The following is a 56886-nucleotide window of genomic DNA, read 5'->3' on the forward strand; positions in this document are numbered from 1 at the left end:
CCAATCATGAGAAATACTTCTAATTCACGGTTTGACAATCTGTCGATTGGATCTTTTTCATCTTTCTGGGAAGCACGATACAAATGCCCAAGTAACCTTGTTGCTTGGGATGAGCTTACAAAATAATCACCTTTTAGTACTGTATGTATGGCTTCTACAATTTGTGTGGTAGTATCTTCCTTGAACACATAACCCATTGCACCTAGTTTAAAAGCGCGATCGACAAAGGTATCGTCCGTCAACATACTGATGATGATAACGGCGATATTTGGAAATGTTGTTCTAAGCTTTTTCAGAAGTTGCAAACCGTTTTGGTTTTGTTTGAGTTGGATATCAATCAAAACAAGTGTTGGTTGCATCTGTTCTATATCGTTAAATGCTTTTTCAATATTATCCGCACTTCCAATACATTCTAAATCTTCTGATTTAGCGATTAGGTTTTGTAGTGCATCGACTACAAGTGGATGGTCATCAACGATATAGACTTGTTTTTTCATAACTTCCGACTCTAAGATTCTTTTAATGCTGCGATCATTTCTTGCGTTGCTTTTTTACCATCGCCAAACAACATCAAACAGTTGTCAGCGATGAAAAGTGGATTGGGAACTCCAGCAAATCCAGGGCTCAAACTACGTTTGATTACTACGACTGTTTTTGCATTTCCTACATCCAATATCGGCATTCCAGCAATCGGTGATTTAGGATCTGTTTTTGCAAGTGGGTTTGTTACGTCATTTGCGCCGTTAACAATCACAACATCAACATTTTCGAAAGTACTATTGATCTCGTCCATCTCTTTCAATCGATCATAAGGAATATCTGCTTCAGCAAGTAATACGTTCATATGACCTGGCATACGACCAGCAACTGGATGGATCGCAAAGGTTACATCAATGCCACGAGCTGTCAAAAGTTGGTATAAATCTCTAACAGTGTGTTGCGCTTGAGCCACTGCCATTCCATATCCTGGAACAATCACCACACTTCTAGCAACATCTAGTAACATTGCCACTTCTTCAGCGCTAGTTGATTTCACTTTACCAGAGTAAAAATCGCCATCATCTTTCATTTCTGTAGCGACAGCCCCGAATCCACCGAAGAGAACATTCGTCAAACTACGGTTCATCGCTTTACACATGATTTGTGTTAGAATGATTCCAGATGCTCCTACAAGAGAACCGGAAATGATAAGCACATTGTTATTGAGAACAAATCCTGTTGCAGATGCTGCGATTCCCGAATATGAGTTTAGGAGTGAGATCACCACAGGCATGTCGGCTCCACCAATTGGAATCACAAGGAAGATACCGAGGAGTAAGCTAACGCCACTTAAAATCCAATAAATAGATTCATCTGTTGGCTCCAAACATCCATACACACCTAGTCCCACAGCAGTCAGTCCCACAAGAATTTTTACGAGTTGGTCACCTGGGTAACGAACTGCTTTTTCAGTGATAAAACCTTGTAATTTTCCGAAAGCGATAAAACTTCCAGAGAAAGTAATTCCACCAACAATGGCAGAGAACACAATTGAAACCACTTCTTGGTAATTTACGGCATACGAATACTTAGGGATGGAAAGTTGTAATGCGGCTCCAGCTACAAATACAGAAGCAATACCACCAAAACCATTTAAAACAGCAACAAGCTGCGGCATTGCAGTCATTTGAATTTTGATCGCAAGGATGATTCCGATTACGGAACCAATGAGAACACCAACAGCGATCCATTCATAAGATAAAATTTCACGATCAAAGAGTGTTGCGACTACGGCAATGAGCATCCCAAGGGCACCAAGGAAGTTTCCTCGAGTGGCTGTTTTTGGATGTGCTAATTGTTTGATGCCTACGATAAATAGGATGGATGCAATGAGATAAGCGAGATTTAAAATACTAACGAGTTCCATTATTTTGGTGCATCCTTTTTCTTAAACATGCCAAGCATTCTGTGTGTGACAAGGAATCCACCCACTACGTTGATAGTAGCGAAAATAACCGATAGTAATCCCAAAATTTTGGTGATATTACTTTCTTGGATCCCAGCAGCATAAAGTGCACCAATCAAGGTAATGCCAGATATAGCGTTGGAACCCGACATAAGTGGGGTGTGGAGGATGGGAGGGATTTTTGTGATGATTTCAAATCCCACGAAGATCGCAAGGACGAAAATCGTGACGGCTGTAACAAATATTTCCATAAACTAGTAGTAGTTATGGAAAAAATGGCCATTTTGGAAACAATATTTTAGGGAATTTTACGTAAACGAGGCCCACTTCCTAACTTTTGAACCAAATTTCCAGGGTATGGAATGAGTTTCTTAAATCGAAAATAGGTCCAAAACCCTTGTTTCCAAAGAGACGAATCAAAAATTTCGACTCCCAAGAGAACAAAAACATAATTTTACCGAATGATCGTGTTTTGGTTCTTAAAAGTTCATTGGAGCAACTAATAGAGACATAAAACTTCATCCAGAAAGTATAAGAAACGATATCTAACAATTGCTAACCTTATTATCTCAAATAAATCTATCCACATAATCATAGTTAGTTTATTCTTAGAAAAAACATTCTGACATAGGTTTCTCTCTTATAACATTGATTTGACGAATTTTTCATCAATCTGTAGCGACCTTCGCTAAGATTCGAAATCATCCAAGAACAAGAAACAATATACGTATTTTTTTAATTCGAAGGCAGGAAAGAAAAATAACTAAGGATTTCCCTAAAATAAATTGACTGTCTTTCCGAGTAACCGACTCTTGTTGAGCAACTTAAGGCCAAAAGCCTCAACATGGAGTACGATTTTGACAAATTTTAAAAACGTAAAAAATTTCTTTCGCATGATATATGGAACCATTAGGATTATAATATGTTTAACTTTTGTTACTTGTGAATCAAATAACTCAGACATTACGGCTATCGCTAGTGCACTTGCACTCGTTGCAAATAACAGTTCAACTTCTAGTAGTTCAGTAACATCTTCCTGCGCAACCACGGGGACTTGTAAAATATTCATCTCAAATCCAACTGCTCCTATGAATGCAGGTATTTCTGGCTTTGATAATCACTGTAACAATTCGGCAAATAAACCATCAGGTAGTCATACTTACAAAGCATTGATTTCAGATGGAGTAAAAAGAAGGGCCTGTTCTACAGCAAATTGCTCAGGTGGAACGTCTGAAAACATTGATTGGGTTCTCAAACCGAACCAACAATACAAACGAAAAGATGGAACCACAATCATCGCAACTACAAATGCCAATGGTATTTTTGTTTCTTCACTGACCAATGTAATTGATCCAGATATGTTTGATGGAGCTAGTGATCATGTTTTCACGGGTGTAAATGCAGACTGGACTCCTGGTGATGATTGTTCTGATTGGACAGGAATTGGAAATGCGATGACAGGAGCATATCTTTATGCTGATTTCCGAACTTTTGCAGAAAATTCAAGAAATTGTAATACTATGGTTGGAAATGTCTATAAAGGGAAAGCAATCTGTGTGGAACAATAGAGTCTCTTTATTATCCAAAAACAAATAACTTTTTCTCTTGTTGTTTTAACGAATCCAAAGGAACCGCTAAATTTATAGTGGTTCCTTTGCTATCACTCTTGATTCAAGCGATTTGTTTTCAGGGATCATTATTTGTTAACGAATCTAATCATTAGTTGGTATCATTTTTATGTTTGGATGAATAATATCTTTTAAATTGATTTTTGTTCATTTAGGTAATAGATCAATCCAAGGCATTCTCAATCGGAAAAATTCAAATGTTTTATCTGAGAGTTTTTGGTAACCTTTTTCTGTTAAATGACCCCCATCCAATAAATCTCCGCTTTTGATAAATAACTCCGAATCCAAACGTGGAACAAAAACGATTCGTTCCTTCATCAAAAGGTTTAATCTCAATACTGCTTCTGTTGGCCAAGGAAATTCAACATACCAAAAATTGATCACAAGTATATGATCACATTTTCCTTGAAGTAATGTAAGCGATTGGATTTGGTTTTGAATTGTTATTTCTAAATCTGATTCCCTTAGAAATAAATTTCCATAAAAATCATTCATCCCTCCATTAAGAATGCAAGCTTGGTATTTTGATTGGTCGGACTGAATTGTCTGTAAAATGTCTGATGATTTTCTTGCAGGGAAAGCATTTTTAATGACTACAAATGGTTTAAGTTGATCCTCTGGCCAAGATGCCATAATACTATCACCAAACATACCTAATGTGGGTCGAACGATACTAAAAATCAATTCATCGTTCTTATTCTTGGTTTTGTCACAGTGAACAAATTGTAATAACAATATTAATATAATTAGTTTGTTCATATAATACCTAAAACCAATATCATAAATTAGATGGTTTTAATTTTTTCATTTTATATTCAAAATTAATAATATTGAATTAAAAATGCATCAAAAGTTCCTAATTTAGCTTGTCCATCAAATCCACCAGAAGTAAATCCCGATACGTAAAGAGTCCCAAAACGATCAGCAGAAATTCCTCTCCCTGAAAGTTCAATTCCGTTATTTCCAGATAACCGTATCCAAATTAGGTTACCGTTAGAATCATATTTAGTTAAATGGGCGTCATTGTTTCCTACTTTTGGAATTCCAAGTAAATTTCCATTTGTTCCACCAAAGGTATAAACATTTCCTGAATTATCAGAATAAACTCCGTACGCATAGGTAAGACTACTTCCACCACCACCTAACAACCTTGTCCAAATTTTCTCTCCAAAAACATTCAATTTAGTTAAAAATTGAACAGTTGAACCGTCTTTTACGATACCATCTAAATTTCCGTTTGTATCACCTGATACATAAATGTAACCTTTCTGATCAACTGACATAGTCCTAATTTGCGTTGAGATTGTTATTCCACCTAAAACTTGAGCCCACTTAAAATTTCCATTTAAGTCTAACGATACAATATAAGAATCAGTTAGATTTCCAGGTGGAGTTTTTCCAAAAAAACTGGTCCCGCCACTTATTTGGCCTGCTACAAGAATTGACTGAGTTGTTGCTTCATATTGGATATTCTGTCCATATGATGAAATTCCAGTATTGTCAAAAAGTTTTGTCCAAACTAAATCACCAAGGCTGTTGTATTTTAAAACAAATGTATTCCTTCCTCCAGTCGCTGTCTGACCATTTAACAACTGCTCTTCAGTATTCCCGGTTATGTATACGTTCCCAAAATAATCTGAAGTGACACCGGCACCTAACGTTTCACTTGCTGTTGGAATCATCCTTGTCCAAAGAAGATTTCCTGAACCACTGAGTTTAATTAAAATTGCTCCTGCCCCAATGGATCCAAGCTCATTAAAAGGACTATTGGCCGAACCTACGATAAATATATTACCAAAGTTATCAATATGACTCATTTCAGCATATGTAGAGCTAGTTGTGGTACTACCCATTTGTTTTGCCCAGATCAATTGTCCATCTTGGGCAAACTTTGTTAATAGAATATCATTCATTGATGAAGGAGAAATTTTGTTTTGGCTATATACTGATCCAGATGTTGTACCGATCAAATACACATTCCCTATACGATCTACTGCGGTAGAATTTCCATAACTTTGGTATGTACCAGATTGCCCGATAATTTTTGACCATTGTTTGATGCCTTGATTATTCTGTGGAAATTCAATGCAATCCCAACCACTCAACATACATTTTAGAATTTGGGTCTCTACAAATGATTTAGATTGAATATCGGAAGAATTATTCAGTTCTACCGGCTTACAGTTTAAACTAATGAATTGGAGAAATAATATTAATAAATAAATTGCAATTTTTCGCATAACTTTAATTTGTATAAACTCTTTCATTATAACGTAACTAAATTGAGAATTGTTATAGAAGAATATTAACGATTTTAAATTGTTAATGCGGGATCTTCCAATCCAATTTCCGAGAACCCTTTGGCTCTTAGAATACAAGAATCGCATTTGCCACAAGGTTTTCCTTTGATTGGATCATAACAAGAATGCGTCAGATGTAGTGGAGCTTCCACTTCTATTCCCAGCTCTATGATTTCTTTTTTTCCCAAGTGTAGGAGAGGAGTTTTGATTTGGATGGAGTCACCTTTTCCACTCACACCTTTTTTTGTTCCGAGATTTGCCATCTTTTGAAAGGATTCGATAAATTCCGGACGACAATCTGGATACCCTGAGTAGTCCAGTGCATTCACTCCTATATAAATGGAATCATAACCGTGGCCCTCTGCTAAAGACAATGCAAACGATAAAAATAATATATTACGACCAGGTACATAAGTATTTGGAATTTCCTTTTCATCACCATTAAACAGTGATTTGGCGTTTTTTCTTACCTTAATTTTTTTTTCCGTTAGCGAACTTCCCAAAAAAAATCCAGGGTCCAATTTTTGGATCACATGTTTGATTCCAAGGGTTTTTGCTATTTTTTTACTTTTGATAAGTTCTATTTTATGTTTCTGGGAATAATCAAATGAGAGAGCAAGCAATGGTAATTTTTTATGTTTAGGATACCCAAATTCTTTGGCTGCAATGTAAAGGCAGGTGGTGGAATCAAGGCCACCTGACAGAAGTACAACGGCGCCTTTTTTTTCAGATTGGGATTTGTGATTGGAATCCGAAACGGAAACCATTTACTTTTTTGGACCCCTATAAACGCAGGAACTCGTACAAGTTTCATATAATGTGATTTTGTCTAGGAGTGGAAGTTTTGGTTTGAGTTGGTTCCAAAGCCAGACCGCTATATTTTCGCTAGTTGGATTTTCTAAACCTGGCACATCATTTAAAACATAATGGTCCAAATGTTCATCTAATATTGGTTTTACGATGGATTTCAGTTCACCAAAATCCATAATCCAACCTGTATGTGGATCGATTTCACCTTTTAGATATACAGCAAAACGAAAACTATGCCCGTGCATTCGTTTGCATTTATGCCCTTCGGGAACGTTGGGCAAAAAATGGGCGGCTTCAAAACCAAAGGTTTTGGAAAGTTCGATCTCTTCCATCACTCTTCCGTTGCGTATTCTGTAAATAGAGACTTTTGGTTTCCCGCATGGTCTTGGAATTCGACAGGGTAATTGGATGTAAAACATGCATCACAAAAACCTCCACCTTTATGCCCTTCAACTGCCTTGTGCATTTTGTCTAATGTTAAATACGCAAGTGAATCGACACGAAGGTACTTTTGAATTTCTTCAATGGTGTGTGTTGAAGCTATGAGTTCCTTATGCGTCGGAATATCGATTCCATAATAACAAGGGGCAACAGTGGGTGGTGCGGAAACACGGAAATGGATTTCTTTGGCACCAGCATTTCGGATCATTTTGATGATCTTCCGGCTAGTAGTCCCACGCATCACCGAGTCATCGATGATGACAACACGTTTTCCATTCACAACTTCTTTCACTACGTTGTATTTGATTTTGGCACCGAAGTCACGGATCTTTTGGTCTGGTTCAATAAAGGTTCGACCTATATAATGAGAACGCACCAAACCACTTTGGTAGGGGATTCCTGATTCTTCGCTATACCCTAGCGCAGCAATATTTGCGGAATCGGGTACAGGGATGATCACGTCAGCTTCAACTGGCATAACACGCGCTAGCTGGCGTCCCAAAGATTTTCTCACTTTGTAAACAGATTCTTCAAAGATATAAGAATCTGGTCTTGCGAAATAAATATATTCAAAAATACATAGGCTTGGTTTTGCTTTCGGAAATGGGTAAAGAGAGCGCACTCCCGTATGGTCAATCACAACCATCTCACCAGGTTCGACATCCCTTACGTATTCTGTGTCTGTTATATCAAAAGCACATGTTTCGGATGCGAACACAATCGCTCCATCGGAACGTTTCCCCATCACAAGCGGACGGAATCCATTGGGATCACGAACAGCAATGAGGTATCTTGGAGTCAACACTAACAGAGAGTAGGCACCACGCACCTGAGCGAGAGATTCACAAAGTGCTTCGAGTAAATCTGATTTATGACTTTTGGCCATCAAGTGGACAATGACTTCTGAATCAATGGTGGTTTGGAAAATGGATCCGTCTCTTTCCAGGCGGTTTCGGATGTCCCAAGAGTTCACGAGGTTTCCATTATGAGCAAGTGCCACAGGACCTAAGTGAGATTCCACTCGGATGGGCTGAGCATTCCTTAAAAAACTCGCTCCCGTTGTGGAATACCGGTTATGGCCAATGGCCGCATCCCCAATGAGCTCTTTGATCTTCGGTTGGGTGAAGATATTTGCCACAAGGCCCATATTGGCATACCGGTATAGATGGGAACCATCGGTAGAGACAATCCCACTGGACTCCTGGCCTCGGTGTTGCATTGAGTACAAACCTAGGTAGGTAAAATTAGCAGCTTCCTTGCTATTGTAGATGCCGTATATGGCACATTCTTCTTTTGGTTTGTCAGATTGGAGAATCATTGTTAGAATGACAATTGCAGTATTTCCAAAATCCCAATTAGATGCAAATCAATTCCAACTATATTCTCGTCGATACAGCAAAAGCTTTGGATTTGGCCCTGATCAATCTAAAGCAGTCCAAAATCATGTCGATTGACACAGAGTCTTCGGGTTATTACACATATTACCCTAAAGTTTGTCTCATTCAGATCAATTCCAATGGCAAAAACTACCTAATTGACCCGCTAAAAATCACAAATTTGTCAGCTTTGGGTCCATTGTTCGAAGATCCCAATATTCTGAAAATCTTCCATTCCGCACAAGATGACATTAAGGCACTCAAACGTGACTTCGGCTTCAAATTTGTGAACACAGCTGACACAATGATCAGTTCACGATTATTGTCTTTAGAACAAAGTTCTTTATCATTTGTCGTGGAACATTACCACAAAGTGACTCTTTCCAAAGTGGAACAAAAGTCTAATTGGGAGATTCGACCTCTTCAAAAACAACAACTCAAATATGCAGCGCTTGATACGGCATATCTAGAATCCATCTGGTTAAAAATGGAAGAAGAGTTAAAACGAAGGTCTTTGTATGAGGAAGCCAAATCAGAATTTGAATTCATAGCTTCAGAAGATTACGTGGCAAAAGAAGGAGAAGGATTTTCTCTTGGAAAATTTCCTGACATCCTCAATTTCACACCTCTCGAAAGAAGAAAAATATTAGAACTACTTCGTTATCGTGATGAAAAAGCAAAACGAATCAACAAAGCAAGTTTTCGTGTATTTAATAATGATAGATTATCACAGGCAGTGAAGGGCCATCCAAACGAGGAAAAATGCATTGAATGGTTTGGAAAAAAAGATGGAACCGAAATTTTCAAACTTTTGACTTCTGAATATAATGATCCAATTGATACTTCAGAACTTTCGAAACGACATGGTGAAGACTTAAACGAAGATGAAAATCATAAATTTGAAAATGCTAAAAAGTGGCGACTTCGCATTATGCGAGCTAGACGAATGGAACATTCGTTACTACCTTCGAATAAACAATTGATCACAATATTGAAAGCAGCTCCCAAAAACTTAGAAGAACTAAAAGCCTTAAATGTATTTTCTGAATGGAAAGTACAAAATTATGGTCCAAGTTTGCTTGCTGCAATCCAAGGTCTTCCTTTTGATTCGATGATCAACCGTTTGGTGGCCATCCGATCCAAAGAAGCATTTGTAGCCAAACGAAGGAAAAAACAAAACCAAAACTCGAAAGATGAGGGTTGATGTTACCCTACGAGTCCTTTGTAAATCAACTTTCAAGGGACTTCGACACAATCCCTGATACATCGGAAACAAAATCCGGTGTCATATTTCCTTTGTTTGGTGCAAATGATACCGCCGAGGGGATCATCCTCACAGAACGCGCCAAACACCTAAAAAGTCACCCAGGACAAATCTCTTTCCCTGGAGGTGTGATGGAAAAAGCTGATCCCAATTTACTCGTGACAGCTCTCAGGGAATGGGAAGAAGAAATGGGTGTTGGTCGAAACTCACTCGATGTACTTGGCAAATTAGAAGGTTTACACACTCGCACCGGGTTTCATATCACTCCCTTTTTAGCGAAATATAATGGTGATTTTTGTTTTTCTCGAAATGTAGACGAAGTCGAACAAATCATTTTATTACCATTTGCCGACCTTTGGACCAAACCTTTTTATGCGATTGAAATCCCAGGCAGAGAACCGAAACATTTTGCATATTATTTTGATCTGCCAGATGGACTTTTGTGGGGAGCCACTTGTGAAATGATTTTACGTTTCCTAAAGGACCACTCTCACTTTGACCGTTCGCCACAAATCGTAAAACCAAATCTCACAAAACCACCCTTTTTAGATCCCAAAACCCTCTAAGGGGAAAAGGATTTTTCGCCGATCTTGTACAAGTGCGAAAACAGAACGAATCCATTGCAAAACTCGGTACAAATTTCCGTTGGGGAATTGTTATAGTTTTAGTCATATCTTCATTTATTTTCACATTCCAAACAATTCTTTCGCAATCTTCACCTAACAAACGCTATGTTTTTATTCTGGATGCTAGTGGCTCTATGTCCGAAAAATGGGATGGCAAAACTCGGATGGCCGTTGCGAAAGAAAAACTAATACAAGTATTAGGTGGTCTACCTAAAGATGCAAGTGTTGGTCTCGTAGCTTATGGAAATCGGATCGCAGGTTGCCAATCTGCAAGGTTATACCATCCCATCCAAAGAGGAGGAGCATCTGTCGTAAGCCAAAAACTGACAACCATTGTCCCTGCCGGTTCCACACCTATTGCCCAAACCTTACAAGTGGTGGGCGAATACCTTTTGAATGACCAGGTAGAAACTGAAATTATCTTTATCTCGGATGGTGTGGAAAGTTGTGAAGGGGATCCCAAATCTGTATTGTACAACTGGCGCCAGTCCGGAAAAAAATTTCGTCTACAAATCCTTGGCATAGACATTGATCCTAAAGGTGAAGAGGACTTGAAACGGCTTTCGATTTTAGGCGAAGGGAATTACTTTCCTCTGAAAACTCCAGGTGATTACGATAAATCTTTCCAAAAGATCTTTTCTCATTTGCAAACACCAGAAACCAAATCAGACTTTACAAACATTCCCATCACTCCATCAAATGATGGCTCGATTGGAAACACTCAAAATGTTGGTAAAATCCAAATTGTCAATATCTTACCTTATGAAGATGGATCCGAAAATGGGTATATAGTAAATTATGAATATTCCGCCAACGATCCAACGGAATACATGATCCAATTCTATCTATACCCAGCCGAAGAAAAACACCGCAGTTTCCCGATTCCACCGCTACGAGAGAGACGGATGGGTGATTTAGTGAGCCATCGGATTGAATGGAAACGTGGCAAAGAAGGGAAGGGACATTTTGTGATCCCCTTTCCACCTGGAAAACGTATGAAGTCTTCTGTCGAGCTATGGGATATGACAACGGTGCCGAAAATTATTGCCCTTTCTGATGAAAAACCCATTCACGAGAAAGTCAGTTCTGACCGAAATGATAAGTAATGAGACAGAATTCTAAACTTTGGCGGGGTCCAACTCGGATTTTCATACTGACGATTTTGCTTTTAGGAACTTTTTTTTCCTTATCAGCCCTCGGCAATACCCAAGCCGTTTTTGCCAAAGAAAGGGAAAAACAAGGTGATTTACTCTTCCAAAAAGCCAAAGAATTTTTAGAAGACCGAAACCATTACCAATCAGTCGAAACCTGTAAAAGTTTTTTGATTTTGTATCCAGGGCATCCCAAAACAAGGGAAGTGCGCAAAACATTGAGCTCCAATTACCGGATGACGGGCGACATTTTAGCCCTTGCCGAAAATGAACTGAAAATCTATAAAGAATTTCCCAATACGGAAGAAGGCCTCGAATCGTATTTAATTTCAGGAAAAGCGTATGTACGAATGGGCCGAGAAGACAAAGCATATCAGATTTTTCAGGACATTATCAAAAATACGTATTCTAGTAAAATTGCACAAGAAGCAGAATTAGAACTGACTCAGATGGAAATTTTAGGAGAGAGTAAAAATAAGTAATTTTTACGAAAATATTGCCCTAGGGATCTCCGATAATAAACTAGGCACGTTGAGCAAAAAGGGTTCAGAGATTTAAGAATGTCGTTTTTTCAAATGGTTACTTTCCCGGCGAACTCCTACATCATTGTAGAGGGGAAAAAGGATGCGAACAATTTCTATATCATCCGCGAGGGAAAAGTACGTGTCACTCGTGAGACGGCTGTTGTTGGTGAAGACCCCAATCAGGTTTTAGGACCGGGTGACTTTTTTGGTGTTGTGGCGGCGATGAGCCAACACCCACAAATTGAATCCGCAACTTCCCTTACAAATGTATCATTAATCTCTGTTAGTTACGACCAATTTGGAACACTCATCCAAAAGTCAACGGCAGTTGCGATGAATATCATTCGTTTCTTCTCTATGAAGTTACGACAATTTGATACTACAATAACACGATTATCGTTTCGTAATGCTGTCGAAGAAGATCCAAACGAACTCTTTAAGATTGGTGAATACTACTTCCAACAGCAAAATACTTCTCATGCAACATTTGCTTACCAAAGTTATTTAAAACATTTACCAAATGGTCAATTTGTACCGCAGGCAAAACTTCGATTACAAACAATGAACCAAGCGTTTCAATCCGCTCCCATTGATTACACTAAGTTCAATCGAAATTACAAAGATAGTGAAATGATCTTTTGTGAACACGAGCCTGGTAAGGAACTATTCATTTTACAAAGTGGAAAAGTAAAAATTTCTAAAATCGTAAACCAAAACGAAGTGATGCTCGCTGTTCTGCAAGCTGGAGATATTTTTGGGGAGATGGCCATCCTTGATAACAAACCTCGTTCTGCTTCTGCCGTTGCTGCAGGTGATGTGGAACTCCTTGCCATCAACAAAGCTAACTTTGAGGGAATGGTGAAAGCCCAACCTCAACTCGCGACTCGCCTCATTACACTTTTGTCTGAAAGGATTTGGATTGCTTATAAACAATTGGCAAACCTTCTATTAAAAGACCCACAAGGTCGTATTGTGGACACACTTATGACCTTAGCGGAAAAAAACCGTATCAAAGTTGCTCCGAAACAAGCATATAATTTCGAAATTGGAACCAAAGACCTACTCAAGATGGTGGGTCTCACTGATCCAAAAGACGAACTCATTATTTCCGATATCATGAAAAATAATAAATTTATTCGTATGGATATGGGAAAAATTGTTTGTTCCGACATGGCAGAGTTGGAAAAACTCGTCCAATTCTACCATAAGAAGGCTAATATGGAGAATAAGCTCAAGAAGCTGAAATAACTTCTTGCCAACTTATTTCTCCTGACTAATGTTAGAGGCCAAAGAAATATGAGTGATAAAATACTAGTTGAAGAAAAAGGAAATACGATCCGTGTTCGTTTTATGGACCAAATCCTAGATGGAAATGCTCCCGAACTACGTGAAATTCTAGCGGATATATTAGAGAAGAATGTCCAAGAGATTTATTTGGACTTAGAAAAAGTGGTGATTGTCAGTTCCCTTGGGATCTCTCGTTTGCTTTCCTTCAAAAACAAAGCGGACGAAAAGAAAATGGTAGTTAAAATTGTGAACATCCAAGACAAACTAAAAGAAACTTTGAAAAAATTGATGTTAGATCAGTTTTTTGGAATTTAATTCACGATCCCATTTTTTTTAATTCAAATCTGATTTTCCCCAGTTGCCATTTCAAATATATATACTTTGATTGAAATTCCAATGGGGAGATTGATTTCCACAAGAGTAAATTCTTTTCTCACAAATTGAATTGCAATACCCATAATAGAAGATTTCATTCTTCTTTATGCCAAAACCCATTGAAAAATTAATATTTCTTCCAGTACAGATGAACTCGTAAAAGAATTTTTCATTGTGAGTTTAGAGGAGAAGTTCCAGCCAAACACAAACGGAAAATCCGAATGTATTTTGTGGAGAGACTCCTTCCCGGATTACACCGAGAAGGTCATACAAAAGTATCCAACCAAGAGTTTGTGAATCGTTACAAGGCTCTTAGTGGATTGGCTTAAAATCCTTGAGCTTTTAAATCAGCTTCCATCATAATTTTAACGAGTTCTTTGAACTTCACTTTTGGTTCCCAACCTAACTGACGTTTTGCTTTTTCAGGATTTCCAATGAGAAGTTCTACTTCAGTTGGTCTGTAATATTTAGGATCAATTTTCACAAGAACTTGGCCAGTTTTTTTGTCCTTACCAATTTCTTTGTCTTCTTTGCCTTCCCATACCACTTCATAACCAGCAATTTTGTAAGACTCTTCAATGAATTCACGAACTGTGTGAGTTTCATTCGTAGCCACAACGTAATCATCAGGTTTGGCTTGTTGTAACATCATCCACATCATCTCAACATAATCTGGAGCGTATCCCCAATCCCGTTTTGAATCAATGTTTCCCATCGTAATGAAAGGAAGTTTGCCAGCTTTCACTGCCGAAACACCGAGAGTAATCTTTCGAGTCACAAAAGTTTCACCGCGTCTTGGAGATTCATGGTTAAATAAAATTCCATTGGATGCGTGCAAATCATAAGCTTCACGATAATTCACTACCGCCCAATAAGCATAAAGTTTTGCGACCGCATACGGCGAACGTGGATAAAATGGTGTTTTTTCAGTTTGTGGGACTTCTTGTACAAGACCGTACAATTCAGAAGTAGAAGCTTGGTAGAACCTTGATTTAATACCTGTTTGTTTGATAGCATCTAAAATTCGAAGGGTTCCCACTGCATCTACTTCTGCTGTGTATTCCGGAACCTCAAAAGAAACCTGAACATGTGATTGGGCAGCAAGATTGTATATTTCCGAAGGTTGGATCTTTTCTAAAATTCGGTTTAAGTTGGAGGAATCTGTCAGATCTCCATAATGCAAAAATAGGTTTGGGTTTCCATGTAAGTGCTCAATCCGATTACGGTTGAACAAACTGGTTCTACGAACGATACCATGGACTTCGTATCCTTTTTCGAGGAGGAGTTCTGCTAAGTAGGAACCATCTTGGCCTGTGATTCCTGTTATGAGTGCTTTTTTCATAGATCAGAGAACAGTTTTTCAAGAATCTTCATAATGAAAAGGCAAAAATGGGTTCAAGTTCACTAATTATCCCAAAATTCCCACTGAATTCATTTTGCCTTTTCCCGTTTCTTTAACAATTTGGCAAATATTACAATTATTACAAAAATGTTACATCGCCAACGGTCATCTATTGTTTCTCTCTTCCTGGTATTTGCCTTGGTAATACCAACTATCTCCCTCTTCTCCCAAGAGAAACGAGAAGGCACCACGGATCAATCTATACCTTTGGGAGATGAGAAAAAGGAAACCCCTATTTCTCAAACAAACAAAGAGCTACAAAACACAAATCCATCCCCCATCCAGCCGAACACAGGAAACTCGGCTTCATCTCCTAATCCTGCGAACAGTGGAAACACAACCTCACCGACAACTCCAAATCCTACCAACACGGGAACAGTTGCACCGGCAACCGAAAACAAATCTAATTGGGAAACAGGTCTTGGCAAAGGGATTCGTGCAGTTTCCAATGATGGCAAACATTCAATCCAAATCCGATTCCGATCCCAGATGCAAGGGAACCAAACATTTCAATTGGATCCTTCTCAAGACACATCGAACTTTCTGGTACGAAGAACGAGACTTGCCTTACGCGCAGGTCTTTTCAATGATACTTGGCTTGTAAACTTACAGTTGGGCTTTGCGGAACGAGATATGGAAAGTCAAAGGAGAAATACCTTAAGGGATGCCAATATCATCTACAACCAATACCGCGACGTAAAAGTTGCCTTTGGTCAAATGAAAGTTCCATTCAGTAGACAACGATGGAATTCTTCTAGTGCTCTACAAACAGTAGATAGGTCTAGTGTGAATTCTGAATTTAACTTAGACCGTGATGTAGGAGCCTACCTATTTTCTGAAGATCTATTTGGCAACAAACGAATGTTTGCTTATTATTTGGGAGTTTTTGGTGGTCAAGGTCGTAACCGAGTCGAAAGACAAACTCCCGGTGTATTGACAGTTGCTCGATTTATTTTTTCTCCTTTCGGTGGGATGTCAAAGTCTGGTTCTGATAACGATTGGTTGTCCGAAGTTGATTTTGCAAGATACAAAGATCCAAAAATTTCTTTTGGTGTTTCAGGTGCTTATAACAAAAATTCTGATCGATCTTTGAGTACACATGGAACGGAATATAGTTTTGCAAAATTTAACTATAGCCATGCGGCCGGAGATATCTATTTCAAATGGATGGGATTTTCTTTTCAGTATGAATGGTTGTGGCGGAGAGCAAACACTGCCTATGTGGAGAGAACCGTTAGTTCTGCGCTCACGAGAGAATATTCCAGAAGTGGACAAGGCCATTTTGTGCAACTAGGGTATCTATTCACTAATCAATATGAGTTGGTTTTTCGATTTGGAGAGTTTCGACCTTTAGGGGAAACCGATCCGACTATGAAGTATTCTCGTGAAGTGGGAGGAGCCTTATCCTATTATTTTGCCGAACACAACCTCAAATGGCAAACAGACTATTTTTATTATACCGGAACTCCTACTGCTGCAGAAGGAGATCATGTTGTTCGAACTCAAATACAGGTATTTTATTAATATGAAACGATTGATTCTTTTTTCCTTATTTTTCTTTTTCATCTTTAATCTCTTCTATTGCCAAGCACAAAGAGAAGATAAAATCAAAGAGACACAAAATCAATGTTTGCAAACGATGTATGTTGCGAGTTTGAATGCAGGCCGCACAGGTTTTAGTGGGAGTTTTCAATTTTTAGGATCATGTTCTGCTTCTTCCAATTATAGCCCATCTTGTATCGAATCCTATGCTGTCACACGAGAAGAACTTACCTGTCTTCCTGGTTATACAAAATCCAGTGCCAAATGTTCGACTCAAAACCTAGTCGGTGTTTGTCGATACCAACCAAATGGTGATACGACAAAAGTAAATACCATTGTCTATGTTAAACCCAACGATACTAAAGAGTTTGCCATGACAGATTGCCAAAACATAGCGACAGGTTCCATTTTCACTGAAACATATTTTAACCCAACGGATCGAACCACATCTTTAGATACGATCCTAACCAATGGATATCTTTGTGTTGATCGAGCACAAAAAAATTAATGGATACCACTTAAATTTTAAGAATTGAAATTATGAAATTTCGCATGATTACATTTTGTAATTTCATAATTTCAATAAAGTCATCATGATTAATCTTATCTAATCATTCATAAATTTCTTATTTTCAAATAATGATTACAGCTTTTTCTTCAAATTTCATTCTTTTGAATTTTTATCATTTTTATCTTGGATTTTTTTCCACACAAGAATGACTAAATCCTTAAGTTTTGTAGTATTTAATGCCTCATTATTTTCTATTTTGATGTTGAATTTATTCTCGATTTCCAAAATAATTTCTACATCAGCCATAGAGTCAAATTTCCAAAAAAAACTTAAGTTTTTCGAGAAATCATCCTCATCGGAAATTCGTGATAAATCAGCATCTAAATATTTTTCCAATATTTCCTTAACATCTATAACAATATCTTCCGGTATATGTAGTGACTTAAAATATTTTTCATAGAATGATTTTGCATCCAATTTCATTCTTCCGGAAAATACTTTCTCAATTTTTCGTTTTTTCGACCAACCTTCATAAACGGTGAATAAAATAAAAAATAATGTTATAAATACAATTATCAAAAATATATTAATAAAAATATGCATCATATTATTCAATTACTATGATCATCATTTTAAAATTACAAAGCAAGGATTCCTTGAGTAATAATCATTATTGAACAAATGACGCATTACAGCTTATAACAAACCTTCAATGACCTTTGCCTTTTTAGTGGTAAGTAAAAATGGACGACCGAAGGAATTAATGAGTTCTCCATCAGGATCCACACCTGCAGCCTTGTAAATTGTAGCAACGAGGTCCCGAACATGGACGGCTTCATTTGGTTTTATTGCCTTGCCCCCCAATTCATCTGTTTCACCCCAAACAAATCCCTTTTGGAAGGGACCACCACCAATGAGTGTGGACCAAACTTTTGGATGATGGTCACGACCATCCCGAGATCCGACATCAGGTGTCCTTCCGAACTCACTTGTTAAAACAAATAACGTTTGTTTGATGAGACCTGTTTGGTTGAGGTCTTCTAATAGAGCCGCAATTCCCATATCGGTTTCTTTCATAATCTTTGTGATTTGGGCTTTGTTCCCTGTATGAGTGTCCCAACCACCGATAGAAATATGTATAAATGGTACTTCTTGTTTGGCGAGTCGTTTGGCAAGTAACATCGCTTTTCCTTGCCAAGTGGTACCATACCTGACTCTTGTTTTTTCATCTTCCAAACTAATGCGAAAACTATCGATGTCTTTAGAATTACGAAATTCTTCGGCGGCGGTTAACATCTTTTTCCAATTCATTGCTTCTTTTGTTGGATAGTTTTTGGAAAATTCTTCATTCATAAACGAAACTAAATCCTTCCTTCGAAGGATTCGTTCTTCTGAAAACTTACCATGAGATGGATTCAAATGTTGAATGGGTTCATCCACATTGCCAACATGATAGCCTGAATAATTGATTCCTAAAAATCCAGAATTTCCATTTTTACCACCCCTACCACCGATTGTCACATAACTTGGGAAATACGATGATTTGACTTTCGATTTTTTTGCATAAGCGATGACAGATCCAAAATGGGGAATGTCTGGAAATCCCATAGCTTCAGTCATTCGATACCCGGTCCCCAGTAACATCTGTGCAAATCCATGGTCACCTTCTTCACTCCAAGTGGATCTAATGATTCCGATCGAATGCAGTTGTTTAGCGGTAAGGGAAAATGGTTCAAGAACTGAAAGCCCCGAAATACTTGAGTTCACTTTGGAAAAGGCACTATTTGGTTTTGGGTCAAGTGTGTCCACATGACTCATTCCCCCCATCATCTCGATGAAAATCACTGTCTTTACTTTGGATGGAAGCGCAATGGATTCTTGTTCCTTTTCTTCTTCTTCTGATCGAAGTGAAACAAAAGGATTTTGGGATAATAAAAGGGATCCCATTCCAAGGCTTAAAATTGATTTTTGTAAAAATTCTTTGCGGTGCATGATGATTCCTTAATTCACGTGTTGAAATTCCTGGCTATTCAGGAGAGCCCAAAAGATATCTTGTAACAGTTCTTTATCAAAAACATTGTCTGGTTTTACTTGGTAGGATTTGATTTTTTCCCATTCCCCTTTTGTGGGAAGGCGCCCAAGGAGACGAAAGTATAAATTTTGTACTACTTGGTTCATTGACTTTTTTTCATCAAATTCAGCTTTCACAAGAGATTGGTTGCTTCCAAAATCCCAAACAAGTTTGCCAACAACTCTCCCATTCATTAGAGTTAACATTTGTTCAATGGTTAACTCAGAAATATCATCGGATATATCAACTCTTTGCCCAGAACCAAACACAGCGAGTAAAGAATGGTATGGTGCAGGTCGTTCTACTTCTACTGCATTTGTAAATTCTTTCAAATTATCTAAAGGTATCCGCACTTTTCCTGTGCCTGACAGATCATACGGTTTTTGACCTAATAGATTTGTGAAAAACGAAAGATTTCTCTCTCTGATGTTCCCAACTTTTTGTAAATCTGATACACGGATGAGTGAATTTAAGAGTTGGTCACTATCCAACCTTTGGGGAGGAAAATACTGAATGGTATTTTGATTTGCCGATTGTGAAGTAACAGATCTTCCATATGCATTGGATGTGACAATGTACAAAATGAGTTCTTTCAGTTTCAATTTGTTTGCTAAAAAATAAGAATCCAGATGGTTAAGGATTTCTTCTCCTTGCACCACAGTATCTTCATTCCAATCATCAAGTGGTGTGAAAAAACTCCAACCCATGAGTTCTGTCCAAACTCGGTTAATGATGACCTTACGGAACCGATCGTTAGATTTGTCAGTGAGCCAACTTGCAAAAACTTTTCTACGATCTTCACCTGGTTTTAGTTTGGCTTCCTTACCATCCAAAAACTTAGGGCGTACTAAATCTCCACCTGGAGCATCATCGGTATGTGGAAAACGAATTCCGAGTTTCGGTTCATAATATAATGTGGCAAATTCCAATTCATGTTTTTTTTGATAGTCTTTTCTTTGTTCGTCGGTCCACTTGTTCCAAAATTCTCTATTCCATTCATTATTTTTATCTTGTAAGTTTTTTTGGTCCTCCATAGGCAAATGGACTTCTAATTCTCTTGGCACATAACTCAATGTTTTTCCATATCGATTTGGCTCCCAACTTCCATCTCGAAAGTATTGTTGGCTAAAAAAGGCAGCAAGTGCATAATAATCCCTTCGCGTAAAATCAGAAATATATGGATGGTCATGGCACCTAGCACAAGCTACACGCTTAGCATAAAACAATCTACCCACATACTCAGCTGTTTGTAAGGGATCGGCACCATCTCGGATATAAAACATAGTTTGAGGTGATTCTTTCACTGATCCTGTCGAGGTGATCATCTCTGTCACCATAACATCATAAGGTTTGTTTGCATGAAGGGAATCGGCAAGGTATTGAAAAAAACTTCCCGTAGGAATCTTACGACCCTTTGATTTGTCTCGTAACATGGCTCCGAATTTTGTTCCCCAATACTCAGCGAACTCAGGTTGTTTCAAAAAACTAACCGCAAAGGATTCTAATGTTTCTTCATTCGAATTTTCTAATTCTTTCCATTCACTTACACTCGGAATCATTCCTCGTAGATGAAGAGACAATCTTCGGTAAATCGTTTTTCTATCCGCCTTTTCTGTATTAGGTGATAATTTGTGATACAATTGGTCTAAGGGATGAACCGCATTCTGTTTTGAACGAGAAGAAACATAACTTAAAGATCCAATTAAGATTAATACCGACAGGATTCGAAAGCTGTGACTTCGAATCGAATTTAAAACCATTCTCATATGCCAAAGATTCTAAGTTGGATTTCGTGAATTGAAAATATTTTTCTTGCAAAAGTCAATTTTTTGCGGATAAACCTTGGTTGCGATGGCAGAAGAAAAAATCTATGAAATGCTTTGGGACTGCGAATTCTGTGGTTCCAAAAAATTACTCGGAAAAACCCATAGGCACTGTCCTAATTGTGGAGCCACACAAGACCCAAACCGAAGGTACTTTCCCAAAGATGAAGACAAAGTGGCCGTCCAAGACCATATCTATTATGGTGCCGATAAAACCTGTCCGTTTTGCCAAACAGCCAATGGTGCTAAGGCAACTTTTTGTGGGAATTGTGGTGGGTCTTTAGATGGTGCCCAGTCAGTCAAACTACGTTCAGAACATGATGGTGTGACAGAAGATTCTGTCCAAAAAGCAAAAGAAGACCTCGCCTTCCAAAATTCTGAATTTATAAAACCCCATCCAAAAACCCCGAAATGGGTTCTCTGGTTACTTGGTTCCATTTTATTTGGAGGGATTGGTTTTGTTTGTTTGGGAGTATTATGGACTGAAAAAGTAGAACTCCAAGTCACTCACCACGAATGGACTCGCACCATTGCCATTGACCAATTTAAACCCGTTTCAGAATCCGATTGGTGTGATTCAATGCCAATGGGTGCTTATGGTGTTTCCAGAAGTAGACAAATTCGTAGTTATGACAGTATCCCTGATGGCCAAGATTGCCGTACAGTTCGTTCGGATCGAGGAGATGGAACTTTTTCGGAAAGTGAAAGTTGTACGACCAAATACCGCAAAGAACCAGTCTATGATGACCACTGTAGTTATCGCATTGATAAATGGGCCTTTGATCGAAATGCAGTTGCAAAAGGATTTGGAACGACACAAGAACCTTATTGGCCAACCCCACAAATCCGAGAATGTGCTAGTACGGCAATTGGATGTGAAAGGCTTGGACCCAAAGAAGAAAAGTATTTGGTTCACTTCACTGAATCCAGTGGTGAAACCAAAGGTGAAAAACATGATTGTGAGTTTGATATGGCAAAGTGGAAATCCATTTTACCAAAAGCAGAATACCAATCAGAAAAGAGTGTCATTTTCAATTATATCACTTGTGACAGCATACAAATGTTAGATGGAAATGGAGGAGAGGAATAAAATGGATCAAACTTGGTTAAAAACCACATTAGAACGCTTTAAGAATGAACAAGATCCCGTTCGTAAATTTTTAAAAGAAACAAAATTATTTGAAGAGGCTCTTGCCAACCAAGAGTTTGAGAAAACTGATTTACTCATCAGAAAGGAACTCGGTGGAATCTTAACCTCATTCAAAGAAAGTTTTCGCAAACTCGAAGAGGGTTTTGTCCAAAAAGCACAAATTCAAAATATCGGGAAAACCAATTCGGCAACGACTCTCCTTGACCGGATCATTTTGAAAGTGACATCAGCAGGGTATGGACTCAATGGACTTGGAACGGGAGTCAATGCAACTTCAGTAGAAATAGAAAAGGTTCTGAATCATGATTTTTCAATGTTGGAAAAAGTAGGAACATTACAAAAAGAAATTTTGGAAACGTTACCCACATCATTTGCTACCAATCCTGAAGCTGCGATTGAAGCAGTGAACAAACTGCTTCTTGATTTTGAAACACAATTTGAAGCACGAAACTCAATCTTTTTAAAAACGTAAATTAAGGAAAATACAATGGCACTAATAGACAGAATTAAATTTGAAGGAAACCCAAGTGAAATCGTTTGGAAATACCCATCCGATGAAATCAGCACTGCTGGACAATTGGTAGTTGATGAAAATCTTGAAGCGATCTTTTTCAAAGAAGGAAAAGCTTTAGATACATTTGGTCCGGGAACCCATACCTTAAAAACGGGAAACATTCCGATCTTAGAGGCCCTCGTCAATCTTCCATTTGGTGGAAAAACTCCATTTACGGCTGAAGTGTATTATGTAAACAAATCCATAATGGCTTTGAAGTGGGGAACCACTACCCCTATCCCTCTCGAAGACCCTAAGTACAAAATTGTTCTCAATATACGGGCGTTTGGTGATTATAAATTCAGAATCAAAGATTCTCGGTCTTTTTTACTGAACGTTGTCAAAGGGGGAAATCGAACCACAAACGAAGCGATTGATGAATTTTTAAAACCAAATATCGTACGTGGGATTGGTGATTTTATTTCAGAAGTCATTTTGAACAATAACACTTCAGTGGTTGAGATCAACAAATACCGAGATGAAAGTTCCACTGCTGGCCGAGTTAAATTAGCGCCTGAGTTTGAAAAGTATGGTATCGACCTAACTGAATTTAACGTTTCTTCCGTTAACTTTGACCAAAACGATCCAAACTACCAACGAATCCAAAAAATCATCACTGATAAATTCGAAATCGATATGTTAGGTGATAAATACCAACAGAAAAAAATGTTCGATATAGGCCAGGCTGCTGCAGAAAACGAAGGCCAAGGTGGTGGTGCCATGGGTGCTGGAATGGGTATGGGTATGGGGATGAATATGGGCCAAATGATGGGGAATATGATGAACCAAGGTGGTGGGCAAAACCAAGCAGGCGGAGCTGCTCCTGCTGCCAATGACCCAGCTGCAAGGATTGCCAAATTGAAAGGCCTACTTGACCAAGGTCTTATCAGTGCCGAAGAATTTGACGCAAAGAAAAAAGAGATCTTATCATCACTTTAGACTGATGAAATTCTTCTAACTTCAGTTTCCAATCCTATCGAACTTTCCACATGAGATTCGTTAGATGGGATTGGAAAATCAGCTCTTGATTTTTTTTAAATCCTTATCACAATACATCTTCGATTTCAAAATCCAATTCTAAAGTAACTAGGAAAGCCGAATTTATGAAAACAACTGTTTGATCTCGGCCAAGTTTGCTTCTGCTTCTCTTTCTCCTTTATCGATGATTTCTTGGTACCTTGCAAAATCAAATAACTGAAATTCTTCCAAATGGAAATGGACAAACAAGTCCATCTTAGGACGTTTGAGGCGAGTGATTTCCCTTCCTTCTAATGTGATTGTCCTTGTCATGATTTGTAAGATGGGTGGGTATTTGAGAGTGTCCCAAATATAACGAAAAAATCCCTTTTCAGTTGTGTTACGGTCTTCAAAGAGTTTTACAGGAACAATTTCTTGTAAAGGAGAAACATTGATTCCCAACACAACATCAGCACCTTTCGAACGAATGAGGTTCTCAGGTACATTATTGATCATTCCCCCATCCACTAACAATTTTTCACCGAGTCGGTAAGGAGGAAAGGCACCTGGTAAACTCATGGCACTAGTGAGTGCTTCTGTAATTGGACCTTGGTCAAATATATGTTCTTTTCCAGTTTGTAAATCGACAGCAGATGTTGCAAATGGAAGTGGAAGTTCTTCAATCCTTTGGTCACCAAAACCTTTTTTTAACATCCGTTTCATTCGTTTGCCTTTAAAAAAAGCAACAACAGGTAATGTGGGATCAAAAGCGCTCTCAAGTCCACCGAAGAAGTTTTTCACCATCTCTTCGATTTCTTCAGGGCTATTTTTTCTCGCATACAAAGCAGCAATTACAGCTCCCATCGATGCACCTGATACAAAATCAAAATGGATCCCTTCGCGGTGTAACACTTTAAGTAGACCAACATGGGCAAGTGCTCTTGCACCACCTCCACCTAACGCAAGGCCTCTGGTCTTAGAAACCAAATAACGAGCAAGTGTATCTTTTTGGTAAAACGTTTTAAGACTTTGGTCTTGTGGGAGGTAACTTTTTCTCACTCCACTTTCCATCAATCGTATAGCGCGGCCTTCAAAGTTACGAATTCTACTTTTCCAAAAATGGATGATTTCTTCTTTCTCCTTGTAAAATTTTTCAGGATCATCTTCCCAAAAAACTAAAAAGTCAGATTGGACAACTAAGTAGTGTAAGTCGACCCTTGAAGTTGATTCATCAAAATAAATATGAAGTAATGGAGTTTTATTTCGAAGATTGGTTAGGTATTCTGAAATTTGTGTAGGATCCATTCCTTTGAATGTCGAAATAGGAATGGCTGCGGATAATTTTTTCGTTACTTCCCCATATTCATCTAAGAAAGATTTTACCTTTTCTCCAAAATGATATTCTGGTTCCAAAGGAATATGGACACATAACCGTCGCAATCCTGTAAATTTATCTTTATGATTGGAACGATCTAAATTTTCTCGCATCCTTGTTCCCATCATTTGGATGATGTTTTGAGCAAAGATTTTCTCTTGAGATGCTAATTGTAAAAACAACTTTCCATTTAACACATATACCAGTGTATCAATCACTGCAATGGCAGAAGTGGAATGATTGGAGCTTGAGATGAGTGAGTTTTCGGCGAGGACTTGGCCTGACCCCACATAAACATGAGATTGGCCACCAACATTTTCCAAAAGAATTTCGCCATATCTAACAATGTAGATAGATTCAGAAGACTCTCCTTTGTAATAGAGAGCCTCATGACTACGGATTAATTTTTCTTGGACATTGTTTGCAAGCCTAGTGAGAACAGATGGGGAAAGTTTTTTGAAAAGCTCCACAGACTTTAAAAATTTCTGTATCGCCTGTCGTTCTAATTCTGTTCGTTTCATTCTTCCCTCACTTTATTAAATTCGTATGTTCACCCACTCCTTCCTACGAAATTTTCCAACAAAAAGCACTGCCATTGATAAAATCCAAATAAAAAACGCAGACCAGATCCCAATGGTTCCCCATTTTAGTACTATCCCGAAGAGATAAGCAAGAGGTAACATAATGAGAAACGAAACAATCAAATATACATACATGACGTAGTACATCATACCAGCACTACGAAGTGCTGATCCAACTACCATATGGTAGGCATCTCCCACTTGGATGAGTGCCACGATACAAAGTGCAGGATATGCTTCCTTCATTACGGAAGGAACATCAGTAAACAGACTGATGAGCCATGGTCCAAAGAGGATAAAAAAGAGTCCCATACTTCCCATGACTATCGCAGAGAACGTTGCTGATCTCATAGTGCCTTCGTATGCCAAACGAATTTTCCCTTGGCCCATTGCTTGTCCGAGGATCGTAGTGGCAGCAATACCAAATGAAAAACCTGGCATAAATGATAAACTAAGACATGTTAGCACAACACTTGCTGAAGCTAAAGTGGTGGTGCTGATCATACCAGCAATTTTATAAAACCCAGAGAATGCGAAGTTCACAAGAGTTCCTTCGAGTGCGGGAGCAAATCCTACAACACAAAGTTCTTTGATGATTTCCAAACTTGGAGAAAATATTTCGTATCGAAAGAATTTGATCACATCCTTTCTAAAAAAATAAAACAAAACAACTAAGAGTGCCGGTATTGAACTCAAGCTGGATGCAATGGCTGCTCCTTTGACACCCATCGCAGGGAAACCCCAATTTCCAAAAATTAATAACCAATTAAAAAAGATATTTGTGACTGCTGCAACAATGGATGAAATCATTCCTACTTGAACAATCCCAATTCCATCGAAAAATCCACGTAAGGCGAATCCAACAAAAAACAACACCGTACCCACAAATCGGTAGGATAAATAAACTCCGGCAACTTCGATCACTTCTGGATCGTCTCCAATCCAAGCCATAAGACTTGGAGCATAGAGATAACCGAAATAGGATAATAAGGATCCGAGTACGAAAGACAAATAAATCGAATTCACTAAAGTGATCCCGACCCCTCTTTCATTTTTCTCGCCAAATCGTCGTGCTACGATGATTTGGACTGCCATCGATCCACCCATAAGGAATGCAAAAATGGAAAAGTACACCATTCCGCCGAAACCTACGGCGGCAAGAGGGACTTCCCCTAACTTACCTACCATAGCAGTATCCGCTACCATAATGGCTGTATAACTGATCATACCAAAAAAAACTGGGATTGCTAATCCTAGAATTTTCTGATTGAGTCGAGTTGGCTTCAAGATGCGTCTAATTTTGTGAAGCATAGTTTTGTCATTTTTATATGTATATCGATCTACACAACCACCTTTATGGATGTTTACCCCCTGAAACTTTGTTTCGCATTGGAAAAAAAAATCCAAACCCTAGATGGCACCTATATCTCGAATCGTACGAAGCAGCTTACGGCAAAAAAATTCGACCTTCCACTTTTTTTGATGATTATGCAGACATCAAAGAATTCTCTAAGTTATACCACTTCAGAGAAAAGGCACCATTTCTCCATTTCCAAGCAAAGTTCAATCTCATTATCGCCTTAGTCAAGTTTGATGAACCTGAAATCATAGAAGTTTCTCATGATGTAGTATTTTCCAATAGTTTGATGGACATCAGTTATGCTGAATACCGATTGATGTTTGGAAAAGAAGAACCAAAAGAAAGTTTTTATACAAAACTAATGGCCTCTTTGGAAGGACTCAAAAAAGGAGAAGAATCTGCCAAAAAAGCTGGTAAACCCATCCAAGCAAAACTTGTGATGTCTTTACATAGAGATATCAATTTTGAAAGGCATTATGATTGGATGAAAAACTGGATGGAAAAAGAATCTCTCATCCGGGAAGGTCTGGTTGGAATTGATTTTTGCCATATCGAAGAAGGTTTTCCACCAAAAGACAAACAATCTTTTTTCCAATCGGTTCACAAAGACAACAAAGCAGAACCGAATACCGCACTTTCCATTTTATATCATGTAGGGGAAAGTTTTCGAGATAAAACTCCCTTCTCCGCAGTTCGTTGGGTCTTAGAATCAGCAGAATATGGTGCACATCGACTTGGTCATGCCCTTGCACTTGGTATTGATTCGGATTATTTTTTAGGAGAGGAACGTACTGAAATTGTATCGGAAGCCAAAGACCAAGTGGAACACGAATTGATGTATTACGATGAAATCACCACCTATGGTCCGTTTTATGCTAAAGAGGAATTGGAACTTAAGCGGAAAGAGTATAAAACAAAACCAAAGAATGAAATTTTAACAATTCCATTTGATGAAACCCAGTCACAATATTTACATACATTTCAAAACTATGCGATGTCAAAATTGGCAAAAACAAATGTAGTAATTGAATGTTGTCCATCATCCAATTTATACATTGGTATGTTAGAATCACATATTGATCATCCCATCAGCCGGTTCCTACAAAATGATTTAAAACTCACAATTGGTTCCGATGATCCAGGACTTTTTGGTACCACGATGGCAGAAGAGTACCAACATGCCCATAAGGCAGGTGTTTCCGACAAGGACTTAGAATTCATACGTTCTGTCTCATTGGATTACAGATCCACTAAACTTTCAGGTCGCGAATTGGATTGACCCTAATAGGGATTAGGTAAACTAGAATGTATGCGGGTATTTTCCCAGATTTTTGTGCCAATGATTGTCTTTACTTTGGTGTTCGGTCCCATTTATGGACAAACCAAAGAAGGATTTTATGACACAAACAATTATGATTTAAGAAACATTCCCAATTCTGATCCTGAGTCAAATGTGATGAAGGATGTTACCCTGCCTCCCAAATTTGAAACACCTGTTTTAGCGACACCAAGAAACGCAAAAACACAATATAGCGGAATTGATTCCATCCCTGGAGCAGGATCCATGCTCAATTCTCGAACCCAAAGCAATTCAAGCCAAAACGCATCGAATCCATATAGTCTGACTGGTGCTCAAAATTCACCAATCAATCCACTTACTGGAGAAATCAACGAACAAGCACTCCAAAACCAACTTCAAAAAAGCAGAACCAAACAAGAGTTAAAGAAAAAACAAAAAGAAGAATTTGATGAAGATGCTATTTATGAAGAAACAAAATTCAGAAGAGGGTATATCATCTTCTTTTTGACTTTACCGTTTGCACTTGGTGCTTCAGCGATTGTTGCAGGAGCATTTGCGGTAGAAAAAACAATTGTAGGTAGTATTATCATCATCGGTGGATCTACAGGGTTATCAGGAACCAACGTTTATTTGGACCAACAAAGACTTGAAGAACACCGCGAAAAGAAAAAACAAATAGCAGACGTTAAACCTTGAAGTCCAAACGATTTTTCGTTTTTTTAATACATACTTTCGAATACTTAAGAAACAAACGCTTTGAAATCCGTAAATTATATATGGAACACCTGCGACCCATTGGAAGGCTGTTTTATATTGTTTTTGGATTTATTTCTGTTGCCATTTTAATTTTAGATTTTGGCTTTTTTTATCCAGATGAATGGAAAGAATATGTAACACTTTCTATCAGAACTTTAGTTAGTTTTTTTATCGCTTATGAAACATTCCATATAATTTTTACAAATAAAAACTGGAAAGAATATCTAAACTTACATAAGATTGAATTGATCATACTTTTGATGTTAGGCCTTGAGGTGATCTATGAAAAAAATATCATCTCCGTATTAAAATCATACCATATCTCTGGTGATGACACGACACTCATCTTTTTATCAGCCAATCAGTTTTTATTTTTATTTTCAAACTTAGCTCACTTCTTCCGTTTATCGAAAAAAAGAGAGTCCAAAAAACTAAATCCATCAGTCGTTTTTGTAGGTTCCTTTGCTTTTATCATTTTTATGGGCGTATGTTTTTTACATTTTCCTAAATCAAGCAACGGTCATGTCAAAACAATTGATATTATTTTCACTACCATCAGTGCCACTTGTGTGACCGGGCTTTCGACCTTAGATATCAGTAGCCAATTCACTCTGACTGGTCAACTTGTGATTTTACTCCTCATTCAAGTGGGTGGACTAGGGCTCATGACTCTCACGAGTTTTTTTTCCATCTTTCTTACAGGAAAAGGATCGGTAAGTGATACACTGATGGTCAAAGACCTTTTGTCTGAAGAAACCATGGGGCGTGCTAAAGAAATTTTAAAACAGATCACATTGCAAACGTTAACGATTGAACTTGTAGGTGCAATTTTACTTTTTTACCAATTCCCAACCGATTTTCCACTACCGTTACCTGAAAAAATATACTATTCAATCTTTCATTCCATCTCTGCGTTTTGTAATGCTGGTTTCAGTTTGTTACCGAATGGATTGGCGACTGATGCATTTAGAGAGTCTGAAGGTTTTTTATCCATTATCATGTTACTCATCGTATTTGGTGGACTCGGTTTTCCTGTGATTTATCAGATTCGTTCCAAAATTCTCAGACCATTTGATTATCAATTTCGTTGGTCAATCACTTCAAAATTAGTGTTTTTTATGACCACTTTTTTGCTGTTATTCGGTAGTTTGAGTTACTTCTTTTTAGAAAATCATTTAAGCTTAAAAGATTTGCCAATCGAGAAAAAAATCTTCCATTCTCTTTTTTATTCGGTTACGACAAGAACTGCGGGATTCAACACTTTTGATTTAACTTTGATGGGATACCCGATGACCTTTATTTCTTTTTTTCTGATGTGGGTTGGTGCCTCTCCTATCTCAACAGGTGGTGGAATCAAAACAACAACACTTGCGATCTCCTTTTTAAATATCAGTAACCAAATCCGAGGAAAAGAAAAAATGGAAATTGGTCACCGAACCATTGCTCATTCAACGATTTCAAGAGCGAGTGCGACGATTGTATTATCTTTGTTTGTCATTTTCATATCTATCTTTTGCCTTTTGCTCACCGAAAAAGCGCCGTTTATTGATTTATGTTTTGAAGTCGTTTCTGCATTTGGAACAGTTGGGTTAACTAGAGGACTCACTCCTAATCTATCTGATTTCGGTAAAATATTAATTTGTATTGTGATGTTTGTTGGAAGAGTGGGGATACTTACCCTACTCATTGCGCTTTCTAAAAAAGTAGAACATATCACTTACGAATATCCAAAAGAATATGTAGTTGTAGGTTAATCAGTATGCAAAGAAAAAAAATTGCGGTCATTGGCATTGGAAGTTTCGGAAAACTATTTGTACGTTATCTTTTTGAAGATGGACATGAAGTGATTGCAATTGACAAAGATCCAGTGATCATTGATTCCATCAAAGACTATGTAACCGTAGCAGTGGCACTCGATGCGACCGATGAACATGCATTACGTTCACAAGGGATTGGTGACGTGGATTATGCAGTACTAGCACTCGCCGATGATTTTGAAACATCGATTATTTGTGCGGATAGTTTAAAAAAATCTGGTGTGAAACAAATTTATGCAAGATACCAAACAGAACTGCAAAAAAAAGTATTGGAATTACTTGGTATCCGAGACCTATTCAATCCAGAAGAAAGAGCGGCAAGGAGTATGGCAGAAACATTCTCATTTGTTGGGATGCGTTCAAGTTTTCTTTTATCAGATGAATACAGCGTGGTAGAAGTCACGGTACCAAAACGTTACATCAACAAAACCATTGCAGAAGCTGACTTACGCCATAAATACAATATCAATGTTATCACCATCAAACGTCCTTTAACCAATAATGAACTGAAACGTGCTTCCGATTCTAAAACAGAAAAAATCCTAGGTATACCACATGGAAACACTATTCTTAAAGAAGACGATATAGTGGTTTTATTCGGATCTCAGGCTGATCTCACTAAATTTTTAGAAACATAAATCCATGGGTCCAGAAAGAATCATTTGTTTAACAGAAGAACCTACAGAAATGATATATCTGTTAGGTGAAGAAAAACGAATTGTAGGAATTTCTGTTTATACAGAAAGACCAACCAGAGCCAAAGAAGAAAAAACAAAAGTCTCTGCCTTTATCAGTGGTAATATTAAAAAAATTCTTTCCTTGGAACCAGACCTCGTCATTGGTTTTTCAGATATCCAAGGACAGCTTGCCAAAGACCTCATTGAACGAGGGTTAAATGTTCTTATCTTCAACCAACGTTCCATGGCAGAAATCCTTTCCAATATGCAAATCATTGGAAACCTCGTTGGGCAATCGGAAAAAGCCAAATCGATTACGGATGGTTGGAAACATCAGATCCAATCTTGGCAAAAGGAAAATGAGTCCCTTCAAAGAAAACCCAAGGTATTTTTCCAGGAATGGGACGAACCCATCATTACTGGGATCCAGTGGGTGAGCGAAGCCATCTCCCTCGCCGGTGGGATCGACAGTTTCTCCCACCTCAAAGACCGTAAACTTGCCAAAGACCGGATCATCCAGGCAGAAGACGTACGAGAGGCAAACCCAGACATTTATGTCGGATCTTGGTGTGGGAAGGCGATGGACTGGGACTGGGTGCGAAACAAACCCGAATGGCAATCCACAGGTTTCATCCGAACAAATCGAATTTTTGAGATGGACCCAAGTATAATATTACAACCAGGGCCAGCCTTGTTTTTAGAAGGGATTCCCAAACTCCGTGAACTCTTTTTAACAGCTTAATTACTCTCTTTGTCATGTGACTGTCATCTAAATGTAACAGAGATCATCTACATTTGAAACATATCAATCAGATATGGAGACATTCATGAACGTTTCATGTAACCAGACAAAGAAAAATATCACTTTGTCTCTTGTAATCGCACTGATCACAATTTTTGCAATTGTTGGAAAACTCGAAGCACAAGCTACCCCTACAACAACACCTGCGGCACCTACAGCTGAAACCACACAAAACGCAGAGACACAACCAGAAACTCCTGCACCTGCTGCGGAAGCTCAACCAGAAACTCCTTCGCAAGATTCAGAAATTGGACTCGTAAAATTATTTGTCACTGGTGGATGGTCAATGTGGCCTCTCCTACTTTCATCTATTGTTGGTTTTGGAGTGATCCTCGAAAGAATGTACTTTTTCTTCACAGCAAAACTAGTGAGAAAAGGATACAACCAAGACTTACAAGATGCAATCGATGCTTCTGGTATGCAAGGTGTAGATGAATTCTTAAAAGCAAACGAGGGCCAACGAATCACTGACGTGTTAAAAAATGGAATGGAAGTTTCCCAAAACGATCCTGAAATCTTTGCTGCTGGTATCGAAAGAGAAGCTGGTGAAGTGATGACATTATTAGAAAAAGGACTCACAGTTCTTTCAGCAGTATCAACGATTGCACCTCTTGTTGGATTCCTTGGAACTGTATCCGGTATGATCAACGCATTTGATGCGATTGCAAACGCTGACCAAGTCAACGCCAAAGTAGTTGCTGGTGGTATCAAAGAAGCTCTTATCACCACTGCTGCTGGTTTGATCGTTGCGATCCCTGCAATGACATTTTACCAATACTTACAAGGCCGAGTTGGTTTTTTTACATCTGAAGTAGAAGAAGCAGCAAACAAAATCTACAAAGAATACTTAAAACTCAAAGCCGGAAAAAAAGCGTAAAGCAAACGGTAAGAAACTAACCATGATTAAGTTAAAGAAAAAACAAGAATTAGAAGAAATTTCGGCAGCATCCATGTCGGACATTGCCTTTCTACTCTTGGTATTTTTTATGGTAACAGCAGTATTCTTTGTAAAGGAAGGATTGAATATTTCCCTTCCACGCAAACAATCCGAACCTCAGCCATTTTTACGTAAGAATGTATATGAAATTTTGGTCACACAAGATCGTTACAAGATGCGTAACCCAGCTTTCGGAACAAAAGAATACGTTAGTTTACAAGAATTTCGTGATGACCTAAACCACATGGAAATCCCGGATTTAAAAAACAAACTAGCCCTCATTGTTACAACCGGCGATACCAAATATGCAAAGATGTTGGATGCTTTATCAGCAGTGCAACTTCGCGGATTTGAAAAAATCTCAGTGAGAAAGAAGAAATAATATGTTAAGAAGAAAGAGAGTCGCACCTTCAGTTCCAGTGAGTTCGATGGCAGACATTGCCTTCTTACTCCTCGTGTTCTTTATGGTAACCTCCGTATTGGATTCCGATCCTGACCTTCCCATCAATTTACCAGATGTACCTGGTGGAGAACAGTTAAACAAAAAGATCGCCAATCTTTACCTGACTGCAGACGAAAAAAGAACTGTTTATTTTAACTCAGTGAAAATGGAACTAAACGAGGCGATGAGTGAAATCAGAGCCAAAATTTCCACAACACCTGACCTTAAAGTTTTGATCCATGCTGACCAAGACCTTACGTATGAAGAACTAGACAATGTTTTTGAAACTCTCCGAGAGATTGGTGCCTTAAAGGTTTCTCTTGTTACCAAGACCACCCAAGGTGGCGGATTAAAAGGTAAGTAACGTGAGCGGAACAGTTGTTACTCAAAAAAGATCCAAACGTGAAAGAATCCATAGATTCATTGATCGTTACCGAATGGAAACGGGTCTTGCAATTTCTGCCGTTATACAGGCGTTAATCATTCTTTTTTGGTTCACACCTCATTTGGAAACAGATAGTTTGGATGACCTTGTGGAAGAAGTTGCCTTTATAGACAATGTTCAAATCCAAGAACCAACTACGGATTCCAAACCAACTGATGGTGACTTTGATTTAACCGACAAAGAGAAAGAAGAAAAAAAAGAAGACCCTCGTATAGCTGGTGCTTCTGACCCCATCGTTTCTGGTGCAACCTCTCCAGTAGATTTATCACCGAACGTTCGCCCGGAATATACATCGGATGCAAAGGCTCTCGGTTTGACAGGGACCATGACGTTAGAAGTGGTGATCTCAAACACTGGAGAAGTGCTTCGTGTTCGTTCCGTAGGTAAACAGTTAGGTGGTGGACTCGAAGAGGAAGCGATTAAAGTATATCGCAGAAAACGTTTCTCCCCTTCGATCTTAGAAGGAAAACCAATCACTGTCAAAGTGCTTGTTCCCATCCGATTTACATTGAATTAAAACGATAGCTCTAACTTTTTTTATTAAGTTTTGGCGAATCCACCACCTTAGCGGTGGTGGACCGGGCTCTCCGCTTCAATCTGCATCGCAGGATTTCCGCTACGATCCCTTTCGCAGGGATCCTCATTACATTGTTAAGACTCAATTCAGAAATCTATGATGAAACCAATACTCAGAAATTAAGATTTTATAAATCATTCAATTGCTTGCAGTTGTTTCATAAATCTTTCTTTTTCCTCAGGTGTAGCCTTTTCAAAATAAAGTTTAATATATTCAGTTAAAACGTATGGATCATTTCCAAGGATTTTTATTTTTTTCAGAATAACAGTTTTGCATTCTAATTCTTTACAATTTCGGATAAACTGGCGAAAATTCAGTGAGGAATCAGAAATTAAGAATTCTTGTAGAATATATTTTCGGACCTTCTCATTTGAAGCAGGATATGATAGAATTGAAGATAATATATTGCTCTCTTCGTTTTGATTTTTTTGTTTCGCTAACTTTTCTCTAACTTCAATTAAAATTAAAACTGTTTCTGGATTTCTCCGAAATTTTTCAAATTCATAAACATATTCGTACATTTTCTGCAAATCTTTCTCTTGAATTGCTTCATACATTTTCTTTTTCCAATCTTGAAATGTATTCACTTTTGTAGGAACTATCACTCGAGTATCAATCTCAGGCGGTGGATCCTTATCATTAAAAAACCAATGGTATGACCAAGCCATGATAAAAAAAGGAGGAGTGGCCAAGGCTGAAAAAGGTATAGCACCCATTTTCGTATAATATCCAGAATTTTGACTAGTCCATAATACACCAATTGTGTCTTCTGCAGCATCTGGAATGACAGCAATGGGATGTATAATGAAAACATCCAAAATTCCAGCACAGACACCTAAGGGCAAATAAATGGGAGCTGCAATGATTCTAAGATTCCCTTCCTTGGGAATTAAATTCTCTTCCACGGCATTTGTTAATTTAAGATTTCGTCTTTGGAATAATGCACAATTGAAACTGGAAACTACAATAATTTGAATGATCAGTATTCTTTTGGCAATAATTGCTATCATATAGTTTTATCTTACTTATTTACGATATAAGAAACGATTTTTGTTAGTAGAAGAAAGCATGTTTTATCCATAAAAAACTAAAAGCAATAGGAGTCATAACTAGTTTAGGAACAAACAAAAAACTCTGCGTCAATATGCCTCCAGATGGATTTTGCCAAATATATTTTATTGTATCACCAAGTGCCATCGGAATTGCAATGACTGGTTGTAATAGAAATGTATCTGTTAATAAAGAAATTGTCCCAACAGGAATCGCTACGGGACTCATCAAAACTTTTCCCGTTGTAGTTTCCGGAGTAAAATGATTATCTAAGACATTCGTTATTCTGCGATTATTTTTTTCCATAACTGCACAATGAGAAAAAATATGACAGAACATCAACACAAGAGAATGGATCAAAAGTTGTTTCAATATTGAATTCATGAATGAAATCTTCTCCCTCATTGAATTTAAAAATTACGATTTAATTTTAGTTTTGTATTCCCGGTAATTCCAAAACCTTATCCACTTCTTCCATAGGTTTCACAGGGATTTCGATTTTTTCGATTCGGATTTCGTGTACAAAATCGGGGTCTTCGAATCGATCTAAAATTGTAATCCTTCTAGGGTATTGTTTTCCGTTCCATGGTTCATAAAATCCGTATTTCAAAACACCTTGGTAAAAAGTAAATAACTCGCGATATGTGAATTCTAACCATTCTAATGCCCCACTTTTTTGTTCAAAATAACCAAGGTATTGGTCTGTATCCGCAGTGGCATTCATCTGAACAGATGTGAAATAAACAACTTCATATAGTTGGTCTAGTTTTTGTTTTTGTCCTGAATATTGTATGATGGGAAAGTTTTTCAGTTTCCATGGTAATGTCAGATACAATCGAAGTGATTCTAAATAAATTCTCACTTCTGTATCGTCACTGTATGCTTTTCCAGTATCTGCGGAAATTTGGTAAGTTGATTTTTTTTCCAAACCATAGATGAGACCTTTTTTCTCTCCACCAAGAAACTCAACTTGCATTGCATCTGCTTCAAAATCCAGATGCACTCTCATTCTTAATTCTGGTTCTTTTATTGGTGTAAAAAATCGAACAAAATTACTATGCCAAACATCTTTGATGATAAATTGAACTTGTTTGTACTCTTTCCAATCCCCAGGAGTTAATTCTTTGATCGGAGGGTTTGTAACAACTGCTAGTCCCTTCTTTTTCAAATCCTGATCCACTTTTTCGTAAGACAAATGAGGAGGTCTTAAGTCTGCAGTACCACATGATAAAAGTAACAAGAGTGAAAGTAGAATTAAATTTTTAGAGTGGAACATAGACACCAAAATGGATCAAAAACAAATACCTGTCAATTGGGAAAGTGGTACAATGAAAATCGAAACCAAACAATGATTTACGGACTTAAAATTAAGTGGCAAATCTTAAAGGAAAACCTCAATTGAAATCGAGTAGGTCTTAATATAAATTTGATTCCGAAAGTATAAAAAACCTAAGATGATGAATACGAATTTATGAAAAGGGAACTTTAGTCGTAAGAAGAAGCTACGTCATTCGATCGAATGTAAGTGATTTTAGAGGAAGGCAAAGAAGAGAGAAAAGGTCGGAAACCCGACCCTCTCTTTCATAAATGATAATTATGCTTTTGCAGCACCTGTTTTTTTGATCGATTCCGCTACTTCATTGATTTTCGCTTTTACGGATTCAATTTTTCCTTCAGGCATTTTTGCTTTGATTTCTTCAGCAATTTTGTTGTAGTTTTCTACGATTTTAGAACGAGTTTCATCGTAGTTTTTTCCAGCAACACTAGAGAATTCTTTAATGTCTGTTAGGATTTTGTCCACAGATTGGCGGATTTTTACTGATTCTTCAGTATTGTCCAAAGCACCTTTAGAAACTAACTCATTGTAAGTAGATTCCAATTGTGTTTTTGCTTTTTCTAAACCTTCTTTTCCAGATTGAAAAAGACCGATTCCCGCGTTAAGAATGTCCATGATTTGTTTTTCCATAATTTAGCTCCTGGTTTTCACCTATTTGTGCAATGCACAATACAGTTATGTGCAATGCACAAATTTAAACAAGTACTTTTTCTAGGATTTATCGGTTTTTTTAAATTTTTTTTAGCTTACGCTAGGGAACTTTGGCCTTTGTTCAATCAGTTACGATTTCTAATGCACTAATGGGTTCTTTTTGCTGTGCCATAATCGATTCCAAAAATTTCACGTAGGCTTCTCGTCCAGGGTAAGCAACTTGATTCACACCTGTCTTTACAGCCGCTTCTGCCACCGCAGGAGCTACATGGTATAACACACGTTCGTCTAACGGTTTTGGAATGATATAGTTTTCTCCAAATCGGATTTCAATTTCGTTATAAGCCTGGCAAACTTCAACAGGAACAGGGATTTTTGTGAGTTCACTGAGAGCATAGGCTGCCGCCAATTTCATTTCCATGTTCACCACTTTGGCACGAACATCCAAAGCACCACGGAAGATAAATGGAAATCCGAGCACATTGTTCACTTGGTTTGGATAATCACTTCTACCTGTTGCCATGATTAGGTCTGGTCTTGCACGTTTCGCATCAGGATAAGGAATTTCAGGATCAGGATTGGCAAGAGCAAACATGATTGGTTTCTCCGCCATGGTTTTTACCATTGCTTCTGTCACAACATTGGCAACAGATACGCCAATGAAAAGGTCTGTCCCAGGAAAGATATCTTCTAATGTTTCTGCTTCTGTATTACGAACAAATGGAAGTTTGGATTCGTGAAGATTGGTTCGTTTATGATTGATCACACCACGTGAATCCAACATAAAAATGGATTCATGTTTCACTCCAATATGAGTTAACATCTCGGCTATGGAAATGGCCGCAGCCCCTGCTCCATTGATCACTACCTTTAAGTTTTCTGCTTTTTTGCCTGTGAGTTCAAGTGAATTGAGTAGTGCTGCCGTAGAGATGATTGCAGTTCCATGTTGGTCATCGTGGAATACAGGAATTTTCATACTTTCATCTAATGTTTTTTCGATATGAAAACATTCTGGTGCACGAATATCTTCTAAATTAATACCACCAAACGTTGGTTCGAGGGCTTTTACTATTGTGATGAATTTTTCAGGATCTGTTTCGTTGATTTCAATATCAAATACATCGATGCCTGCAAATTTTTTAAATAAGACAGCTTTTCCTTCCATCACTGGTTTGCCAGCGGAAGCACCAATGTTGCCAAGACCTAAAATGGCAGTTCCATTGGTGATGATCCCCACCAAGTTTCCTCGGTTGGTATACTCATAAACGAGATCAGGTTGTTTTTCAATTTCAAGGCAAGGGTATGCGACACCAGGAGAGTAAGCTAGTGACAGGTCGTAACTGTTCTCCGTTGGTTTTGTCGGAACTACTTTGGTTTTTCCTTTCGGAAACCTAGAGTGATACTCAAGCGCGTGATTTTTCATGGTCTATTTTCCCATGATTTCTGATTCAATGGAAAATCCTAGAATAAATTGGAACCAATGACATCCAAAAAAGGTTGTCAGTTGTTCTATGTCCCTTTAGATAAAGTCCTCATCAAAGTCCCAAGGAGGGCATTTTGGAACTGGTTGGCGAATTTTTTGGAACAGCTGTTTTGATTTTATTAGGAGATGGTGTTGTCGCTGGTGTTTTATTAGAAAAATCCAAAGCCAAAGATGGTGGTTGGATTACGATCACCACTGCTTGGGCGCTTGCGGTTTGTTTTGGAGTCCTTGTCGCTAAAGCACTCGGTAGTCCTGGAGCCCATTTGAATCCTGCTGTCACATTCTCTGCTTGTATCCAATCGGGAGACTATTCTATCTTATTACCCTATTCCCTCGCACAAGTCTCGGGGGCTGCACTTGGAGCTTTTTTGGTGTATTTACACTACCTTCCCCATTGGAAGGAAACAAGGGACCCAGGAAAAATTTTGGCCGTTTTTTCTACAGAACCTGCCATCAAACACACTCTCTCGAATGTGATCAGTGAAGGGTTTGGAACTTTTTTACTCGTCCTGGGAATCCATGCCATTTTTTCTCCTTTGAATGGTGGTGCACCAGGCATTGCTGGCACTGGTTTTGTGGCTCTCCTTGTTTGGGCCATCGGATTATCAATGGGTGGAACTACTGGGTATGCGATTAACCCTGCCCGTGACCTTGGTCCAAGGATCATCCATTCAATAGTAAAAATTCCCAATAAAGGGAATTCCGGTTGGAAGTATGCTTGGCTTCCCGTAGTGATTCCGTTAGTGGGTGGTGGTCTTGCTGCAGTTGTGATCCGTTGGGTAGTAGTATGAAGGGATTCATTTCTGCACTATTACTCATTGGATTTTCAATTTACGGCCAATCTACAAACAAAGACCAATCGAAAATTGAATTAGAGAATTGTGCCAATGCATACAATGCAAAACAATTTAAACAAGCAATCCAATACTGTGACGAAGCAATCAAACTTGATCCAAACAATGTAAATGCGATCGATATCCGGGGTTGGATCAAAGTCAATTTATACCAATATAATGACGCGATCAAAGATTTTGATTTGGCATTAAGTTTAGATCCTTCAAATTACCAAATTCATTTTAAAAAAGGTTATACATATTTTTATCTGAAAGAATATGAGAAGGCCATCTCTTCTCTCGATGAAGCAATAAAATTAAAACCAAACTATATCAATTCAACTTTTTATCGAGGTAAATCATTTCATAAATTAAATTTACTTAATAAGGCACAGAATGATTTTGAATCCTGCTTAAAAATAGATCCAAACTGGGTGGAAGCCCTTGTCGAAACAGCTGTGATTTTTTCCAAAAATAAAGAATTCAAAAAAGCTAATGAAACCTTTACTCAAATCATTTCCTTGGATAGCCAAAATGCATTTTCATTCTACAACCGAGGAGTGATTCTTTTGACCATTTTAAAGGAAGGGGAAGACTACGAAACGAAAGGATGTTCCGATTTAAAAATTGCGACGGAACTCGGTTATCCGAATGCTTCAAATGCCTACCAACAACTCTGTTCTATATAAAATATACGTTAAGAAGAATAGGATTTTTTTATGTTCAAACACCTTCTCCTCATCTCATCTTTTTTCCTTCTTTGTTTTCCCATTAGTTCAGATGATTCCGAACCAACCTTAGATTGTCGGAATACTATACGGCCTAGTTTTCCAGCCAAACGAGTTTTGATGGTTCATGTAGACACCAATCAAAAAGTTGGCGATTCTCTGCAAGCAGGACAGGTTGCAGGGACTATGACACCTTTGCCAGAAGTTATCTCAAAAAAATTTGAAACTCAATTTAGAACCGCAGAACAATTATATGCTGAAAAAAAATTCAATGAAGCTGTCGCTGTCTTAGAACCAACAGTTAAAGTTGAAAAAAATAATCCTTTTTTGTGGAATCTTTATGGGAGAGCCTTATATGCAGCCAATCGTAAAAAGGAAAGTTTTGTCGCCTATCAAACCTTACTTTCGATTATAGATGCAGATGAAACATATTTTGAAGATGGTTCACCTAATTTGGTCGTTTTAGATGCATGGTTTTTGGAAGCGTATTGGAAAATTAGTACACTTTACCTTGACCAAGGAGAGTATGCTAAATCGATTTTCTATAATCGAAAAATGCTCGATGTAGTGACATATGCAAACAAACATTATGATCCAGAAAAAATGATTTATAATGTTTCTGCATTAAGTTACCTTGCGGAGGCATATTATTTTTTAAAAATAAAAGAAGCAAACCAATATTATGCTTGTGAAACGTTGAAGTTAGATAAAGACAATCAATATGTTTTTCAGTTTTTATTGCTGTAGAAAAAAGATTAGAATTGGATTTTAAATGTTAGGCTGATAACAAAGAATTCTTTAAACAATTCCAATTCTTACTTACTCTAATATATTCTCGAAAAACTTCCAAAATATCATTATCTTAGGATCTGCAGAAATATGAACTTTTTTTAATAAAATCCTCCGTAATTTTTTTTTAGATTTGAATCAACTTCGATCATAATTCATATTATGCATCACTAAAATAGTTTCCCCTAGCAGTAAACTGGAAAGGTAATCTTATGAAAAAAACAATTTATTTTCTTGTTTTCTCGTTTTGTATTGTGAGTAATTTATTTGCTCAAGAATCAAGATATAAAGCATTAACAGATGTTTCCACGGGAGAAGAACTGAATCTTTTTTTAAGTTATTATTATACAAATTCAAATTTAGATTTAGTTCCGAAAGCGTTACGTTATATACACATTAAAAAAATTAATTCTAACAAAGAAACAGAAAGACATATTGTTCCATTCTTTGCACAGGTTTTTAAAGCCAATGATGATAAAATACCTTCTTGGTTTGAAGAATTACAAAATTTAACAGATGATGATATGTATATTTTTTCGCATGCTCTGTTTCTATCCGGAGGATCTAATGCAAAAAAAGTAATACAAAAGTTTCTAGACTCCACAGACAATGATGAGCTAAAACAAGTCCTAACAAAATTATCATCCGATCGACAAGCAATTGATTTGAGGACTATCCCACTCACGAATCCCGTATATCTAGATATGATTTGGAGTTCCTTTTTTGCTACAGGAGATGTTTCCTATCTTGATCGATTAATTTTGGCAACAGATTCGAATAAAAAAACAGTGGATGAAATTCTAATTTACTCAGCGGCAAGGTGGTCACTTAAGGCAGTCGCAAAGGATCATAAAAAAGTTTTCGATTTTTGTATTAGCAAAAAAAGTAAATATTCGAAAGATATCAATGCTTTTTTAAATGATATTGAATCATAACTATTACTTAAAATTATTATCCGATTAATCGTACTTTCATGTCCAGAAAAGTACTCAGAAAAAAAATTGTTAAAATGTAATGTCTAATTCTGAATCTTCTGAAACAAAACGCATGCTGGTAATTGATTCATTTTTCCAGTTTGCAAATCTTTACAACTAGATGCCATTACCTGTTTGTAGCATTCCTTAAAAGTAGATTGGATTTGGATTGGATCACTACCAATGAGTTTATAAGCATTACTTTCTCGAAATCGTTTTTGACAATTGGATTCTTCCAATCGGCTTTCCGTAAATTTTTTTAAGTTTTCTGGAATAGAATTCCATTCCGCATCTGCACATTCTCGAAATTTTTTACAAAGTTCTGAAGTCAATGTTAATGACTCATTCTGCCATTCAATATGATTGATTCCTTTTTCTTTTTTACAGGAAGAAAGTTGGCACAATAAGAAAAGTAAAATGATAAAAACGAAGGATGTATTAGGATATGTTTTGAACTTGGATCGATTGAGAAATGAATTCATTGAAAAAGACCTTTAATACTTCATATAAGTAAATCTCGAAAAAATTGCAATACGTTAATTTTATCGATCTATTTGGTTGTGTCTGCCGTTTCTTTTTTACGTATCAAAATTTCAATCCGTTCTTCATTTGCTTTTTTTTCAGGTGTATCTGAAGTTTTTGATTTTTGGAACATCGCATAACCTTGCACAGACACTTGTTCTTTGGGAATTCCATATTCGTTTACTAATTTTTCTGCAAGTAGTGATGCTCGATTAGAGTGGTAATCCCAAGAGTTTTGGAATTTGGATTTATCGATTTGAGATTCATATGGGATATGAACACGGACAACAATATCGATATCCATTCCTTTGGATAAGACAGCCAATTGTTCAAAAGCAAATTTGAGATCTGGATCTGTTTTTAATACATCATCCGATGCAAGGTCGGAGCCCGCAAAAGTTAATTTTAACTCTTCTGTTTCCGCAAGACCTAGTTTTAATTTTGCTTTTTCTTTCAGTGTTTTAAGAGCAAAGCCAATTCGTTCCCAGAGACGGAAAACTTCCGATTTTGGAACCATTGTATCATCTTCCAAAATTCCAGAACCACCGTCTAGAAGTGCACCGACAGAACTTACATTCAATCCAAATCCTCGTTTGATGTCTTTTGCGACTTCATTCAATCGTTTGGAGTCAACCTTACTGACTGCATAAAGAATGATAAACAATCCTAAAAGGAGTGTAATCATATCCGCATAAGTTAATAACCAACGATCATTTGATTCTACATGTTTATCTTCTTTGGAAACAAAACGGGAACGTCTTCTCATGATTCCTCTTTCAGTGATGGAAAGGCTTTAAATAAAAAATCCCACTCTTTTTCTTGGACTAACGCATAAAATTCATCGAATAACGCCTGATTGACTGGCAACGTTGCATAATATCCTTGTTCCACTTTTTTAAAAAGAGGGTATACCCCGAGTAATTTTGACATCATGGCTGCTGGCTTAATGATATAAGCGCTGACTGGTTTATGAGCAAGTTCAAAAAACTTCTTTAAATTAAACAAGACAACCTCCAATTGTTTTTTGCGAACATCCCTTTTGTCCAATTCACAAAATAATTGAAAGTATTCTTCTTGGTTAATTTCATTACCAAATACCCAACCTTTAGAAACTAATAATTTTGCCATCTCGATATCTAATTCGTCAGTAATAGAATTTAATTCCATCAGACGTTCGATACTTTCTCGAGTTCCTTCCTTTAACATATTTTTGACTTTGCCATAGGTTTGGAACGCTAAGGATTCCCATTCTTCCTTTCCATCTAAATTATAAACTGTTTCAAAGAAAAACTTCGCCATCGCAATCGTTTCAGATCGGTGGAAAAAATCATAATAGAACATATGAAATCGTTCCACTTGCGCGCGAACAATCTCCCTCCTTGCCACTAAGATTTCTTCTGATAAATTTTGGTTCATGGATTAGAGATGCCATTTAATAAATAAGATGGAAAACCTTGTTGGTCTCTTTCAAATGGCGCGATTGAATATTGATTGGGAATCGAAATGATTTCTTGGTAAAATTTATATGTGGAACGAAATAAAATTCGAGGTGGATCAGTCGAACTTGGTGTATAATAAAATTTTATACCATAACGAAAGTTATTCGCCCAACCTTCTTTAGTCACTTCTAGGAGTGGGTATTCTGCTGGAATCTTTTTATTTTGCACAACGTTATATACAATATCTCCCTTTTTATACAAACGAACTCCTTGTGTTTCATTTGCTAATCGAAGTGAACCAGCTTCAGGAAAAGAGAGAGATAAATACGTTAAGCTTACATAATTGCCTCGGTTCTTTAGTTGTAATGTAACAAGAGATTCTTTTCCTTTTTCAAACTTTGGTTCTACATCTAAAGATACAAATGAAGGAACAGGTTGCATGGGAAGGTTTGCAATCATTTCCCAACCATTAAAAACAAATTCTTGCGAATAATTGGGATTTGTTGGAAATATTCGAAAAGACTTTTCTTTAGCACTGTATTCAAACTCAACACGTTTGCTACGTTTTAATTCTTCGTGTTCTTTTAACTGGTAACCGTCCCAAATCTTTTTTCCCTTACGATATCCCATTGGAACCGAAAACAAACCTAACGGTGGTTCTTCGGACAAAACTTCTAAAAAGACAGAATTAAAATTATCCCCAGGCAGTTCCGCCAAAACAATCCGCCTCAAACAATCACCAGCAAACGTTGGTTTTTCTTTTCCAGAAATTGAGCCGGCCAACCATTTGTTTTGTTTGCCGTCGTAATACATAGGCCCTAAATCTTTTAGAAAAAATTCTAACTTCCATAAAAAAGTCCAAATAGAACCTTCTTTGCGAAATGCTGACAATACTTCACTTTGCCCAGCCTGGAACAAAACAAGTGTTTCCATTTCAGGTGCTTCATCTAAATTGATTTGTTTTTGGCCAAGGATCCGGATGGGTTCTCCTTCTTCTTTGCCATACACAGAAACTCGGATTTCCTTTTCGGAAGGGTGTTCTTTCTGAGAACAAAACGGAAAGAATAGGAGAAGATAAAAGACAAATGACAAGGAATAGAAGGAAGAACGGTAAAAATTCATAGAATACAAACATTCCAGCACACTAAAACCCCAATTCAACCTTTTTTGCTTTTCGGTACAATTCGGACGATTATCATCGTCTAAGTAATAAGAATTGGGGACGACATTGGTTTCGACTGTTGTTGGCTTGGATTCAGTGGCACGTAGGGGTGAGGGACCTCTTAAAAACCTTCAAAACAATAACTGCAAATAACGAATTTGCTCTAGCAGCTTAATTTTAAGCTCTACGGTTTCATTGGCTGTTTCCTTAGGTGGCCAAGAAACCGACACCTCTCTAAGGACCTTTCGGATTTGTCGCCCGCTTCGAACCGAATTGAACTCTAAGTAGGATAGGAATTAGTCCCCCGTTTGTAGGGTAAGTCTTTCCGAAATTTATTTGCAAACTAAACGTGTAGAAGCTGCATTTGAGGACGATAGGACCCGGGTTCGACTCCCGGCGTCTCCAGGTTTCGGCATTCGCTTCTCGCGCTCAACTGGCCCTCCGTGGCCAGATTTCGCGCCCGCACCCATCCCTGGGTGCTGTTCGAAGCAAACACCTCCACTATGGGTACTAAGCTAAAGTTTATAGATGTTTGGTTGGTATTTCCTAACAATGATCATATAACATAAAAGATACGACGAGATTCGAACGACTGCGAGAGAGAGTCATGTTGTCTGACGTAGTGGGACTCAGTGGATACTGTTTGAAAATTCTTTTTTTCTACTTGGTCTTTAATGTTAGATACATCAGAATTGGGTAAATCACATTGAAAATGTTTTACCGGTTCAATTTCATTGCTAAGAGTTCAATTCTAACTTTAATTTGCCTATTCTCACTCCATTGTAAACCTGATTACGAGGAAATTGAAGTAGTGTATCTAGATCAGAACGGTCAAAAAATAAATGCAATTTATCACAATCCTTTTGATGAGACAGGAACATTCTCTGTCACTCTAAAATCCCCTAATGAGAATTCGATTACTTTAATTCAAGGTATAGCCGCTTCGGGAGTTCGATATACTGATGACAAAACGTTAGTTTGGTGGATCAAAGGAAATGAGGCCTTTATAATGCAACCAGATGGAAAAGGTGATTGGGAGATTACAAATCGTTTTATAGAAATTCAACACGCAGAAAATCATCGATAGAATCATTGGCCCATATTTGATAATGTTACAAAAATGATTCAATTTTAATCTTTGGCCAAACGCCAAACCATGTGTGATAATACGTCATATAGATTCCATATGATATCCCACATAGGATCAGAAGGACGGCGGTTTTACGAAACACTAAAAATTTCCCTATATCTAGTGTCATTTTCAAAACAAACTTGGTTAGCCGATCTATGATTGAGAACAAAAAGAAAAAAAGCAATAGAACGACTCCCATACCGATTAAAGTCGCAATCGGTTTTTCATACTTACTTGCTAAACCCAATACTTGTCCGTTGATCAATGTGACAACCAAATCAACAGCTAGGATACAGAGCAGGCGAAAGTAAAATCCTAAAAACCAATGGAAGAGAGATTGTTTTGATGAAGAAGACATGAGGTAATATATAAAAGTGCGAATAAAATTTGCAAGAGTCATTTGCTAATTTCATTTAATAATCTATTAAATTCTTAATGATATTTTAAAGAATATATTATTTCCATTTTTATCTCAAATCCGTCCAAGGAAAAAGGCAAAATTATGAAATATTCATTCTGAAGGATCAAACAAAAAGAGTAAAGCTGAACGCATTCGAAGTAGGTTGTAATTTTTTGTTTTTATTTGCTTCCAAGTTAGAGGAAGACTATGTTTGGAACGGATCATTGTGTCTCTCAGATTCGATACGGATGCAAGAGACAGTTTCCAAATTGAGAGCAGGGCAATTGGGGAATCTTTCTCCTTCGTTTTAGAGCCTATGTAAGATTCTAATTATCATTTAACTACTGCTCCACACAAAAGATAACAGAGGAATCATTACAATTTCCTAATGTAGAAGAGAAAATAGAAACGCTACTGGATGCAACACCAGCATTGCCTGTCCCAGTTCCATCTGTCCAACGATTGCAATGTTGGCCGGAACGAGTGTCCCAACCAGAAGTATCAAGACCTGTTAAAATCGAAGTGACAATCGTCGGATTCTCTGCATGTTGCAACTGAGATGTGAAAATTCCAGCACTATTAGTGATTGCAAAGGATCCACCATCCACTGCCCTCACATAATTTGTATTCGGTTTCAATATCCAATCCACATGTTCTGATATCCCACCAACACAATTATTCGTCGTACAAGCTATCCGATTCACATCATCAACAAGAAACGCTTTGAAGACGGCTCTTGCAGGTTCCGTTGGTTTTTTCGAATCACTCATACATTTGGCATCAGCTCCAGAGATTCCGCCTCGATTCCCATTATAGGTGATGCTTGTGGAAAAAAAACGACAGATGGTACAAACAGGAATCGCCGCTTGGCAAAAAGAACTTTGCCCTGTGAGACAAAGTAGTGTTTCATTTTCTCGAAACGAATCGGATTCAAAATCTTTTGGGTTATTAAGTTCAGTCTTGGAACATTGGAAACAAAGGATAACGAATGCAAAAAACAGAAAACGCATCCCTTGATGATAATCTCTTAGTGATACTTAGCAAGAAAGAAATCGTTTCATACCAATTCATATTAAAAATTTCAAAATTTAAGCTGATTCAAACGAGATGGAACAACAAACGAAGATAACGAACATATGTTTAGAATTTCCATGTGATCACTGTTCAAAGACAAAGTTTTGTTAGGTGAATCTTGAGTTTGTAAACAAGTAAAAATGAAATCGGTCCTCCCTACCCAAATAGATAGATTCTAAATATTCCAAATTTTTTTTACACCTCTTGACAATCGCTAAAATGGGAAGTCAATTGAATTTAAGGAAAGTTTATGCCCTTTGATACCTTCATCCAATGCCCTTGGTGCAAAACACAATACCCAAATGCGAATGTGAGTCACTGCACAAATTGTGGAGGTACCCTCGATTACTCAATCACATCCGATGAACTTGGCTCTGAACCTCCCATCGCTCCAAGAGTCCTTCCAACAAAATTCAAACGAAGGATCAAATACACAGGCAATGTGATGACACTCATTGGAATCATTTTTACCATTCCATTTTTCTGGACCATTTTGTTCCCGCTGATTGGAATTTTCTGTTGGCGAAGAGGATTACGAATTGCCAATGATGAACTCATTCCTTTAGAACAAGGAAAGGCAACTGTTGGTGAAATCATAGACATCCGCAAAGATTATACTCAATCTTTGAATGGTAAATCACCTTCGATTGTCGAATTTGTATTTGAAGTGAATGGCAAAACATACACAGGGAATGTTGGCAATATTTATGAATCAGTTCACCTAACAAAAAAAATTGGTGATAAACTTTGGGTTGTCTATATGCCCGAGGAACCTGAGAAAAGTAGCATTTGGCCACCATTGGTTTGACTTAACATGGGCGTTCCCAATCCATCAAAGTTTCCACTTTTATTTTATAATGGGTCAGGCTCCTCCGGGGTGCGCTTTCGCTCCCGTCCCCAACCATCTAACGATGGCAGGTGACCAAGCCCTATGGATCCTTAACGCACAATAATAGGAATATAAACCATTTCTTCTGAGTTTGGATCATCATTTTTGTATTTGTCACCCATCACTTCAAAATGAGGACGATTGTCTAATTGATACCCAGAGTTTGGTAACCACTCCATAAAAATCGAATGATAAAATGGACCGGCCTCGCTTGGTAATCCTTTGTAAATAAATTCTGCATACATTCCACTCACAATTTCAAAACTTTCTGTCTCGGGAGGAAGATCTGCAACATTTGTCACTTCTACCCCAGCCCATTTTTCAAACTTTGTGTTTGGATCGAATGATCGAAAATAATCAGTTGGATACACTGAAAATGAAATGAGTTCGTTTGAATTTCGGTTTTGAATTTGAGATATGATTGGAAGGAAAGATTTCCATAACATTGGAGTTAATTGTTTGGCTAAGGACATTTCTAATTTTTTTCCAATGATTAACTTTCTTTCAATTGTCGTGATTTTTGGTTCCATACACTAAGATTTCTTTCGCTCACAATGTTCTTGACGTAAAATAAAAAACCAAATATAACATTGGGAATAAATGTAACAACAATATTGTAGATTCCATTCCCGTATCTCTCTATGGGAAATCACTACTAATTAAGGTCAATATGAGAAAATTAATCATGTGGAATGTGATCACATTGGATGGATACTTTGAAGGCGAAACAAACTGGGACTTAAGTTTTCATGGACTTGTTTGGGGAAAAGAACTCGAAGAATTGAGTCTTAAACAACTTCGGTCTGCTGATATGTTAGTGTTTGGTGCCACAACATATCTCGGGATGGCAAACTATTGGACGAATGCAAAAGAGGATGAAGGAGAAGTCGCCAAGTTCATGAACGAACTACCTAAAATTGCTTGTTCGTCTACTCTCAAAAACGCTGATTGGAACAATTCAAGAATTACAAAAGATGCAGTTAACGAAGTTTCTAAATTAAAAAAAGAAGGGAATGGTGATATGTATGTGTTTGGAAGTGGGATCCTTTCTGCATCTCTCATGAAAGCAAATTTATTCGATGAATACCGTCTCTGCATTGCACCTGTATTTTTAGGAAAAGGAAGACATCTTTTTCTTGAAGGAATTCCCAACCAAAAATTAAATCTCATCGAATCAAAACCACTTTCGACCGGCGGTACTCTGATGACTTTGATTCCGAAATAAAATAAAGAAAACTAAGCATCGTTTTCACTAGATTGAGGATTAAAATGGCAACTGACAAATTGGAAGAATCTTTACAAAAAGGACATCATCGCCAACTCCAACAACTTTTAGGAAATTGGAAGGGGAATACCAAAACTTGGTTTGAAAAAGATGTATTAGCAGATGAATCTACTTCGCAAGCAAGCATCACAAGTGTATTTGGTGGTCGTTTTATCTCAATTGATTACCAAAGTAGTTTGGGTGGAAAACCCTTTGAAGGAAAATTGATCATAGGTTTTGATATCCCCTACCAAAAGTTTACAAGTTCATGGATTGATAGTTTTCATATGGGATCTCAAATCATGTTATCCAGTGGAGATACAAAAGGTAATGGTTTCGCTTTGTCCGGTCATTATGGAAATCCTGAGTACGGAGAAGCTCTTTGGGGTTGGAGAACAGAAATTCAATACATTAGTGATAAAGAGTTTTCCATTACTGCGTTTAATATCTCACCTGACGGAGAGGAAGCAAAAGCAACGGAAACAATTTATCAGAAACTGGGATGATGGAGAATATAATCCACAAAACACTTCTATCACCCACCATCAAACGATAGCAGGTAACAGAATCTTACTGAGTATTCCTTTGGAATTTAATCTTTATTGTAAATTGCCAAATTACTGTTGTCTACCTTCAATGATTTGTAATAAAATCACGATTGCAATTCCCATCCTTCGGTCGAGTGCATTTGTTACATCAGAGGAAAAATCAATCTTGAATTGAGGAACAAAAGGATTAAATGTTTGTTGTAAAACTCCCACAGGGTTTTGGTTCAATGTGATCAGAAATTGCTGTGGGATTAAATTGGTTAAGAACCGACGAAGGATGGCTTTTAACATACTGTCTTCGTCAATCGAACCAACCACTTGTTCTTTAGTGTCTAGAATTTCCCAAGAATCTTTGAGAATGGATTTAAAACCTTTTCTACGAAGTGATCCAATGTTCTCATTCGATGTCATATCTACCACATCATAAATCGCTGAAAAATCGATGACACTACGTGCTTTTATTTTTAAGAGTTCTTTCGTTTTTGTTTCATCTGAATAAACGGTAATGTCTTCTTTTAATTTAAAAGCTTTCTGTTTTACAAAAAAGAGAAGTTTGCTTTTGTTTTCATCAAAGATCCGAATTTCACCACCAAAGATCTTCAAAAAACTTTTTTTAGCAAAATATTTGTTAAATGTGTACTGTTGCATAGGGCACGATTGTAATCAAATTTTACCAAACTCAAGTCAAAAATGATTCAAAATCTCAGGTTAAAATGCATTGAACCTTAGAAAATTGTACTTTACAAATTTAAACGAACGATCGTACTAATATTATGGGCAAAGGTGAAGAGACAAAATCAATGATTTTGGACAAAGCTGTCCAAATAGCAAGTATCCAAGGATTGGAAGGACTTACGATTGGATCCTTAGCTATGGAATTGGGAATGTCTAAGAGTGGACTTTTTGCAAAATTTGACTCCAAGGAAAACCTTCAAATTGAAGTGCTTCGAGTTGGAAGTGAACTCTTTCGCAGAAACGTTGTATACCCAGCTCTCAAAACCAAACCCGGATTAGCTCGTCTCAAAATCGCATTTCAGATGTGGTTGGCATGGGCCAATACTGACAGTCTCCCAGGTGGGTGTTTGTTTTTATCTTCTAGTTCGGAGTTTGACGATAGACCAGGAATTGTCAGAGATTATTTGAAAAAAATACAACTTAGTTGGCAAAAGACTTTAAAACAATTTGTACAAGATGCGAAAGACTGTTTAGAGTTAGATGCAAACACCAATGTCGATAAAATGGTGCAAGAAATCTGGAGTCTTATATTAGGTTTCCATTTTTATAACCGATTATTGGAAGACAAAAATGCAGATAAAAAAACCAAACAATCTTTTAACGAATTAATCAAACGTCACAAATTCGATCAGTCAATATAATAGATAAGGAATAATTAGGATTAGAGGCATAAAATCATGACAACAATTAGCACGATCGTTCGTACTTTAAATCGAGAGTATCCAATCAGTTTGGAAGATAAATGGGCTTTTGCAAAAAGGAAACCAATGTTTTTAGGTTTTGTAGCAGCTCAAACTTTCCTATCTACACAAAAACTAAAACCATCACGAAAGGAAATGGATATCTTAGCACTTGCAGAACAAAAAGAATTCCAAGAGAAGGAACACCATATCCAATACTTTCATTGGAAAGGAGAAAAAGAAACCATTCTACTTGTTCATGGATGGAATGGGCATACAGGAAATTTTTCGAGGATTATTCCTAGTTTAATCGATGAAGGTTATAATATCATCGGAATCGATTTGCCTGGGCATGGATTTTCATCTGGTCGATATTCTAATATTGTTTTGTCTGCAAAGATGGTGAAACGACTCATTTCAGAAATTGGAAATCCAGATTATATCATCACACATTCGTTTGGAGGTGTGGTTGCTACCGTAGCACAGGAATTAGGTGTAGAGGCCAAGAAACTAGTGTATATTGCCCCACCTCTACGATTGGAAATCTTAAGAAAAGATTTTAGTGAAGCTTACGGTTTTAGTGAAGAAGAGAGTGAGATGATGAGAGTTGTTTTGGAACGAAAGGTAAAAAAACCACTAAGTAGTTTGGATTTGAGCAAAATGGGACCAAAAATTCAAAATTCCCTTTTTGTGATCCATGATGAAGATGATTTGGAAATTCCATTTGAAATGGGATTTGAAGTTTCAAAAGCATGGAAACATTCAAAGTTACTACGAACAAAAGGTCTAGGTCATAAAATGATTTTACGAACTGAAATTGTAAAAGATGAGATCATCGATTTTTTAAAAGAAAAAACTAGAATGTAAATTCCAAGTAAGGATTCTTTGAACTGAACTGAACTGAACTGAACTGAACTGAACTGAATTGAAGATGGATTCAGTTCAGAGTGAATCAAAACTAATGTATTTTAAATTAACTTTGCCCCATCGACGCAAGTTTATTGGATTCTTCTTTAATCATTTGGATGTGTTCTTCTAAGTCTTTGGATGCACGGCTAATTTCATTGACTTCCATCTCCAATTGGATTATCCCTTTAGAGGCTTCCTTTTGGCCTAATAACTGTTCTTTGGTTGAGCTAGCAATTTGGTTTGATAATTCACGGATTTGAGAAAGTTCGATAAGAATCGATGACAATGTATTCCTTTGTTCAATGTACAATTGGTTCATATTTTGGATTTGTACCAAAGTTTGGTTGAGCCTTTCAATTTGTGATTTTGCTAGTTCACCTGTATTTTTAGAAGCGTTACGCGCATTGGAGATAATTTCTTTTGAGTTTTTGACAACTGTAGAAATCCTTTTTACGTTATTTTTTGTGAATTCGGCTAATTTACTTACTTCGTTGGCCACCACTGCAAATCCCTTTCCGACATCCCCTGCACGAGCCGCTTCAATTGAAGCGTTTAATGCAAGTAAGTTGGTCTTCTCCCCAATTTCTGCAACAATGTTATTGATTTCATTGACTTGATCAAACGATGCTTGTATGGATTCCAAATGTGTAGCAGTTTGGTCAGCTACTTCCGTCACAGACATACTCTCTTTTTTATTGATCTCTGCAATTTCTACTAGTTGTTCACTTTGGATTAAAATTTGGTCCACTGTCTCTTTTAGGTCCACAGTATCAGCTACCATATTTTGTACTTTGTTGTTTTGTTCTTCGATGGAAACTCCATTCGATTCGAAGGAACTCGAAAGTTCAGAAATGACAGCAGTGATTTCTTCTAAAGATGCAGCTTGAGATTCTAATTTTAAGGAAGTGTCCGAAACAAATTTACTAAAATTATTAATCGAACTTTCGAGTTTGATCGCGGCATTTGTAGATACTTTACTTCGTTCCTTTGTTTGACTAAGCAAATTTTCTGCTTCGTCTGCTTTGAGCTCGGCAAGTGAACTAATCTTAGTTAATAACTGAACAAGTAAACTTACAATATAACCAGCAATCATGATAAAAATTGGTTTCATGACTTCACCAGCAAGACCGACATAACCAACTTGGCGGGATTGTTCAGGGTCAACAGAAAGTTGCACACCTCCAATTTTCACAGCCACAACTAAGGCAACTGCTGATAAAAAAGATCCAAGAAAAGAATTGATCAATACAAATTTACGATCACCCAAAAAACCAGAATAAATGGCATTGAAGAAAAAGATAAAATAAACAACTGCATTGGCAAGAGCTGCTTCTGCTTCATTTAAACTTAATGAACAATCTAAGATGATCGTCGTGGCTAAAACAAGTGTATCCAAGATAATGAGAATTTTGTGAAACCAAGTGGGAGGGTTTGTTTTTTTTTCTAAGACATAAGCAACAGCACAGTAAAAACCCATTGTACACGTTCCAACCATGTGTACGAGGAACATTTTTGGCTGGAATTCATCTTTGGATCCAATCATTGCGAGTAGGAATAATAAAACTAAGCCGAAACGAATTCGGTTGATGATGATTTTTCCTTGTTTCCAAAGGTCTGCAATTGTTAACACTCTATACCCTCAAATTCCGTTTTGAATCAGCAAAATGGCGATCTTCAGAAATCTCTTGATGACCAACAATAGTCTACTAAAAAAAACGTAAGAATCTAACGCTCGAGATTGAAAATTTTGGGGAAAGCTTGGATTTTTCACCAATTTGTAAGGTCCACTTTGCATTAATTCCGAAAGTATCCTTGATCGTGGAAAAAAAGTATTTTCAACAATTGATCCACTCAAGCGGAAAATGTTGAGATTATGAGAACTCATGTTGTTTGGTCTGAATGAGTGACTGTTTGGAAATCTTTATTTGCCATTCCTAATGATTATAAAAAAGCAAATTGGATAAAAATCGAATCACACAAATCATATTCACAATTCCTTTTGGTTCAGAATCAAATTATGATGTATATGACAAGCGGAAGGGATTGTAGTGGAAATCCTTTCCGAAAGGAAAGATTGGAACGAAAAGCCCGGTCCGCTCCAAGCGGATCCGCCCTTAGAAAAACAAACTGTTCAGAAATAACTTTGAATTTGCTCCTTAAAATCAAAAAAAAGATAGAATCCATAATTTCATAATTAGAATATTACTCCGATGAACATTCATTCATAACTCAACTAGTTTGTGTTTGGTTGTCATGTTTCTCTAGGAAGATTCAATTATGAATTATAACAATGATTATCAGATCGTTTTAGGTTTGGTTTTAGCACTGATGATTTTCGGTGTAGCACTCGAACTTCGTTTCATTGCGTTTAAAGCGGTATTACAAAGACCAGTTGCTGCTCTTGCAGGCCTCATTGGTCAAGTGATCTTTTTGCCTTGGATTACTTTAATCATCACACTTCTGTTAGATCTTCCTGCTGGCATCGAATTGGGAATGTTATTGGTTGCCGCAAGTCCTGGTGGAAACTTATCCAATATAATCACACATCTTGCAAAAGGAAATACTGCACTTTCAGTGAGTATGACTGCGGTATCTAGTCTATTTGCAATTATAACCTTACCACTTAACTTCACTTTAACGGCAAATTTAAATCCAGTGACACATGCTATGATATCTGGTTCTGGAGATCTAAAAATTGATAGTTTGATGATCATTAAGAGTATGATCGTATTACTTTTGGTTCCGTTACTTTTTGGAATGATACTCGGTAATTTTTTTACAGGATTCGCCCACAAAATCACGCCGTTTTTCAAACGAATTTCTTCCCTTGCATTTATAGTATTTGTTGCGTTTGCCATCGGAGGAAATTGGAAAATCTTTTTAGATAATCTTGGGTTTGTATTTATCATTGTTGTGTTTCACAATTTGATAGCCCTTATCATTGGAAATCTGATCGCTAGACTCTTTCGTCAAAATGAAGGAAACAAACGTGCGATTACAATTGAAGTGGGAATGCAGAACTCTGGCCTCGCATTAGGTCTTATTTTAACCCAATTCCAAGCGGAACCAAACATGGCTTTGGTGGCTGCATTTTGGGGAATATGGCATATTGTCTCAGGATTGATTTTAGTTACCTATTGGAAACGAAACCCTCCACAAGAAGGTAATTAATTTGAAAGTTTTAATCACAGGTGGAGCCGGTTATATAGGATCTAGCCTTATCCATCATTTGTTACAAACTTTTCCCAATTGGAAACTTTTGGCTACAGATATCAAACCAATGAATGGAATTCAAAATTTTCCAAATTTAGAATTCCAACTATTAGAGATCAGTGACCGAAATTCAGTGATCGATTTGATCCAAACATGGAAACCAAATTCCATTGTGCATTTAGCATCCATACTCAATCCTCCACCGGGGATGAGTGAAGAAACGCAATGGAAAATAGATGTACATGGCACCAAAAATGTGTTAGATGGTGC

62 protein-coding genes and 1 other RNA gene (2 of these 63 running past the window's edge) are annotated in these 56886 nt (G+C 37.4%); 34 read left to right on the forward strand and 29 right to left on the reverse strand.

What is annotated here, in order from left to right; all coding sequences use genetic code 11:
- The 3 genes in view from EHQ43_RS02110 to EHQ43_RS02120 are tightly spaced (at most 11 nt apart) and all read right to left on the reverse strand, a layout consistent with a single transcriptional unit that may run on beyond the window.
- Positions 1 to 497 carry the 5' portion of a response regulator transcription factor gene (locus EHQ43_RS02110; protein WP_135740348.1) on the reverse strand. The gene continues 175 nt to the left of window position 1, outside the view, so the window shows 497 of its 672 coding nt (coding positions 1–497); it begins with the start codon at positions 495 to 497; the stop codon falls past the left edge of the window.
- Between the two features lie 11 nt (positions 498 to 508).
- A complete protein-coding gene (locus EHQ43_RS02115; protein ID WP_135753667.1) occupies positions 509 to 1906 on the reverse strand; it encodes an NAD(P)(+) transhydrogenase (Re/Si-specific) subunit beta in 1398 nt (465 codons plus the stop codon).
- On the reverse strand, positions 1906 to 2196 hold the full coding sequence (locus EHQ43_RS02120; RefSeq protein WP_035983036.1) for an NAD(P) transhydrogenase subunit alpha part 2: 291 nt from the start codon (positions 2194 to 2196) through the stop codon (positions 1906 to 1908). Before EHQ43_RS02120 ends, EHQ43_RS02115 begins: the two co-directional genes overlap by 1 nt.
- A gap of 606 nt (positions 2197 to 2802) precedes the next feature.
- Between EHQ43_RS02120 and EHQ43_RS02125 the strand changes: the two genes are divergently transcribed.
- On the forward strand, positions 2803 to 3513 hold the full coding sequence (locus EHQ43_RS02125) for a DUF1554 domain-containing protein (protein ID WP_244242599.1): 711 nt from the start codon (positions 2803 to 2805) through the stop codon (positions 3511 to 3513).
- Positions 3514 to 3720: 207 nt separating this feature from the next.
- Here EHQ43_RS02125 and EHQ43_RS02130 read toward each other — a convergent pair whose 3' ends face one another.
- From EHQ43_RS02130 to purF, 5 genes are all read right to left on the reverse strand, one after another.
- Complete coding sequence (locus EHQ43_RS02130) at positions 3721 to 4332, reverse strand: SGNH/GDSL hydrolase family protein (protein ID WP_135770024.1); 612 nt, start codon at positions 4330 to 4332, stop codon at positions 3721 to 3723.
- Between the two features lie 62 nt (positions 4333 to 4394).
- Positions 4395 to 5840: an SBBP repeat-containing protein gene (locus EHQ43_RS02135; protein WP_244242600.1), complete on the reverse strand. Its 1446-nt coding sequence runs from the start codon at positions 5838 to 5840 to the stop codon at positions 4395 to 4397.
- 47 nt (positions 5841 to 5887) lie between these two features.
- The gene (gene queC, locus EHQ43_RS02140; protein ID WP_135770025.1) at positions 5888 to 6640 is read right to left on the reverse strand and encodes a 7-cyano-7-deazaguanine synthase QueC; all 753 of its coding nucleotides are present in this window, start codon (positions 6638 to 6640) and stop codon (positions 5888 to 5890) included.
- Positions 6641 to 7015, reverse strand: a complete 375-nt coding sequence (queD, locus tag EHQ43_RS02145; RefSeq protein WP_012387208.1) for a 6-carboxytetrahydropterin synthase QueD — start codon at positions 7013 to 7015, stop codon at positions 6641 to 6643. It lies immediately after the preceding gene.
- The gene (purF, locus tag EHQ43_RS02150; RefSeq protein WP_135753671.1) at positions 7015 to 8442 is read right to left on the reverse strand and encodes an amidophosphoribosyltransferase; all 1428 of its coding nucleotides are present in this window, start codon (positions 8440 to 8442) and stop codon (positions 7015 to 7017) included. The genes queD and purF overlap by 1 nt, the downstream gene beginning before the upstream one ends.
- Before the next feature lie 41 nt (positions 8443 to 8483).
- Here purF and EHQ43_RS02155 point away from each other — a divergent pair, with 41 nt between their 5' ends.
- The 6 genes from EHQ43_RS02155 to EHQ43_RS02180 all read left to right on the forward strand — a co-directional run bounded on the left by EHQ43_RS02155 (position 8484) and on the right by EHQ43_RS02180 (position 13667).
- Complete coding sequence (locus EHQ43_RS02155) at positions 8484 to 9704, forward strand: ribonuclease D (protein WP_135753672.1); 1221 nt, start codon at positions 8484 to 8486, stop codon at positions 9702 to 9704.
- Positions 9704 to 10330: an NUDIX hydrolase gene (locus tag EHQ43_RS02160; protein ID WP_135770026.1), complete on the forward strand. Its 627-nt coding sequence runs from the start codon at positions 9704 to 9706 to the stop codon at positions 10328 to 10330. Before EHQ43_RS02155 ends, EHQ43_RS02160 begins: the two co-directional genes overlap by 1 nt.
- A gap of 92 nt (positions 10331 to 10422) precedes the next feature.
- Complete coding sequence (locus EHQ43_RS02165; protein ID WP_244242661.1) at positions 10423 to 11496, forward strand: vWA domain-containing protein; 1074 nt, start codon at positions 10423 to 10425, stop codon at positions 11494 to 11496.
- Positions 11496 to 12023 (forward strand): tetratricopeptide repeat protein, encoded by a 528-nt coding sequence (locus EHQ43_RS02170; RefSeq protein ID WP_135740339.1) that lies wholly within the window; start codon positions 11496 to 11498, stop codon positions 12021 to 12023. Before EHQ43_RS02165 ends, EHQ43_RS02170 begins: the two co-directional genes overlap by 1 nt.
- Before the next feature lie 78 nt (positions 12024 to 12101).
- Entirely contained in the window at positions 12102 to 13313 is a 1212-nt protein-coding gene (locus EHQ43_RS02175) for a Crp/Fnr family transcriptional regulator (RefSeq protein ID WP_012476075.1), read from the forward strand.
- A 48-nt stretch (positions 13314 to 13361) separates the two neighbouring features.
- Positions 13362 to 13667 (forward strand): STAS domain-containing protein, encoded by a 306-nt coding sequence (locus EHQ43_RS02180; RefSeq protein WP_135740338.1) that lies wholly within the window; start codon positions 13362 to 13364, stop codon positions 13665 to 13667.
- 23 nt (positions 13668 to 13690) lie between these two features.
- On the opposite strand, the gene EHQ43_RS19800 is transcribed toward EHQ43_RS02180, so the two are convergent.
- Entirely contained in the window at positions 13691 to 13825 is a 135-nt protein-coding gene (locus tag EHQ43_RS19800; RefSeq protein ID WP_279631055.1) for a hypothetical protein, read from the reverse strand.
- 227 nt (positions 13826 to 14052) lie between these two features.
- Positions 14053 to 15069 carry a GDP-mannose 4,6-dehydratase gene (gmd, locus tag EHQ43_RS02190; RefSeq protein ID WP_135770028.1) on the reverse strand — a complete coding sequence of 339 codons (1017 nt, stop codon included), beginning with the start codon at positions 15067 to 15069 and terminating at the stop codon, positions 14053 to 14055.
- 198 nt (positions 15070 to 15267) lie between these two features.
- Between gmd and EHQ43_RS02195 the strand changes: the two genes are divergently transcribed.
- Together EHQ43_RS02195 and EHQ43_RS02200 are read left to right on the forward strand one after the other, a co-directional pair.
- Positions 15268 to 16653, forward strand: a complete 1386-nt coding sequence (locus EHQ43_RS02195) for a porin (protein ID WP_244242601.1) — start codon at positions 15268 to 15270, stop codon at positions 16651 to 16653.
- Between the two features lies 1 nt (position 16654).
- The gene (locus tag EHQ43_RS02200; RefSeq protein WP_135770030.1) at positions 16655 to 17179 is read left to right on the forward strand and encodes a hypothetical protein; all 525 of its coding nucleotides are present in this window, start codon (positions 16655 to 16657) and stop codon (positions 17177 to 17179) included.
- A gap of 156 nt (positions 17180 to 17335) precedes the next feature.
- On the opposite strand, the gene EHQ43_RS02205 is transcribed toward EHQ43_RS02200, so the two are convergent.
- The 3 genes from EHQ43_RS02205 to EHQ43_RS02215 form a co-directional block, all read right to left on the reverse strand.
- The gene (locus EHQ43_RS02205) at positions 17336 to 17665 is read right to left on the reverse strand and encodes an acyl carrier protein (protein WP_208730859.1); all 330 of its coding nucleotides are present in this window, start codon (positions 17663 to 17665) and stop codon (positions 17336 to 17338) included.
- A gap of 213 nt (positions 17666 to 17878) precedes the next feature.
- Positions 17879 to 19174 (reverse strand): DUF1501 domain-containing protein, encoded by a 1296-nt coding sequence (locus tag EHQ43_RS02210; RefSeq protein WP_135753679.1) that lies wholly within the window; start codon positions 19172 to 19174, stop codon positions 17879 to 17881.
- A 9-nt stretch (positions 19175 to 19183) separates the two neighbouring features.
- Positions 19184 to 21019, reverse strand: coding sequence for a DUF1553 domain-containing protein (locus EHQ43_RS02215; protein ID WP_135770032.1), 1836 nt, complete (start codon positions 21017 to 21019; stop codon positions 19184 to 19186).
- A gap of 76 nt (positions 21020 to 21095) precedes the next feature.
- On the opposite strand from EHQ43_RS02215, the gene EHQ43_RS02220 reads away from it, so the two are divergent.
- From EHQ43_RS02220 to EHQ43_RS02230, 3 genes are read left to right on the forward strand one after another with little or no spacing between them, the layout of a single operon-like run.
- A complete protein-coding gene (locus EHQ43_RS02220; RefSeq protein ID WP_135740331.1) occupies positions 21096 to 22166 on the forward strand; it encodes a zinc ribbon domain-containing protein in 1071 nt (356 codons plus the stop codon).
- A gap of 1 nt (position 22167) precedes the next feature.
- Positions 22168 to 22698: an LIMLP_15305 family protein gene (locus tag EHQ43_RS02225; RefSeq protein ID WP_135770033.1), complete on the forward strand. Its 531-nt coding sequence runs from the start codon at positions 22168 to 22170 to the stop codon at positions 22696 to 22698.
- 15 nt (positions 22699 to 22713) lie between these two features.
- Positions 22714 to 23718 (forward strand): SPFH domain-containing protein, encoded by a 1005-nt coding sequence (locus EHQ43_RS02230; protein WP_135753683.1) that lies wholly within the window; start codon positions 22714 to 22716, stop codon positions 23716 to 23718.
- Positions 23719 to 23880: 162 nt separating this feature from the next.
- On the opposite strand, the gene EHQ43_RS02235 is transcribed toward EHQ43_RS02230, so the two are convergent.
- Positions 23881 to 25632, reverse strand: coding sequence for a patatin-like phospholipase family protein (locus EHQ43_RS02235; protein WP_135753684.1), 1752 nt, complete (start codon positions 25630 to 25632; stop codon positions 23881 to 23883).
- Positions 25633 to 25647: 15 nt separating this feature from the next.
- Positions 25648 to 26979, reverse strand: a complete 1332-nt coding sequence (locus EHQ43_RS02240; protein WP_244242603.1) for an MATE family efflux transporter — start codon at positions 26977 to 26979, stop codon at positions 25648 to 25650.
- Between the two features lie 41 nt (positions 26980 to 27020).
- Between EHQ43_RS02240 and EHQ43_RS02245 the strand changes: the two genes are divergently transcribed.
- The 9 genes from EHQ43_RS02245 (at position 27021) to EHQ43_RS02285 (ending at position 34745) form a co-directional block, all read left to right on the forward strand.
- On the forward strand, positions 27021 to 28331 hold the full coding sequence (locus EHQ43_RS02245; RefSeq protein ID WP_135740326.1) for an amidohydrolase family protein: 1311 nt from the start codon (positions 27021 to 27023) through the stop codon (positions 28329 to 28331).
- Between the two features lie 30 nt (positions 28332 to 28361).
- The gene (locus EHQ43_RS02250; protein WP_135740325.1) at positions 28362 to 29048 is read left to right on the forward strand and encodes a hypothetical protein; all 687 of its coding nucleotides are present in this window, start codon (positions 28362 to 28364) and stop codon (positions 29046 to 29048) included.
- A gap of 80 nt (positions 29049 to 29128) precedes the next feature.
- Positions 29129 to 30862, forward strand: a complete 1734-nt coding sequence (locus EHQ43_RS02255) for a TrkH family potassium uptake protein (RefSeq protein WP_244242604.1) — start codon at positions 29129 to 29131, stop codon at positions 30860 to 30862.
- 5 nt (positions 30863 to 30867) lie between these two features.
- Positions 30868 to 31563: a potassium channel family protein gene (locus EHQ43_RS02260; protein WP_135740323.1), complete on the forward strand. Its 696-nt coding sequence runs from the start codon at positions 30868 to 30870 to the stop codon at positions 31561 to 31563.
- 4 nt (positions 31564 to 31567) lie between these two features.
- Positions 31568 to 32344: a cobalamin-binding protein gene (locus EHQ43_RS02265; RefSeq protein WP_135770035.1), complete on the forward strand. Its 777-nt coding sequence runs from the start codon at positions 31568 to 31570 to the stop codon at positions 32342 to 32344.
- Between the two features lie 85 nt (positions 32345 to 32429).
- A complete protein-coding gene (locus EHQ43_RS02270) occupies positions 32430 to 33281 on the forward strand; it encodes a MotA/TolQ/ExbB proton channel family protein (protein ID WP_135740321.1) in 852 nt (283 codons plus the stop codon).
- Between the two features lie 22 nt (positions 33282 to 33303).
- Positions 33304 to 33723, forward strand: coding sequence for an ExbD/TolR family protein (locus EHQ43_RS02275; protein WP_135770036.1), 420 nt, complete (start codon positions 33304 to 33306; stop codon positions 33721 to 33723).
- Between the two features lies 1 nt (position 33724).
- Positions 33725 to 34147: an ExbD/TolR family protein gene (locus EHQ43_RS02280; protein WP_015677138.1), complete on the forward strand. Its 423-nt coding sequence runs from the start codon at positions 33725 to 33727 to the stop codon at positions 34145 to 34147.
- Position 34148: 1 nt separating this feature from the next.
- Complete coding sequence (locus EHQ43_RS02285) at positions 34149 to 34745, forward strand: energy transducer TonB (protein ID WP_135740319.1); 597 nt, start codon at positions 34149 to 34151, stop codon at positions 34743 to 34745.
- Between the two features lie 194 nt (positions 34746 to 34939).
- Here EHQ43_RS02285 and EHQ43_RS02290 read toward each other — a convergent pair whose 3' ends face one another.
- The 5 genes from EHQ43_RS02290 to EHQ43_RS02310 all read right to left on the reverse strand — a co-directional run bounded on the left by EHQ43_RS02290 (position 34940) and on the right by EHQ43_RS02310 (position 39265).
- Entirely contained in the window at positions 34940 to 35815 is an 876-nt protein-coding gene (locus EHQ43_RS02290) for a hypothetical protein (RefSeq protein WP_135740318.1), read from the reverse strand.
- Between the two features lie 43 nt (positions 35816 to 35858).
- Positions 35859 to 36239 carry a hypothetical protein gene (locus EHQ43_RS02295; RefSeq protein ID WP_135770037.1) on the reverse strand — a complete coding sequence of 127 codons (381 nt, stop codon included), beginning with the start codon at positions 36237 to 36239 and terminating at the stop codon, positions 35859 to 35861.
- A 46-nt stretch (positions 36240 to 36285) separates the two neighbouring features.
- Positions 36286 to 37131 (reverse strand): LBF_0142 family lipoprotein, encoded by an 846-nt coding sequence (locus EHQ43_RS02300; RefSeq protein WP_135740316.1) that lies wholly within the window; start codon positions 37129 to 37131, stop codon positions 36286 to 36288.
- 318 nt (positions 37132 to 37449) lie between these two features.
- The gene (locus EHQ43_RS02305; protein ID WP_015677288.1) at positions 37450 to 37821 is read right to left on the reverse strand and encodes a phasin-related domain-containing protein; all 372 of its coding nucleotides are present in this window, start codon (positions 37819 to 37821) and stop codon (positions 37450 to 37452) included.
- Between the two features lie 142 nt (positions 37822 to 37963).
- Complete coding sequence (locus tag EHQ43_RS02310) at positions 37964 to 39265, reverse strand: malic enzyme-like NAD(P)-binding protein (protein ID WP_135740315.1); 1302 nt, start codon at positions 39263 to 39265, stop codon at positions 37964 to 37966.
- Between the two features lie 134 nt (positions 39266 to 39399).
- On the opposite strand from EHQ43_RS02310, the gene EHQ43_RS02315 reads away from it, so the two are divergent.
- From EHQ43_RS02315 to EHQ43_RS02330, 4 genes are all read left to right on the forward strand, one after another.
- Positions 39400 to 40116, forward strand: coding sequence for an MIP/aquaporin family protein (locus EHQ43_RS02315; RefSeq protein WP_135770038.1), 717 nt, complete (start codon positions 39400 to 39402; stop codon positions 40114 to 40116).
- Positions 40113 to 40847, forward strand: a complete 735-nt coding sequence (locus EHQ43_RS02320; protein ID WP_135770039.1) for a tetratricopeptide repeat protein — start codon at positions 40113 to 40115, stop codon at positions 40845 to 40847. The genes EHQ43_RS02315 and EHQ43_RS02320 overlap by 4 nt, the downstream gene beginning before the upstream one ends.
- 30 nt (positions 40848 to 40877) lie before the next feature.
- A complete protein-coding gene (locus EHQ43_RS02325) occupies positions 40878 to 41633 on the forward strand; it encodes a tetratricopeptide repeat protein (protein WP_135753690.1) in 756 nt (251 codons plus the stop codon).
- Positions 41634 to 41887: 254 nt separating this feature from the next.
- Positions 41888 to 42610, forward strand: coding sequence for a hypothetical protein (locus EHQ43_RS02330; RefSeq protein ID WP_135770040.1), 723 nt, complete (start codon positions 41888 to 41890; stop codon positions 42608 to 42610).
- Positions 42611 to 42693: 83 nt separating this feature from the next.
- Here the strand turns inward: EHQ43_RS02330 and EHQ43_RS02335 are convergent, their stop codons facing one another.
- The 4 genes from EHQ43_RS02335 to EHQ43_RS02350 form a co-directional block, all read right to left on the reverse strand.
- Positions 42694 to 43131: an LA_2478/LA_2722/LA_4182 family protein gene (locus EHQ43_RS02335; RefSeq protein WP_135770041.1), complete on the reverse strand. Its 438-nt coding sequence runs from the start codon at positions 43129 to 43131 to the stop codon at positions 42694 to 42696.
- Between the two features lie 68 nt (positions 43132 to 43199).
- Complete coding sequence (locus tag EHQ43_RS02340; RefSeq protein ID WP_135770042.1) at positions 43200 to 43937, reverse strand: flagellar motor protein MotB; 738 nt, start codon at positions 43935 to 43937, stop codon at positions 43200 to 43202.
- The gene (locus EHQ43_RS02345; RefSeq protein ID WP_135770043.1) at positions 43934 to 44587 is read right to left on the reverse strand and encodes an FFLEELY motif protein; all 654 of its coding nucleotides are present in this window, start codon (positions 44585 to 44587) and stop codon (positions 43934 to 43936) included. The genes EHQ43_RS02340 and EHQ43_RS02345 overlap by 4 nt, the downstream gene beginning before the upstream one ends.
- Complete coding sequence (locus EHQ43_RS02350) at positions 44584 to 45732, reverse strand: LIC13341 family surface-exposed protein (RefSeq protein ID WP_135770044.1); 1149 nt, start codon at positions 45730 to 45732, stop codon at positions 44584 to 44586. Before EHQ43_RS02350 ends, EHQ43_RS02345 begins: the two co-directional genes overlap by 4 nt.
- 96 nt (positions 45733 to 45828) lie before the next feature.
- Here EHQ43_RS02350 and ssrA point away from each other — a divergent pair.
- Positions 45829 to 46178, forward strand: a transfer-messenger RNA (tmRNA) gene (gene ssrA / locus EHQ43_RS02355).
- 306 nt (positions 46179 to 46484) lie between these two features.
- Positions 46485 to 46859 (forward strand): MliC family protein, encoded by a 375-nt coding sequence (locus tag EHQ43_RS02360; RefSeq protein ID WP_244242605.1) that lies wholly within the window; start codon positions 46485 to 46487, stop codon positions 46857 to 46859.
- A 25-nt stretch (positions 46860 to 46884) separates the two neighbouring features.
- Here the strand turns inward: EHQ43_RS02360 and EHQ43_RS02365 are convergent, their stop codons facing one another.
- Complete coding sequence (locus EHQ43_RS02365) at positions 46885 to 47262, reverse strand: hypothetical protein (protein WP_135770381.1); 378 nt, start codon at positions 47260 to 47262, stop codon at positions 46885 to 46887.
- A gap of 383 nt (positions 47263 to 47645) precedes the next feature.
- Positions 47646 to 48314: a DUF1554 domain-containing protein gene (locus tag EHQ43_RS02370; RefSeq protein WP_135770046.1), complete on the reverse strand. Its 669-nt coding sequence runs from the start codon at positions 48312 to 48314 to the stop codon at positions 47646 to 47648.
- A 314-nt stretch (positions 48315 to 48628) separates the two neighbouring features.
- Between EHQ43_RS02370 and EHQ43_RS02375 the strand changes: the two genes are divergently transcribed.
- A complete protein-coding gene (locus EHQ43_RS02375) occupies positions 48629 to 49186 on the forward strand; it encodes a hypothetical protein (protein ID WP_135770047.1) in 558 nt (185 codons plus the stop codon).
- 131 nt (positions 49187 to 49317) lie between these two features.
- Here EHQ43_RS02375 and EHQ43_RS02380 read toward each other — a convergent pair whose 3' ends face one another.
- Entirely contained in the window at positions 49318 to 49797 is a 480-nt protein-coding gene (locus EHQ43_RS02380) for a GyrI-like domain-containing protein (RefSeq protein ID WP_135770048.1), read from the reverse strand.
- A gap of 140 nt (positions 49798 to 49937) precedes the next feature.
- Here EHQ43_RS02380 and EHQ43_RS02385 point away from each other — a divergent pair, with 140 nt between their 5' ends.
- Positions 49938 to 50492, forward strand: coding sequence for a dihydrofolate reductase family protein (locus EHQ43_RS02385; RefSeq protein ID WP_135770049.1), 555 nt, complete (start codon positions 49938 to 49940; stop codon positions 50490 to 50492).
- 44 nt (positions 50493 to 50536) lie between these two features.
- Complete coding sequence (locus EHQ43_RS02390) at positions 50537 to 51037, forward strand: DUF1579 domain-containing protein (protein ID WP_135770050.1); 501 nt, start codon at positions 50537 to 50539, stop codon at positions 51035 to 51037.
- Between the two features lie 111 nt (positions 51038 to 51148).
- On the opposite strand, the gene EHQ43_RS02395 is transcribed toward EHQ43_RS02390, so the two are convergent.
- Positions 51149 to 51727, reverse strand: coding sequence for an LURP-one-related family protein (locus tag EHQ43_RS02395; RefSeq protein ID WP_135740300.1), 579 nt, complete (start codon positions 51725 to 51727; stop codon positions 51149 to 51151).
- 125 nt (positions 51728 to 51852) lie between these two features.
- On the opposite strand from EHQ43_RS02395, the gene EHQ43_RS02400 reads away from it, so the two are divergent.
- Positions 51853 to 52455 carry a TetR/AcrR family transcriptional regulator gene (locus EHQ43_RS02400; protein ID WP_135770051.1) on the forward strand — a complete coding sequence of 201 codons (603 nt, stop codon included), beginning with the start codon at positions 51853 to 51855 and terminating at the stop codon, positions 52453 to 52455.
- 36 nt (positions 52456 to 52491) lie between these two features.
- Entirely contained in the window at positions 52492 to 53361 is an 870-nt protein-coding gene (locus EHQ43_RS02405) for an alpha/beta hydrolase (protein WP_135770052.1), read from the forward strand.
- A 106-nt stretch (positions 53362 to 53467) separates the two neighbouring features.
- Here EHQ43_RS02405 and EHQ43_RS02410 read toward each other — a convergent pair whose 3' ends face one another.
- Positions 53468 to 55033: a methyl-accepting chemotaxis protein gene (locus EHQ43_RS02410; RefSeq protein WP_135740297.1), complete on the reverse strand. Its 1566-nt coding sequence runs from the start codon at positions 55031 to 55033 to the stop codon at positions 53468 to 53470.
- 647 nt (positions 55034 to 55680) lie between these two features.
- On the opposite strand from EHQ43_RS02410, the gene EHQ43_RS02415 reads away from it, so the two are divergent.
- On the forward strand, positions 55681 to 56574 hold the full coding sequence (locus EHQ43_RS02415) for a bile acid:sodium symporter family protein (protein WP_135770053.1): 894 nt from the start codon (positions 55681 to 55683) through the stop codon (positions 56572 to 56574).
- Between the two features lies 1 nt (position 56575).
- Positions 56576 to 56886: the 5' portion of an NAD-dependent epimerase/dehydratase family protein gene (locus EHQ43_RS02420; protein WP_135770054.1), read on the forward strand. The gene runs 655 nt beyond the window's last position; only the first 311 of its 966 coding nucleotides appear in the window; the start codon lies at positions 56576 to 56578; the stop codon falls past the right edge of the window.

The sequence above is a fragment of the Leptospira bouyouniensis genome (assembly GCF_004769525.1).
Taxonomy (GTDB): domain Bacteria; phylum Spirochaetota; class Leptospiria; order Leptospirales; family Leptospiraceae; genus Leptospira_A; species Leptospira_A bouyouniensis.

What these genes read in the sequence shown, in the direction of transcription:
- EHQ43_RS02115 (WP_135753667.1), bottom strand. Translation starts at nt 1,906, where the DNA reads ATGGAACTCGTTAGTATTTTAAATCTCGCTTATCTCATTGCATCCATC.
- EHQ43_RS02120 (WP_035983036.1), bottom strand. Translation starts at nt 2,196, where the DNA reads ATGGAAATATTTGTTACAGCCGTCACGATTTTCGTCCTTGCGATCTTC.
- EHQ43_RS02130 (WP_135770024.1), bottom strand. Translation starts at nt 4,332, where the DNA reads ATGAACAAACTAATTATATTAATATTGTTATTACAATTTGTTCACTGT.
- EHQ43_RS02135 (WP_244242600.1), bottom strand. Translation starts at nt 5,840, where the DNA reads ATGAAAGAGTTTATACAAATTAAAGTTATGCGAAAAATTGCAATTTAT.
- queC (WP_135770025.1), bottom strand. Translation starts at nt 6,640, where the DNA reads ATGGTTTCCGTTTCGGATTCCAATCACAAATCCCAATCTGAAAAAAAA.
- queD (WP_012387208.1), bottom strand. Translation starts at nt 7,015, where the DNA reads ATGGAAGAGATCGAACTTTCCAAAACCTTTGGTTTTGAAGCCGCCCAT.
- purF (WP_135753671.1), bottom strand. Translation starts at nt 8,442, where the DNA reads ATGATTCTCCAATCTGACAAACCAAAAGAAGAATGTGCCATATACGGC.
- EHQ43_RS02155 (WP_135753672.1), top strand. Translation starts at nt 8,484, where the DNA reads ATGCAAATCAATTCCAACTATATTCTCGTCGATACAGCAAAAGCTTTG.
- EHQ43_RS02160 (WP_135770026.1), top strand. Translation starts at nt 9,704, where the DNA reads ATGTTACCCTACGAGTCCTTTGTAAATCAACTTTCAAGGGACTTCGAC.
- EHQ43_RS02170 (WP_135740339.1), top strand. Translation starts at nt 11,496, where the DNA reads ATGAGACAGAATTCTAAACTTTGGCGGGGTCCAACTCGGATTTTCATA.
- EHQ43_RS02175 (WP_012476075.1), top strand. Translation starts at nt 12,102, where the DNA reads ATGTCGTTTTTTCAAATGGTTACTTTCCCGGCGAACTCCTACATCATT.
- EHQ43_RS02180 (WP_135740338.1), top strand. Translation starts at nt 13,362, where the DNA reads ATGAGTGATAAAATACTAGTTGAAGAAAAAGGAAATACGATCCGTGTT.
- EHQ43_RS19800 (WP_279631055.1), bottom strand. Translation starts at nt 13,825, where the DNA reads ATGAAATCTTCTATTATGGGTATTGCAATTCAATTTGTGAGAAAAGAA.
- gmd (WP_135770028.1), bottom strand. Translation starts at nt 15,069, where the DNA reads ATGAAAAAAGCACTCATAACAGGAATCACAGGCCAAGATGGTTCCTAC.
- EHQ43_RS02200 (WP_135770030.1), top strand. Translation starts at nt 16,655, where the DNA reads ATGAAACGATTGATTCTTTTTTCCTTATTTTTCTTTTTCATCTTTAAT.
- EHQ43_RS02205 (WP_208730859.1), bottom strand. Translation starts at nt 17,665, where the DNA reads ATGAAATTGGATGCAAAATCATTCTATGAAAAATATTTTAAGTCACTA.
- EHQ43_RS02210 (WP_135753679.1), bottom strand. Translation starts at nt 19,174, where the DNA reads ATGCACCGCAAAGAATTTTTACAAAAATCAATTTTAAGCCTTGGAATG.
- EHQ43_RS02215 (WP_135770032.1), bottom strand. Translation starts at nt 21,019, where the DNA reads ATGAGAATGGTTTTAAATTCGATTCGAAGTCACAGCTTTCGAATCCTG.
- EHQ43_RS02225 (WP_135770033.1), top strand. Translation starts at nt 22,168, where the DNA reads ATGGATCAAACTTGGTTAAAAACCACATTAGAACGCTTTAAGAATGAA.
- EHQ43_RS02230 (WP_135753683.1), top strand. Translation starts at nt 22,714, where the DNA reads ATGGCACTAATAGACAGAATTAAATTTGAAGGAAACCCAAGTGAAATC.
- EHQ43_RS02235 (WP_135753684.1), bottom strand. Translation starts at nt 25,632, where the DNA reads ATGAAACGAACAGAATTAGAACGACAGGCGATACAGAAATTTTTAAAG.
- EHQ43_RS02245 (WP_135740326.1), top strand. Translation starts at nt 27,021, where the DNA reads ATGTATATCGATCTACACAACCACCTTTATGGATGTTTACCCCCTGAA.
- EHQ43_RS02250 (WP_135740325.1), top strand. Translation starts at nt 28,362, where the DNA reads ATGCGGGTATTTTCCCAGATTTTTGTGCCAATGATTGTCTTTACTTTG.
- EHQ43_RS02255 (WP_244242604.1), top strand. Translation starts at nt 29,129, where the DNA reads ATGGAACACCTGCGACCCATTGGAAGGCTGTTTTATATTGTTTTTGGA.
- EHQ43_RS02260 (WP_135740323.1), top strand. Translation starts at nt 30,868, where the DNA reads ATGCAAAGAAAAAAAATTGCGGTCATTGGCATTGGAAGTTTCGGAAAA.
- EHQ43_RS02265 (WP_135770035.1), top strand. Translation starts at nt 31,568, where the DNA reads ATGGGTCCAGAAAGAATCATTTGTTTAACAGAAGAACCTACAGAAATG.
- EHQ43_RS02270 (WP_135740321.1), top strand. Translation starts at nt 32,430, where the DNA reads ATGAACGTTTCATGTAACCAGACAAAGAAAAATATCACTTTGTCTCTT.
- EHQ43_RS02275 (WP_135770036.1), top strand. Translation starts at nt 33,304, where the DNA reads ATGATTAAGTTAAAGAAAAAACAAGAATTAGAAGAAATTTCGGCAGCA.
- EHQ43_RS02280 (WP_015677138.1), top strand. Translation starts at nt 33,725, where the DNA reads ATGTTAAGAAGAAAGAGAGTCGCACCTTCAGTTCCAGTGAGTTCGATG.
- EHQ43_RS02290 (WP_135740318.1), bottom strand. Translation starts at nt 35,815, where the DNA reads ATGATAGCAATTATTGCCAAAAGAATACTGATCATTCAAATTATTGTA.
- EHQ43_RS02295 (WP_135770037.1), bottom strand. Translation starts at nt 36,239, where the DNA reads ATGAATTCAATATTGAAACAACTTTTGATCCATTCTCTTGTGTTGATG.
- EHQ43_RS02300 (WP_135740316.1), bottom strand. Translation starts at nt 37,131, where the DNA reads ATGTTCCACTCTAAAAATTTAATTCTACTTTCACTCTTGTTACTTTTA.
- EHQ43_RS02305 (WP_015677288.1), bottom strand. Translation starts at nt 37,821, where the DNA reads ATGGAAAAACAAATCATGGACATTCTTAACGCGGGAATCGGTCTTTTT.
- EHQ43_RS02310 (WP_135740315.1), bottom strand. Translation starts at nt 39,265, where the DNA reads ATGAAAAATCACGCGCTTGAGTATCACTCTAGGTTTCCGAAAGGAAAA.
- EHQ43_RS02320 (WP_135770039.1), top strand. Translation starts at nt 40,113, where the DNA reads ATGAAGGGATTCATTTCTGCACTATTACTCATTGGATTTTCAATTTAC.
- EHQ43_RS02325 (WP_135753690.1), top strand. Translation starts at nt 40,878, where the DNA reads ATGTTCAAACACCTTCTCCTCATCTCATCTTTTTTCCTTCTTTGTTTT.
- EHQ43_RS02330 (WP_135770040.1), top strand. Translation starts at nt 41,888, where the DNA reads ATGAAAAAAACAATTTATTTTCTTGTTTTCTCGTTTTGTATTGTGAGT.
- EHQ43_RS02335 (WP_135770041.1), bottom strand. Translation starts at nt 43,131, where the DNA reads ATGAATTCATTTCTCAATCGATCCAAGTTCAAAACATATCCTAATACA.
- EHQ43_RS02340 (WP_135770042.1), bottom strand. Translation starts at nt 43,937, where the DNA reads ATGAGAAGACGTTCCCGTTTTGTTTCCAAAGAAGATAAACATGTAGAA.
- EHQ43_RS02345 (WP_135770043.1), bottom strand. Translation starts at nt 44,587, where the DNA reads ATGAACCAAAATTTATCAGAAGAAATCTTAGTGGCAAGGAGGGAGATT.
- EHQ43_RS02350 (WP_135770044.1), bottom strand. Translation starts at nt 45,732, where the DNA reads ATGAATTTTTACCGTTCTTCCTTCTATTCCTTGTCATTTGTCTTTTAT.
- EHQ43_RS02360 (WP_244242605.1), top strand. Translation starts at nt 46,485, where the DNA reads ATGTTTTACCGGTTCAATTTCATTGCTAAGAGTTCAATTCTAACTTTA.
- EHQ43_RS02365 (WP_135770381.1), bottom strand. Translation starts at nt 47,262, where the DNA reads ATGTCTTCTTCATCAAAACAATCTCTCTTCCATTGGTTTTTAGGATTT.
- EHQ43_RS02370 (WP_135770046.1), bottom strand. Translation starts at nt 48,314, where the DNA reads ATGCGTTTTCTGTTTTTTGCATTCGTTATCCTTTGTTTCCAATGTTCC.
- EHQ43_RS02375 (WP_135770047.1), top strand. Translation starts at nt 48,629, where the DNA reads ATGCCCTTTGATACCTTCATCCAATGCCCTTGGTGCAAAACACAATAC.
- EHQ43_RS02380 (WP_135770048.1), bottom strand. Translation starts at nt 49,797, where the DNA reads ATGGAACCAAAAATCACGACAATTGAAAGAAAGTTAATCATTGGAAAA.
- EHQ43_RS02385 (WP_135770049.1), top strand. Translation starts at nt 49,938, where the DNA reads ATGAGAAAATTAATCATGTGGAATGTGATCACATTGGATGGATACTTT.
- EHQ43_RS02390 (WP_135770050.1), top strand. Translation starts at nt 50,537, where the DNA reads ATGGCAACTGACAAATTGGAAGAATCTTTACAAAAAGGACATCATCGC.
- EHQ43_RS02395 (WP_135740300.1), bottom strand. Translation starts at nt 51,727, where the DNA reads ATGCAACAGTACACATTTAACAAATATTTTGCTAAAAAAAGTTTTTTG.
- EHQ43_RS02400 (WP_135770051.1), top strand. Translation starts at nt 51,853, where the DNA reads ATGGGCAAAGGTGAAGAGACAAAATCAATGATTTTGGACAAAGCTGTC.
- EHQ43_RS02405 (WP_135770052.1), top strand. Translation starts at nt 52,492, where the DNA reads ATGACAACAATTAGCACGATCGTTCGTACTTTAAATCGAGAGTATCCA.
- EHQ43_RS02415 (WP_135770053.1), top strand. Translation starts at nt 55,681, where the DNA reads ATGAATTATAACAATGATTATCAGATCGTTTTAGGTTTGGTTTTAGCA.